Here is a 57671-nt window from a genome sequence, read left to right as displayed (position 1 = left end):
ATTACCATAACAAGGTTAAAAACAAGAAGGATAACACTACCTATATACCCTAACGAATATCCTTTTGCACTAATGTCGTCCTGTTGTTCAGGATAAGCAACATCGGGCAGGTAGGAGTTATAGAACACAAGGCTGCCCCAAAAACCTATAAGTCCGAAAAAGTAGCATACAAGGCTCCAGTAAATATCATCCAGATTAAACCAATACAGCCCGATACAAGACAACGCCCCTAAGTAGCAAAAAAGCTTAAGGAACACTTTTTTGTTTCCGCTGTAATCGGCAATACCCGAAAGCAATGGCGAAATAAACGCCACTACCAAAAAGGCAAAAGCGGTTACAAAGCTCATTAATGCGGTATCTTTTACATTACTGCCAAAAACAGCAATATACTTATCCCTTTTATCAAAAAGTAAATCATAAAATATAGGGAAAACCGCCGAAGCGATTACAAGGCTGTAAACAGAGTTGGCCCAATCGTAAAACGCCCAGGCTGTAAGAAGCTTTTTATCGCCTTTTTGTAATTGTACTGACATACTTAATTATTTGGTTTGTTTTGCCAAAACTAACTTATTTTTTGGATTATAGGATTATCGCAGCGTTAGATTTTGGTATGTAGTGAACAGTGTACTTGTCATGTCGATGGCAGGAGACATCTCTTACTCTTGAGATTCCTCCATTACGCTATCGCTACAGTCGGAATGGAAAAAACAGATTGCCACGTCGTTCCTCCTCGCAATGACAACGCTAAGTGTTTTTCATTAATCTAAAGGGGTTTTCAATGCTTTGCAACGCCAGGTAACCTCATAAAGCAAACCTTTTTTATCATCAGTCTTTACATAAAGGTAAACTTTACTAAAAAACCTTTCAGGATAATAAGGCGGCGGTATAGGGCGTTTATCCTGACTGTTTTTTATATATTCTTTTGTTTCTTTATCACAAAGATACTGAAGCCTTTTATTTGCCTCTGTTTTGCTTAGCAATTTGTCTTTAATATCAATATATTTTACTTCTTGCGGTTTCTTCCTTAGGGTATCAAATTCAAATCTATCGTCGTAAATGTAAGGTTCTTCCCTAAACTCAATATTATTATATTTAAGTTCTTTACTGGTGTTTTGAGCATTATCATTAAACTCAATATAAATCACTTCTCTAAACAGGTCGTCATAAAAATTAAAACCATTTGCTGCATCCAGCAGTTTTTGCCTTTCCTCTGCTCCCGGATATCCATACTCAATAGCTTCATGTGGTGCATAACTCTCAAGTACCGACATAAGTTCACCCTGATGTATCTCTATGCTACAGGTACCGGCATCGAAAATAACAAGTTCTTCTCCCGTATCCTTTTTTGTAATGTTAAGCATCCCGCTTTTTATTTGGGTAGTAGCGTTTATAAGCTTAAGAAGTTTTGTTTTTTCGGCAGCATCGGTAATCTCGCTGCTTTTAAGTACATCTTCGCTATATGCGGTATGTATATAACGGTAATACTTAAACATTTTACCATTAGTTAAAACAACAAGGTAACTCGAACTTTTCCCCAAACTCCACGGACTATATGCCTGTGTTTTTATAATAAGTGCATTTTTATCGTCTAAACCCAACTCCTCTACATACGGATTTTGGCGCAACTGACTCTTTTGAAACTCAAAAGGTTCAACTCCCGGTATATCCTGAGCCTGTAAAAAACTACAGAGTAGTAAAAAGAATAGAGTAAAGTATTTTTTCACAGCAAACTATTTAATATCAAGTTCAAAAAAATCGTGATCGGCTAATATAGCTGTATGTAATTCGGTTAAAGTTGCGGTATCAAATAAAGTAACCACTTCCTCAAACTTTGTTATCTGTCTGTCAATAATAATCCCAAGGGAATCGTTTATATATACATTGCCATAAGCCCACATATCATCATGCAGCTTGTACTTTTTTACCACAATTCCGTTACCGTTAAGAGTAAAAGTTTTTTCTTTTATATAAGATAACGAATCTATATAAGATGCCTCTCCGTTACTGATAGTAAGCACCTGAGGGTTGGGATAAACTTCAAAAGGAAAATGATACACAAGTGAAACCTTATACCCTTCTGTTGTTTTTTTCAAAGAAATATAATGCTCTTCAAATTTCTTTTCCTTTAGTTTATTGGCATTACAAACCGCTATCGTTATCTTACTTTCAAAAACCATAAGCAAACACTTAATATTTAAAAAGTTCATTGTAAAAATCCAATACTTCTATAACCTTTACAAGCTTTTTCCTTTCCTTATAACGCGGAAGTTTCTGTTCTATATACATTTCGGGAGCATAAACATCAAAAATCTGGCCTGTTGTGCCTTTGTAGATTTCTAAATCATAACCAGCACAATCTGAAACCATAACTCTTGCAGGAGGATTTTTAAAAGTATCGGTATCTATATCGTTAATACTGTTTACCGTTTTTGTAAGTCTCTCTTTTTCGGCGGCATCTGTTACTTCCATACTTTTAAGTTCCTTATAGTCCTCATCTGTAGTAGCATATTTAAACATCCTGCCATCGCTAAGCATAACCAGAAAACTATTTTCTGTACACATACATCTAACAGTAGATTCAGACATGACAATCACTAGAGCATCCTTATCTTCAAGGCCCAATTTTTCTATATACGGATTTACATTTACCGCAACCTCCTTAAACTCTGGAGCTGGCGTATCTTGTTCTATATTTTTAGAAGTTCCACAGCACAGGAATAAAAGTAGTACATGTAAGGCGATTAGTTTTTTCATAACTGAAAGATAATAAAAAAGTGTTCAGTTGTAGTGAACAGTGTACAACCGAGTGAAGCTATGGCATCAGGCTCTGTAGCGTAAAGAAAATTACAAGTGAGGCGTAAAGAAGCATCCGCTGTTTGAGGCGACAGCCGAGTTCGGATGGTTTAGCCGAATGCAGTAATTTTTAGCTTAAGGAGCCATAGTCGCAGTCACGCCACATCGTGATGGTTCTTTTGTGTCAAGACAAAAGAAGATGTGTTTTGTCACAGAGTTAACACCCAGCTTGTCATAACCGAAGAAAGACATCTCTTACTCATGAGATTCCTCCATTACGCTATCGCTACAGTCGGAATGGAAAAAACAGATTGCCACAGCCTGCCACGCACAGCGGGGTCGTTCCTCCTCGCAATGACAAAAGAACAATAAAAAAAGCCCCGCTTTCGCGGGGCTATATATTATAAACAGATGTCTCACATCTCTTATCTTTTATCTCTAAGTCTTATTTAAACGTTACCCCAAACTTAGCTGCTTCAGCTTTAGCTTCGGGAATCATTTTTTGAAGGTTAGCAATCCTTGTAGCATCACTTGGGTGCGTACTAAGCAGTTCCGGAGTACCGCCGCCGCCCTGAGCCGACATTCTTTGCCAGAAAGCAAGGGCATCATCAGGGTTGTATCCTGCAATAGCCATAAGTATAAGTCCGTATTTATCAGCTTCGCTCTCGTGGTTTCTGCTAAATGGCAATACACCTAAAACATTTGATCCCACACCATAAGCCTGCATGTATATTTGCTGTGCAGCCTCACTCTCTCCGGTTGTTGCAGCACCTAAAACGGCAGCACCTACCTGTTGTGCCTGTTGTGCCGTCATACGCTGACCACCGTGGTTAAGTAACGCGTGCGATATTTCGTGACCTAATACTGTTGCTAATCCCGCCTCAGTTTTAGTAACCGGCAATATACCGGAATATACCACAATTTTACCACCCGGCATACACCATGCGTTTAACGAAGGATCCTCTACTAAATGGTACTCCCATTTATAGTCTTTAAGATATCCCTGATATCCGTTTGCATTAAGGTATTTCTCTGCAGCAGCAGCAATTTTTTGCCCTACAGTTGTTACCATTCTTGCCTCGGCTGTACCGGTAATTACCTTGTTTTCCTTTAAAAACTCGTCATACTGCTGAAAAGCTGCCGGAAAAATCTGGTCGTTAGATACGGCATTAAACTGCGTTTTACCTGTAAAAGGATTTGTGGTACACGCAAAAAACATCATCAGTATAAAACCTGATAATACTAAAACACTCTTTCTCATAATCGCGTAGAATTGGTTATCCAGTTCAAAATTAGTAAATATTTTCCTGTAATTTTCCTAATAAATACCACCAGTCAGTTAAAATATTGTGAAGGTTTTGAGCATCACAACATTATTATTTCAGCACCAAATACCAAAGTGGCTAAAAGTGGTTTTTAATTCAATTTTAATACAGTGTAAGGTAAGAAATATCTAACTTGCAGGTATTAATCGCATCTCATTATGTCTATAAACAGCGGCTCACAACGCCAAAGTATGGCTATACCCAAGCCCATACGCATTACGGCTAAAATACTGGAAGCCACATCGGTAAAAATGGCGGCCAAGTTTGCCATGAAAATATTTATTACCCCAATTAAATTCCCTATACCAAAAAGGGAAGAAAAAATGGATGCCGAAAGCAGGCAGGAGCTTATAAACATACCTGCACTAAACAAAAAGATAATGGTTTACCACTATAGTGAATCGGATAAAAAAGTACTGCTGGTACACGGCTGGAGCGGACGCGGAACGCAACTGCACTCCATTGCAGACAAGATGCTTAAAAAAGGATACAGCACCATTAGCTTTGATGCTCCTGCACACGGAAAGTCGCCCGGAAAGACCAGCGACATGACCGAGTTTATTGCCTGCATACTCGAACTGCAAAAAGTATACGGTCCGTTTACCTTTGCCATAGGGCATTCCCTGGGCGGTATGAGTGTACTAAATGCCATTAAACGCGATCTACAGGTAGAAAAAGCTGTTATAATAGGCAGCGGCGATGTGATAAAAGATATAATGGATCATTTTATACATCAGTTAGGCATGAATATTGGTACTGGTAACCTGATGATAAAACTGTTTGAAAAGAAGTTTGGCGAAACCATCAATACCTATTCAGCGTATATAGCAGCACAGGCAGTTACTGTACCCGTTATGGTTGTTCACGACGAAAACGACACCGATGTACCTGTTACCGCTGCACACCACATTCACAACCATTTGGCAGATAGCCAGCTGGTTATTACGCAGGGTTTGGGACATCGCAAAATTTTGGGAGACAGTACGGTCATCAAAACGTTAACCCAATTCTTACTAGCATGAAAAAAATAATGGCCTTACTAATCCTGTTCACCCTAACGGCGTGCAACGGGCAAACAAAAAAAGACAAAGAAACAGCAAAAACCGAAGCCAAAGGACAGTTTAAGGTAAACAAAACCGATGCCCAGTGGAAAGAGCAGCTTACCCCAGAGGAATATGAGGTACTTCGCGGAAAAGGAACCGAACGCGCTTACACCGGTAAATATGATGAGTTTTTTGAAGATGGCGTATATGTATGCGCTGCGTGCGGAAACCCTCTGTTTAAATCAGACAATAAGTTTGACTCTCACTGCGGATGGCCTTCGTTTGACCAGGCTATAAAAGGTTCGGTTGTATATAAAGAAGACTTTACACACGGCATGCACCGTACAGAGGTAATGTGTGCCAATTGCGGCGGACACCTGGGACACGTATTTGATGACGGACCTAAGGAAACTACCGGAAACCGTTTTTGTACTAATTCGGTATCCATTAAATTTATCCCTGCCGAAGAGCTTAAAAAAAACTAAAAACCAGTAAGTAAATGAAAGACTATAAAGTAAACAAATCTGAAGCCGAATGGAAAGAACAGTTAGGTTTTGAACGTTATAAGATACTTAGGCAAAAAGGCACCGAGTTCCCGCACTCCGGTAAGTACAATCTTCATTTTGAAAAAGGTACTTATGTATGTGGAGCCTGTGGCGAACCGCTGTTTGCTTCCGATTCAAAATTTGATTCCCATTGCGGATGGCCTTCGTTTGACGAAGCGCTACCGGGAAAAATTGAATATGTAAAAGATACCTCTCATGGTATGATACGTACCGAGATAATGTGTGCTAATTGCGGTGGACACCTGGGCCATGTATTTGATGACGGACCCACACCTACAGGACAGCGTTACTGTGTTAACTCCCTGTCGGTTGATTTTAAAGAATAATTTTTACAGATACTAATCCCCGCAATAGCGGGGATTTTTTTGTTTATATGTAATCCCTCTTCCATTTCGACCGAAACGCAGTGCAGCGGAGAAATCTAACATATTAAGAGATTCCTCCATTACGCTATCGCTACAGTCGGAATGGAAAAAAACAGATTGCCTCAGCTTGCCACGTATAGCGTGGTCGTACCTCCTCGCAGTGACAAACCCATTAACAACCGAGTGAAGCTACGGCATCAGGCTCCGTAGCGTTAAGAAAATTACAAGCGAGGCGTTAAGAAGCATCCGCTGTTTGAGGCGACAGCCGAGTTCGGATGGTTTAGCTGAGTGCAGTAATTTTCAGCTTAAGGAGTCTTAGCCTTGACTTTTTGGTTCTTTTGTGTCAAGACAAAAGAAAAAGTATTTAGTTGCAATGAAACACTCTGTTTGTCATGTCGACCACAGGGAGACATCTCTTACTCTTTATTTAAGTTTATTAATCTTTGAGATTCCTCCATTACGCTATCGCTACAGTCGGAATGGAAAAACAGATTGCTTCATCCTTCGCAATGACGGGAAAGCATTCAAAATTTAAAATTCATCATTTAAAATAAAAAGGAGTTACTCGTTTTCCACAACAAGAATCTCTACACGGCGGTTAGCGGCGCGTTCTTCCTCATTGTTTTCCGGTAACGGGTAAAGCGGTTGTGTAGTCCCCAAGCCTTCAAACGAAAGGCGGCTTTTAGGCACACCATACTGCTGAAGGAACATAAACACTGCCTTAGCCCTTTTGGTGCTCAGGTCACGCGGATCGCCTTCCATACAGCAAATATGTCCCTGTATCTTAATTTTAAGCTTAGGATGTACGCGCATAACTTCCAGCAGCTCAAACAGCCTTGGTCGTGACTCCTGGGTTATGGCAAAAGTGTTTTCATAAAAGTTAAGGTTTTTCATAGCCAGGTGCTCACCCGGTTTTGCCGTACCCACTTTTTTCATAAAAACCGTATCCAGTACTATCTCATCGGTAGTACCGTTAGGATTGCGAAGTACAATCTTCTCGGTATATACTATAGGTTTCTTTTCCGGTTCGGGTTTAGGCTCTTCCTCTATGCCTAAAATCTCGTTTTCACGATGCAGCTCGTCCTTACGGATGTAAAATATATCTACCCTCCTGTTTTTAGCCTTTTCGTCATAATGCTTATGAAGCTCACCAAAACTGCGGGTTTCAAAATCGTCCCTTATTTTAATGTTCCCGTTTATAAGTCCGAATACATAAGCAACCCTACGCTGTGCCAGTGTATCGTTAGATGTTATCGTACCATCCTCGTCGGTAAAACCGTTAATGGAAACAATTTTGGAATCCTTGTTTGCCGCCATCCATGACTTAAAGATCCGCATCTGGTCAGAAGCGGGATCAATCTCATATTTATTGGAATCAAAATAAAGAGAATATTGCTTTTGGGCAGTTGCGGTAAACGACAGCAAAAAAAACAGTATTATTAAAACTGGGTTTCTCATTTTTATGTTTTCTGATACATTACGAAAATAACCTTTTATTTATTACAAAAAAGTTAATTCTCTATTATCTCAATCTCTACACGCCTGTTGGCATCGCGCTCATCCTCATTCTTTTCCGGTAAAGGATAAACAGGGCGGCTGCTTTTAAATCCCTGATACGATAATCTCTTACTATCTATACCGTTACGCACTAAAAAGTTATATACTGCCTTGGCACGTTTGGCAGATATATCGCCCGTTTCTACTGTCTGGCAGCATATATGCCCCTGAATGTCTATTTTAAGTTTAGGGTTGTTACGCATAATAACCAACAGTTCACTTAACGTTGGCTTAGAACCGGGAACGACAATATCAGAGTTATTGTAAAAATAAAGTTTGGGTAGCCTTAGCTTATCCCCTACTTTAGCCTCTTCTACTTTTTTGGTAAATTCAGGCTTGTCGGGCTTGGGTTCAGGTCTTGCTTGCTCTGTCAGGGTATAATAAATTTCCACCTTTCGGTTTTTTGCCTGATTTTCATCCTGCTCAAAATCCTCGCCAAAGGCTTTTACTTCAACATTGTTGTTTACGGCAATACCATAAGCCTTAAGCCTGTTTAGCACATCGTCGGCCCTGCGTTGTGAAAGGAGTATATTATAATCATTATTCCCTTTGCTGTCGGCATAGCCATACACTTTTTCTACAATGGCATTCTTGTTTTGGGTCATCCAGTCGTCCAGTCTGGTAACAGACGAATTGTTTGCCTCATCAATATCAAAATCAAAATAAACGGTGTGTTTCTGCTGGGCCTGGGTAAGGGTAAAAACTACCAGCATTAATAAGGTAAAGGTGTGTTTCATTATAAACTAATTAGCAATTATTTCTATTTCAACTCTTCGGTTAGCGGTTTTTTCCATTTCCGTCATTTCCGGTATCTTGTATATCGGCGAGCTCCCTCCAAAATTTTTATAGGATATTCTGGAAGTATCAATTCCATGAACCTGTAAATAAGTATATACAGTAATCGCCCGCTCTTTTGATAAAGGATGATCTTTATTTAGGTTGCAACATACATGCCCCTGAATTTCTATTTTAAGATTAGGATTTTCTTTCATTACCTTTAACAGACCTGCAAGCACAGGTCTTGATTCCGGCAATAACTCGGCTGTACCTCCATAAAAATTCAGATTATCCAGTTTAAACTTGTCTCCTACCCTTGAGAGCTTTACTCTTTGAGAAAATTCATATTCATAAGAATCAGGATCATCCGGCTTAGGCTCAGGCCTGACTTCATCGTTTAGCGAATAGTAAATATCTACCTTTCTATTTTTTGTCTCATTTTTATCCTGCTCAAAATCCTCGCCAAAGGCTTTTACTTCAACATTGTTGTTTACGGCAATACCATAAGCCTTAAGCCTGTTTAGTACATCATTAGCCCTGCGTTGTGAAAGGTGTATATTATAATCGTTATTCCCTTTGCTGTCGGCATAGCCATATACTTTTTCTATAATGGCATTTTTGTTTTGGGTCATCCAGTCGTCCAGTCTGGTAACAGATGAACTGTTTGCCTCATCGATATCAAAATCAAAATAAACGGTGTGTTTCTGCTGGGCCTGTGTAAAGAAAATAACAGCCAGCATAAGTAAGGTAAAGGTGTTTTTCATGAGGGGTTGGTTAATTCTTTTTTATAGAAACGCCTCTTCTAAGCGTTTTAGTATAAAAAAAGCCCTGCGCAATGCGCAGGGCTTCGGTTTTATAACGTAAGCTACTATCTTGTAAATAATAACTCTCTGTATTTAGTAAGTGTCCATAACTCATCGTCAACAAGAAGCTCCAGTTTGTCACAGTGCTTTCTAATTACGTCAAAGTAAGGTTTTACGTTATCGCAGTAAGCAGCAGCCATTTCCTCAGTATTGCTAAGGTTATTAGCTTTTTTACGCTCTTCAGTCATTTCTTCCACTTTAGAGTTAATACCCGCAATGTGCTCAGAAATTTCTTTGATAAGGATAATCTGCTCTTTACCGATTGTTTCAAAATCCTGACCAAATATCTCTTTAAGACCTTTTACGTTCTCGATAAGGATGTTTTGGTAACGGATAGCTGTAGGTACTACGTGGTTGCGTGCAATATCGCCTAACACACGGCCTTCAATCTGGATTTTTTTAACGTACTCTTCAAGTTCAATTTCATAACGAGCTTCAACCTCAACGTGGTTCATTACGCCAAGCTCTTCAAATAAAGCAAGAGATTGTTTAGAAACTTTAGCCTTAAGTGCCTGTGGAGTAGTTTTGTTGTTGCTTAGTCCGCGTTTAGCAGCCTCTTTTTCCCACTCGTCGCTGTAACCGTCACCTTCAAAAAGGATGTTTTTAGTTTCTTTAATGTACTCTCTTAAGATATTGAAGATAGCATCGTCTTTCTTCATGCCTTTAGCAGCAATAAGCGCGTCAACCTCTTTCTTGAAGTCTTTAAGCTGTTTAGCTACGATAGCATTAAGAATTGTCATTGAGTTAGCACAGTTAGCGCTTGAACCTACTGCCCTGAACTCAAATTTATTACCTGTAAAGGCAAACGGAGAAGTTCTGTTTCTGTCGGTATTATCAAGTAATACATCCGGAATTTTACCTACTACGTTAAGTTTAAGATCTGTTTTCTCTTCAGGAGAAAGTTTACCGTTTGATACACCTTCAAGCTCCTCAAGAACTTTTGTAAGCTGCTGACCGATAAATACAGAGATGATTGCCGGCGGTGCCTCGTTAGCTCCAAGTCTGTGATCGTTTGAAGCAGAAGCGATAGAAGCTCTCATCAGTTGCTCGTTAGTGTAAACAGCTTTAATAGTGTTGATAAAGAAAGTAAGGAACTGTAAGTTGCTCATTGGCGTTTTACCAGGGCCTAACAGGTTAACACCTGTATCTGTAGCAAGCGACCAGTTGTTGTGCTTACCGCTACCGTTTACTCCCTGAAATGGCTTTTCGTGGAAAAGCACTTTAAAGTCATGGCGCTCTGCAACTTTCTGCATTACATCCATTAGTAATGAGTTGTGGTCTACAGCAAGGTTAGTTTCCTCAAATATAGGAGCAAGCTCAAACTGGTTAGGAGCAACCTCGTTGTGACGTGTTTTTACAGGTATACCTAAAAGCATACACTCGTTTTCAAGGTCTCTCATATAATTAAGAACCCTTGTAGGGATAGAACCAAAATAGTGGTCTTCTAACTGCTGCCCTTTTGCAGAAGTATGTCCTAAAAGTGTACGACCTGTAAGTGTAATATCCGGTCTTGAAGCAGCAAGGGCTGCATCTATAAGGAAATATTCCTGTTCCCAACCAAGGGTTGGAGTAACTTTCTTAACGTTTTTATCAAAGTAACGGCATACATCTGTAGCAGCTTCGTCTATAGAATGTAGTGCACGTAATAACGGAGTTTTATAATCCAGTGCCTCACCTGTGTAAGAAACAAACACAGTAGGTATACATAAAGTAGTACCAAATATAAAGGCTGGTGATGTTGGGTCCCATGCAGTATAACCACGAGCTTCAAAAGTATTACGAATACCTCCGTTAGGGAAACTTGAAGCATCCGGCTCCTGTTGTACTAACTGGCTGCCACCAAATTTTTCTATTGGGTCGCTACCGTCAAAAGAAGTTTCGAAGAAAGCATCGTGCTTCTCTGCAGTAGTACCTGTTAATGGCTGGAACCAGTGAGTATAGTGCGTTACACCTTTAGAAAGAGCCCACTCTTTCATACCCATAGCTACATAATCAGCCAGTTTTCTTTCAATTTTTGTTCCATACTGTACAGCTCCTTTTACTGCCTGGTATGCCTCAGGCGTTAAAAATTGACGCATAGACTTGTCGTTGAACACATTGGTACCGAAAATAGCAGATTTACGGTCCAGTTCTTCTACTTTAACCGGCTTTCTGCCTGCGGTTTCTTTTAAGGCCTGAAAACGAATTGTTGACATGAAACTAAATTTTAAATTATTAATGATATTAAAAATCGATGCAAATATATAAAATTTTACATTCAAAATTAAGATACCCCTATTTTTTAGGGGGTCATATTTCAAAATTTTACTAACTTAATAAAAATTACCCCTAAAATAAAAATACCCTACCCTAAACTTGACACTTATACAACTATTACTTAACTTTATATTGCATTTTTTTCAAAAAAATTCTTACATCAGTTAAATAAAATTTAAAATTCTCAAAGCATTGTTAATTGTGTTAAATATTCCATAACCAAAACACGCCTTAGGTAAAGATTGTGGTAATTTTAGGTGATTGAAATTTTATAACCTAAATATAAAAAAAAATGAACAGGAAAACAATAATAGGTATCACAGCGGGAGCTGTAGCCTTAGCAGGTGTAGCTGCTTACTTTGCAAAGAGAAGGAATGACAGGAAAAATTTTGAAGCAAATGCCGCTCAGGCAAAAGACCATTTTAAAGGTAAATTAAACGAATTACAGCGTAAAGCCGGTAAAGAACTTAAAAATGCCGCTTCTGAAACTAAAGAAGCAGTAAACAGCGCAAAAGAAAGAGCTAATGAATGGGTAAACAGCGCTGCCAAGGCATAAAACATAATAAGAAGGAGTCCCTTATTTATTATTATAAACACTTTTGAAACCGGTTATAGCCTTTATAACCGGTTTTTAAATCGATTAAAATTAAACTTAAAAAAAAATAATGCCACGCCATGAAAAACAGAAATAATGCCGGTAACAAATACCAGCAGTACCCATTACTAATTGAGCAGATAGTAAAGGATATAGATAATAGTAAACCTTTACCGGAAATTGTAGTGATTACTACCTTCCCCCCAAGGCAGTGTGGTATAGCTACATACTCTCAGGACCTTATTAAGGCCCTTAACAATCAGTATGTGGAGTCTTTTTCTATCAAGATATGCGCGTTGGAAAACAAAAATGAAAAACATACCTATACCGATCCCGATGTAAAATACATACTTGACACATCTGAACCGGAATCGTACAGGGAACTTGCCAGGGCATTAAATGAAGACGAAAACATTAAAGTAGTGCTTATACAGCACGAGTTTGGTCTTTTTGCCGAAAGCACTAAAGAATTCAATGAGTTTATAGATGCAGTACAAAAACCGCTAACAGTGGTTTTCCATACCGTACTGCCTAACCCCGACGAAGTTTTTAAAGCTAACGTACAGCATATACTTAACAGGGTAGACTCACTTATAGTAATGACAAACAACGCGGCCGATATACTGGTGCGCGACTACATAATAGACCGTAACCTTATTACGGTTATACCACACGGAACGCATTTGGTTGAGCATTCTGATAAAAATAACATGAAGGCCAAATACGGCTATGAAGGAAGAAGCATACTCTCTACTTTCGGGCTTTTAAGCTCAGGTAAAAGTATTGAAACTACCTTAGAGGCACTACCTCAGGTTATCAGGAAAAATCCTGACGTGTTATTCCTTATTATAGGTAAAACACACCCTACGGTATTTTTACATGAAGGTGAAACCTACAGGGATTCACTTATCCAGAAGATAAACGAACTTGGCCTTGAGAACCATGTGGCTTTTATCAATAAGTATGTGCCCCTGCCGGAACTGTTAGAATACCTGCAGATGACAGATATTTACCTGTTTACTTCTAAAGACCCTAACCAAGCAGTAAGCGGGACATTCTCGTATGCGCTTAGCTGTGGCTGTGCCATAATATCTACCCCTATTCCGCATGCACGCGAAGTACTGGCCGGAGATACAGGTATAACTTTCGATTTCGGAAATTCGCCACAACTAGCAAAAGCTATTAATAAACTGTTAGCCGACGATACGCTGCGCGAAACAATGGTATTAAACGGCCTGCATAAAATTATACATACCGCTTGGGAAAACTCCGCTGTAGACCATGCCATACTATTGGAACAGACTGCGGGAAACGCAATAAGACTTCAGTACCGCAATCCTGAAGTGAACCTTAATCACATTAAGGCAATGACCACAGATTTTGGTATGCTGCAGTTTTCTAAACTAAACAGACCCGATAAGGCATCAGGTTATACGGTGGATGATAATGCACGTGCACTTATTGCAATGTGTCAGCACTACAAAAAATATAAAGACGAAAGTGTACTGCCTTACATAAATACATATTTAAGTTATATAGAATATTGCCATATGAAAGATGGCCGATTCATCAACTATGTAGATATTGATAAGAACTTTACAGAACAAAACAACAACGAAAACCTTGAAGACAGTGCGGGTCGTGCCATGTGGGCGTTGGGTTATTTGATATCTGTAGCAAATGTGCTGCCTACGGAATATGTACAAAGGGCTGAAGCGATGTTCCAAAATTCTTTATCTCTAACAAAAGGTATTTATTCTACCCGTGCTATGGCTTTTGTTATTAAAGGACTTTACTACTATAACAGGACAATAAAAGACGACGATACTATTATATACATAAAACTGTTTGCCGACAGGATGGTACAAATGTACCGCCACGAAAAAGAGGAAAACTGGTACTGGTTTGAGAGTTATTTAACGTATGCTAACAGTGTACTGCCTGAAGCAATGTTACTTTGCTATACTATTACAGGCGAAGAAGTTTACAAAGACATAGCTAAAGAGTCTATGGACTTTTTACTGGATGTAATTTTTGATGAAAACTCTATTAGGGTCGTACCAAACGACGGATGGTATTTTAAAGGCCAGGAGGATAAAAAGCGTTATGGCGAACAACCTATAGATGTGGCTTATACCATACTGGCATTACGCAAATTCCATGATATTTTTAAGGAAGAAAAATACCTTGCTAAAATGGAAATTGCCTTTAACTGGTTTTTAGGTAACAATCACCTGCAACAGATTATTTATAACCCGTGCACCGGAGGTTGTTTTGACGGACTTGAGCAGCACAATGTAAACCTTAATCAGGGTGCAGAGTCTACCCTAAGCTATTTAATGGCACGTTTAACCATCACTAAATACTTTGGTAATCCTGATCAGATTTATTTTAGGAGGAAATTAAAAAACACTATTACCAAACATCTTGAGAAGTTTTAATTCGATTATGTTCATAAATGAAGAAAGCAGGCTTTAGGCCTGCTTTTCTTTTTGATATGGAAATCTGGTATTATTTCAGTTTTAAAGTTTTCATATTGCTTTCGTCAATATTAAACTCTCTAATAACGTTATTATAATCTGTAAGATCTATTCTTGCAGAGTTATCATATCCAGGTATAATTACTACCCTGAAAACCTGATTTTGAAGGAAGTTAGGATTTGTACCTAAATCATAATTAGCCCCCATATAGAAAACAATATCGTTACGGGTAAAGTCAAAATCAAACTCTACATAATCACCATTGTCATAGTAAATGGTCTTTGGTATCATTTCCCACACATCGCTATTGTTAACCACATCTTTTAAACGGTAAACTAAAACCATATCTGCAGGATATAATGCAGGGTCTAAAATGTATTGTGAAGTATAATACCCTGTACTATTGTCAAAACTAAATGTAGCCTGATTAACTTCGAAAACCTCAGCTTCAAAATAACTAGTTTCATATATAACATCCGGATCATCATCAACACACGACGATAATGTAAACAAACCTACTACGCTTAGAAGTAAAAATATCTTTCTCATAATGTTAAAAATTTTATTGTTTATAAAGGTATTTCCAAAAACTGAACCAAAAAATTATTTGTAGCGAAAAATAATGAAAAAAAATTTAAATACCTTTGTTTCAGTATGGAACAAAATCTCAAATTATACAAGGTTTTACTGGGCTGCACGCCAAAAGGCCGCTTAACAGAACAACACGATATTTTTTTGGAATTGGTACCTCAATCGAGGAACTTATTCCCGATATGTATACCTTTTGGCCCGACGGCGGAAGGCTTCATGTAGACTCCTGGAGAGAAGTTACACACGTAGGCGAATATGCCATTACCATAACGTCTAAACAGGATAGCAATATTGCCGAAAAATTGTTTTTTATTAATCTGGGTGGTTACAAGCCCGGAGATTTTGAAGAATACCACTACAAAACTCTTATGGTTGCCCAAACTATGGCCGAAGCCGTAAAAGCTGCCAAGCAAACAACTTTCTATAAACACTGCGGGTTTAAGGGTGCCGAGTCCCACATAGATGATAAATATGCTCTTGATATAGACGACATGCATAATGTGGAAGACATACTCCTGCCCCACTATAAAGAAAAATACAGTTTCTCCATAACAAAAACAGCCCATCCTGTAGAAGATGAGCTGCATATAGGTTATTTGAAGCTTGGTATATAATTAGATCTTTTTAATCTTTTTAAACTGTTTGTTTATAGGGATAATCATTTTTACCATGGTACCCCAACCTGGTTCGGCATCAATTTTCATTATACCGCCTATTCCGGTTACGTGGCCTTCCATTGTTTTCTTACGCGAATCGTTTCTGTCGCCTCCGGTACCATTATCCTTAATAGATACCATTAACCTTGTACCTGTAAACGACATACCAAAGAAAACTTTAGATGCCTGCGGATCTTCGCCAATACCTTCAAGGCTTTCTTTAATGGCTGCAGTAAGCTCACGCTGACTTTCCTTTACAATGGTGTTTGTAGAAGGCTTATCAGGCATAGAGAACAATACCTCAACAGGGCTGTCTTTAAAATAGTTGGTTACATATTCCTGAGTACTGGTAATATAGCTGGAAAGCGTAGTGGATTTAGGCGTAAGCAGCCAAACAAGATCGCGAATGTTCTCCTCAATCATTTTGGTAGTATCCTGCATTGCCTCTCCGTTACTTCTAACAGTAGGCATACCGTTTGTTTTTTCTACTATGGCTTCACTCAGGTAATTTATTTTAGAAAGCTTGGAATCGATATCAGAATGGATGTCCTGCACAAGGCGAAGGCGTTCCTGCCTTTCTGCCTCGTTATACATTCTTTCTTCACGAAGTTTTGTTTTAAGCTGTTGTTTTCTTTTCCAAAACCAGCCAATAACTAAAAGAACAAGTACAGAACATACTGCAATTATAATTATCCTTATTCTTTTTGTAGCCTCATATTCTTCTCTGCTTATGCTGTCGCCTCCGGCAGATACAGTTTCTTCCTCATCATCACCCGGCTGGCTAAACTTAAGTTGTTTTTCATACTTAAGTTGTAATGCAGCCATTTGTTTTGCATGTTTAACATTAGTAAAACTGTCTTTTTTCTGCTCGTACAGTTTATGATATCTTATCGACTCAGGATATTGTTTAAGTTTTTCATAAGCTATAGCCATACCCAGGCACGACTCTATTACCACCTCATTGTACTTCATTGAGGTTGCATCAAGGTAAGCCTGCTCATAAAGCCTTAACGACTCACTGTAGTCATCGTTAAGTGCATGCACTTTACCAAGGCTGCTCAGGGTTGCCGTTACGTTTCTCCTGTCGTCCAGTCCGGCGAAATAGCCCAACGCCTCTTTGTAATTAAGTATAGACTGTACATAATCGGTTTTCTTTCTGTAGGCATTACCCATTTTGCTAAGTGTATGCCCTGCTTCGCTGTTTTTACCTCTTGCACGGTAAATGGCAAGTGCACGGCTGTAGGCATCAAGTGCCGGCTCCGGTTTTTGCTGAAGTTCATACACGCTGCCTATAGCAACAAGTGTTTCGGCTTCCAGCAACTCGTTGTTAAGCTTTTTGGCCTCTTTTATACCATAAGTATAATACTGAACCGAAAGGCCGTAGTCTTTCTCATCGGCATATACCTCTCCTAGCGACTTAGAAGTTGTTGCAATTCCATTACCATCGTTAATGGCTTTAAAGTTGCTTAGAGCCAAAAGATAACTTTTAACAGCAGCTTTTGTCTGCTCAGCTTTATGATAAGCGTTGCCTAAGCCTGCATAGGCCTTTCCAAGAGCTTTCTTATCGCCGGCATCAGTAGCAAGGTCAACACTTTGCTGAAAAGCATCTATAGCCTCCTGATAATGGTTTTGTGAAATTTGTTTTGTTCCCTGGTTTAGGAAATACTCAGCATTCTCTTCCTGTGCGTAACAGTAGAAACCGAATAATAGCAGTAAAAACGGTAAGGTTTTCTTCATTAAAATTTTTGATTGGGCTTAGCAAAAATAGAAAATATCTCAATGCAATATAAACAAAATGTTAATTTCTCGCGTATTATTAAAAATAAATTATTGCAAGCATAAAAATGTGCTTTAAGAATTTTCTTTCTAAACTGTTATAAAAAAGTAGAATTATTCCTATTTAACAAATTTCACAAAATGAGGAAATCCGTAATTTTAAAGGAGATAGCGATAAACATAAAAATTTGGTGCTATAAAACTTCGAGTCAAATTATTCTTATAAATTATTTTTAAATTTCTTCATCAAAACTCTCAAAAGGAGTCGAAATTGTGATTGTTGTTCCCCATCCCGGCAAACTTTCAACAAAGGTTTCTCCGCCAATATTTTTAAGTCTTTTATATAACGATTTTAGTTTTCCGTCGCTATAATCCACGTAATTACCTGAACCATTATCTCTTACAGTTATCTGCATCTTGTCATCCTTGGTTGTAATACCTAAAAACACCTTGTTTGCTTTAGCTTTTACCGCTATGGCATTAAGACATTCTTTAAGCACAATAGCGAGCTCTTTTCTTGCCGAACCCGACATTTTTACCGAAGGCATATCGGGATCTACCGAAAAAACCGACTCCACATGATGATTTTTTAAATAGCCTGAAGCGAAATCACACATGCCGTTTGCCAAATTTTGAGGACTGGCATTTTCCTTCTCCAATGCCCATACCAAATCGCTTATGTCCTCGTGTATCTTAACCGTAGCATTATGTAGTGCCTCATTAGAAACTCTAATAGAGGGAGCACCCACAGCTTTACGGCTTAACTCATCGTTTAGGTAATACACCTCCCCCAGCCTGTTATCAAGGTGGGTATAAAGTTCTTTTACATGGGTAAGCTTTTCATTTTGCTTTCGTCTTTGCGAAGCCATTCTCGCTAGCTGCTTTTTGTATTTCTTTTTAAGCCTTGCCTTTTGAAACCACATAAAAATCAAAAAAGAAGACATAACCGCAAACCCGCCCGATATAGCTATAAGACTGTATTTATCATTCAGTAATGCCGACTGGTTGCCTGCCTCCAGCTTATTTATCTTTTCCGTAAGTGCCATTATTTCCATCTGGCTCTTTGCCTTTTGGGTTTCATACCTCATCTGGGCTTTTGCATTCTCCTGTAAAGCTAAACGCGCCTCAAGACTATCCCTTTTCTGCTCATAAAGCTTTTGATATAAGATGGTATTTTCATACTCCTCCAGATGATCATAAGCTTTAGAAAGTCCTTTGCAGGCATCTACCACCGCTTCGTCATACTTTATCTCTACCGCATCAAGATAGGCCTGTTTATGTAGTTTCAGGGACTCGTTATAATCGCCTGCACCGGCAAATGTTTCACCCAAATCGTTTAGTGTTTCGGCTACTTTTTTTCGTTCGTCACTCTCGTTAAAATAACCAAGTGCCTCCTTATAGTTTTGCTCTGCAAGATTAAAATACCCTGTATGGTTGTAAACATTACCCATAGCACTCAGTAAAACAGCTTTGCCCAGCACATCGTTATTGGTTTCATAGATCCTGATGGCCCTCCTGTAAACCGAAAGTGCCATATCATACTTTTGCTGTTTTTCATACACCATACCCAGTCCGCCCAAACTACCAGCCTCAATGTTCGAACTTTTGGCCAGTATGGCATACTGCTGAGCTTCTTTGTAATACTGTATGGCAGCGTCATACTCGTTTGCAGAAGTATAGAGTACGGCTACCTGTTTTGCGGTTTCGGCAATGCTTTTGTAGTTACCCTGCTGTTTGTGCAGGCTAAGTGATAGTAAATAATAATCGAGGGCTTCCCTTGGCTGATCCGCCATAATATATACCGATCCCAGGTAGTTATAGCTGTTTATAAGGGTAAGTGTGTCTCTGCTTTTCTTTGCATGGTCTACACTCTGCATAAAAGCCATAATAGCTGCAGTATAGTTTTTTTGCTCAAAAGCCTGTTCTCCCTTATGCATAAAAGAAGAGGCTGTCGTAGTTTGCGCAGGGCTAGGTAACACGCATAATAGCACAACTGCAAAAAGTAAGGTTTTTTGCATAGGTATCTTCGTTAAGCGGGGATATATAAATGTAAGAAAAAAACTGTTACAAAATTCAAAATTTAAATAAATTTCATAAAAGGATAACTTAATGCCCCTTATATGTTATACTACTGTAAGCCTTTATTTATAAAGAGTATTTGATTTTTACACTCAAATCACTCCATTTAACGATACGTTAAATACTATTATTTTTTTAAATAATTACTACTACATTTATTAAAAAAGAAAAACTATGAGAGGGATATTTAAGGCGCTTCTTGCTGGCTGGGGAGCTAAAAAACTGGGATTTGGGTGCTTTGGTACCATTATAGCCTTTATAATAATATACTACCTTTTAGGGTATGTGTTTTAAACAAAAAGCCTCCCAATTGGGAGGCTTTTTTTATCTTAAAGTTTTATTATTCATAAGTAATTACAAATTCTGATACCGGATCGACTTCACCATCAACAAAAGCTGTTTGCTTAACCGGGAAACCGTCATTATCAAATTCATAGGTTACTGTACCGCTATATTCCTGATCAAAACTAACAGTTTCATTAGCTATTAAGTAATTTTCTGAAATTACTGCTATACCTACTATACCTGTTTGTTTAAACAACACATGGTTTGCCTTATTATCACCAAACTGGTTATAAGCAATTTTAAGGAAGTCACCTTTTACCACGGTTTCATTATCATACGTATAAATGCTCGAGTTTAAATATGTACCGGTTTCACTATCCATATTACTATAGTAGGTTACAACATTATTCCCATTGTAAACTGCTTCACATAAATAATTTAATTCTTCATTACTATTTACGCTTGCTATCTTATAAACCCTTCCCTGAGCATCAAGGTAATAATTGTACTTTGAAACAGTTGTATCGCTTCCCTGAACATTAATCATTGTTACCTTAATCACGCCTTCTTCTGTATAATCTACAGTAGAATGATCTACTGAATAAGGATTTCCTGAAAAAGAAGAGGTTACATCCATGGCAATTATTTTTCCTAACTCATCATAAGTTATTTCTGTAACTGCAGTCTGATCTTCAATACTTGCAGTTCGGCTTATTAATAGCCCCTGCTCATTATAAGTATATAAATCAGAAAAATAAGCTTCTCCTTCGTTATAGATATACCTTTCAGTCATTTTGTTATCTGTAAACTTTCTAAGCTCACTAATTTGATCTTCTCCGTCATTATAACGGGCAATCTCTTTTAAATTCTTGTCTACCGGATTTCCGTTTACAGGATCTGTACTATCGTCAGACGAACAAGAGGCAAGCGACAGGAATGCCGCAAAAAATAATAATCTTAATTTCATTGGTATGGTTTTAGTTTATTCGTATTCTATAACAATCTTTTTGAAAACGTTACCATTATTATACAGTTCACGTACTTCTACAGGGTAACCTTCTTCATCAAAAGAATATTCATAATAATAATTAATATCAGTACTGTTAGTTTTACTTTCAGTTAATCGGTAATTATCAGGGGATGAAAGAGCAAAATTAAAATCTACTTCATACAAAACCATATTACTTAAACCTCCAAATGAGTTTCTGAAAAGGTTTAAGTACTCCCCTTTCACTTCGGTTTCATAATCATAAGTGTAATTTACTGTGCTGGAGCCATAAGATGTTAATGTACGGGAAAGAATATTATTACCCTCATAGTTAACTTCTGTTGCAGAGTTGTAATATTCATTTATATATTCCATTTTATAAATAATCCCGTCGCCGTTTAGATAAAATGTATTGGGTAAATTCCCTCCCGGATCATAATCACCCGTTACCACATTATCCTCATTGTTATAAGTATATTCCCTTCTCCAGTGTGTTGAAGAACCATCGTTAACATTATCAAAATTTATCAGCCTCCCCTGCTCATCATATTCAAATGAAGAAGAAGAGTCGGTAAAACCATTATAAAAATGAACATCTATATCACTAAGCCTGCCTTGGGCATTGTAAGAGTAATCATAAATAGAACCAATTTCCAAAGGATCATCATTTTCATATCCAATCATCTGGTCTATTTTATTATTCGCACATAAAGTAACCATGATAAGCTGCTCACTTTCTCCGTTTACATAGTACTCCTTTATTTTCTTAAGATTTTTTTCAACAGGTGGTGTAGGGTCCGGATTTTCATTTACCGGATCTGTACTATCATCAGATGAACAAGAAGCAAGCGACAGGAATGCCGCAAAAAATAATAAGCGCAGTTTCATTAGGCGTGGTTTAATTATTATAAGACTGCAAGAAAGCAAAAAACTATATTATATACAAAAAAAACCTCCCGATTGGGAGGCTTTTTTTATTCGTAGGTTATGGTTTCTTCTGCTAGAAGAACATTGTCTGAATACATAGATCTATTTACAGGATAGCCATCTTCATCAAACATATAAGTATAACTAACACTAGTAAAAGGATTTTCAACTGAACTTATATACCTCGTATAACTCTTATTCACAAACCCCCTTGCAAACAACTGATGATTAAGCACATTACCATTAAACATGTTTAAATCTGATTTTAAATAATGTCCTTTTACCTCTGTAGTGGCATCATAGGTATATGTTGTTGTATAACCTCCATGAGTATCGCTAACTATGCAACCATCGACATATACAACTTCCTCTGTGTTTACATTACCAACTAATTCCCTTACTATCTTGTAAACTATCCCCTGAGAGTTTAAATAGTAAGTTTTTGTTTCAGGAACTGTATTAACATAAACATCATTTGCAGTTATGGTATTATCACTATTATAAATAAACTCTGTATAGTCTTCTATTTCTTCTCCCTGATTATTAAAGCCTTTAAGTGCATCCTTAATCATTCTTCCCTGACTATCATAAGTAAACTCATTATGAGTTCCGGTAGGCTGCATCAAATTATCCAGATACACAATATCATTCAATATACCATTTGCCGAATAATGATATTCATACGCATTTAGCAGATTATTGTTCAAATCGTACTGATATATTTCACTTAGCTTATTTCCGGAAAATTCATATCTAAACTTATAATAATCGTTAGTTATATTGACTTCCAAAAGATTTTTCTCTGTATTCACAGGATCATCTCCATCGTCTGATGAACATGCCATTAAAACAATAAAAAATGAAAGGGCTAATAGTCGTAGTTTCATAGGTGTGGTTTAAAAGGTTATAGCTACTAAATAACTAAATTATTTTAACATAACAAAAAGCCCCCCGATAAGGGAGGTTTGAAATGCTATAATATCTAATATTCGCCAAGAACCGGTTTTCCTCTTTCTTCTAATAATCTGGAGTAGGTTTTGTTATCAACTATCATAATTCTGCTTTTTTCCAGCCTGGGTTCTTTAAGCATTAAATCAATATCAAAAAAAGCTTTTATTTTAAAACCAGTTGTATCAACTCCTTCTTTAAAAATCTCTTCTTTAAGCAACTCAGACCTATCTGCTAAGTGATCTGTTCTATATCTGTCCCCATGCTTTAATGAAACAACAAATGTGTGCTCCGAAGGGTTGTAATGTTTCAAAATATCCATGAACTTCCTTTTCTTTTTTATGACAGGGTATGCTTCTGTAGCATCCAAATCAACTATAGAAGATATATCGTGAGCAAAGAATGATTTCTCTTTTTCTTTATTGAATGAAGATTTACATCCTATAGCCAGGAAAACCAATATGCAAAATACTTTTCTCATCATTCTTTTCCTTATTAAATAAAAAATGAAAGGGCTAATAGTCGTAGTTTCATTAGGTGTGGCAGTATTAATTTGTTGTATATTCAATAATTATGTCTCCTGCAGGCTCTCCATCATAGCTTGTAGATATTTTGTTAGGAAACCCGTCTTCGTCAAATTCAAAAATACGTTCATGTGTAAAGCCTGTTGTTGCTTCTTCCTTAATGTAATAATTGTCTGCATTATTAATTATATAAATAAAGCCACCGTACAGGATAATGTTAACCTCATTGTTATCAAAATGGTTCCTGTTAAGCTTTAAAAAATCGCCTTTTACCTCAGTAGCTGTATCATATGTATAATTATAAGTGTAATTATCATATATTAATGAAGTTATATTATTACCATTGTAAATTGCCTCAACAGTAGACGTGTTGCCGTTAGTGTAAGTCTCCATTTTATAAATGCGACCTGTATCATTTAAAAAATATTTTTTGTATAAAGTACTTTCAACATTTAGTGTTCGGTACCTTGATATGGTATTATCCTCATTGTAAACCATTTCTTCATATGTTGCCGAAGTCCCGTCAATATAAAACAGTTGATAACTAATCATCCTTCCCAGCTCATCATAAACAAACTGCATATATTTACTTATAAAATTGCCTTGTTCGTCTAACAAATGAATTTCTGTTAAAACTCCCTGCTCATTATATATATATTTTTGCCTCTGATTAAACTGTCCTCCAACATACGAAATTGTTTCATCTATCTTATTATCACTAAAAGTAGCAATACTGGAAGGAGTAGTTTCTCCATAGCTGTAAGTAGTAAACTTGTATATATCTTTTACTACCTCCGGATTTTCATTTACAGGCTCACTCCCGTCATCTGATGAACATGCCATTAAAACAATAAAAAATGAAAGGGCTAATAGTCGTAGTTTCATAGGTGTGGTTTAAAAAGGTTATAGCTACTAAGTAACTAAATAATTTCAACATAACAAAAAGCCTCCCCTATCGGGAGGCTTCTCTTTAAATATTTCAATCTTAAATTTTAAATCCAAGTAAAAATTACATATTTCTGCGGTACTGCCCGCCCACTTCAAACAATGCCGAAGTAATCTGACCCAACGAACAAACCTTAGCGGCTTCCATAAGGCGCTCAAACATATTTTGGTTTTGTATTGCTGCTTCCTGTACAAGGGCAAGCTGTTCCTTAACCTTTTGTGCATTACCTTTATGTAGGCTCTCAAGGGTATTAATCTGGAACTGTTTCTCCTCTTCAGTAGCACGTATAACCTCAGCAGGAACAACCGTAGGCGAACCTTTAGAGCTCAGGAAGGTATTCACCCCGATAATAGGAAACTCTCCTGTATGCTTAAGGGTTTCGTAGTAAAGGCTTTCTTCCTGTATTTTAGAACGCTGGTACATAGTTTCCATAGCACCCAGTACACCACCTCTTTCGGTAATACGGTCAAACTCTGTAAGTACAGCCTCCTCAACAAGATCGGTAAGCTCTTCAATAATAAACGATCCCTGTATTGGGTTTTCGTTTTTAGCCAGCCCCAGCTCTTTGTTAATAATTAGCTGAATTGCCATTGCACGGCGCACGCTTTCTTCGGTAGGCGTTGTAATAGCCTCATCATAAGCGTTTGTATGCAGCGAGTTACAGTTATCGTAAATGGCGTAAAGTGCCTGTAATGTAGTACGGATATCGTTAAAGTCGATTTCCTGCGCGTGTAGCGAGCGACCCGACGTTTGAATGTGGTACTTAAGCATTTGTGCACGCTCGTTAGCACCATATTTATTTTTAAGCGCCTTAGCCCAAATTCTTCTTGCCACACGGCCTATAACCGCATACTCAGGGTCAATACCATTAGAGAAGAAGAACGAAAGGTTTGGTCCAAAATCGTTAATGTTCATACCACGGCTCAGGTAGTACTCCACATAGGTAAATCCGTTTGCTAGGGTAAATGCCAACTGTGTAATAGGGTTAGCACCTGCCTCGGCAATGTGGTATCCTGAAATGGAAACCGAATAGAAGTTCCTTACGTTTTTCTGGATAAAGTACTCCTGTACGTCACCCATTAGGCGAAGGGCAAACTCAGTTGAGAAGATACAGGTATTTTGTGCCTGGTCTTCCTTAAGGATATCTGCCTGTACCGTACCACGTACCTGCGACAGGGTACGTACTTTTATTTCGTTATATACATCGGCAGGAAGTACCTGGTCTCCGGTTACACCTAAAAGCATAAGCCCAAGTCCGTCGTTACCCTGTGGCAATGCACCATTGTAACGTGGCCTTTCCACCCCTTTTTCTTTGTATATCTTGTTTATCTTATCGTCTACCTCTTTTTCAAGGCCGTTTTCCTTAATGTAAAGCTCACACTGCTGGTCGATAGCCGCATTCATAAAGAAGCCTAACAACATAGGCGCCGGACCGTTAATGGTCATACTCACCGATGTCATAGGGTGTGCAAGGTTAAAGCCCGAGTATAGTTTTTTGGCATCGTCTAAGCAGCAGATAGATACACCCGCATTACCAATCTTACCATAAATATCCGGACGGTGATCAGGGTCATTACCATAAAGGGTAACACTGTCAAACGCTGTAGATAAACGTTTGGCCGGCATACCTAAACTCACATAGTGAAAACGTCTGTTAGTACGTTCAGGTCCGCCCTCTCCTGCAAACATACGCGTTGGGTCTTCCCCTTCTCTCTTAAACGGATATAATCCGGAAGTATAAGGGAATTCTCCCGGTACGTTTTCCTGCAGGCACCATCTTAAAATATCACCCCAAGCCTGGTATTTAGGCAGGGCAACTTTAGGTATCTGCGTGTGCGAAAGCGATTCGGTATGCGTTTGTATCTTAATCTCCTTATCCCTTACCTTAAAGGAATAAACAGGATTTTTGTATTTGTTTACTTTTTCGTCCCATGTAAGTATAACCTCCCAGTTGTATGGGTCAAGGTTCATTTTTACACGGTCAAACTCTTTTAGTAATAAATCTGTGAATAGTGACTTATCTGCATCAGTAACTGCTACTGAGGCATCGTCTATACCCGCTTTATTTATCTGCGGAACCTTACCGCTTACGGTCTCTATGGTTTTAAAGATACCGTATAGCTTTTGTGCCACATCCTGCTGTGAAGCCGCTGTTTCGTCATAGCTGCGGTTATTTTCTGCAATTTCACTCAGGTAACGTGTTCTGTGCGGAGGGATAACAAATATCTTCTCGCTCATTTCACGGGTAATCTCAAAAGTCGACTTAAGGTCAGATTCTGTTTTCTCCACAATCTTATCCATAATCGCTTTGTAAAGCGTATTCATACCCGGGTCGTTAAACTGAGAGGCTATGGTACCAAATACCGGAAGGTCGTCCGGGTTGGCATCCCACAGGTTGTGGTTACGCTGGTATTGCTTTTTCACATCACGAAGCGCATCAAGCGAACCGCGTTTGTCAAACTTGTTAATAGCAACAAGATCGGCAAAATCAAGCATATCAATTTTTTCCAGCTGAGTAGCAGCACCAAACTCCGGTGTCATTACATACAGCGAAACATCCGAATGGTCAAGGATCTCAGTATCACTTTGCCCGATACCCGAAGTTTCAAGGATAATTAAATCATATTTAGCCGCCTTAAGCACCTGTATAGCCTCTGCCACATATTTAGAAAGGGCAAGGTTAGACTGGCGTGTGGCTAGCGAACGCATATAAACCCTTGGGTTGTTTATGGCATTCATCCTGATACGGTCGCCCAGTAAGGCACCACCCGTTTTACGTTTAGACGGGTCTACAGATATAAGTCCGATAGTTTTTTCAGGGAAATCGATAAGGAAACGGCGTACAAGCTCATCTACTAATGATGATTTACCTGCACCACCCGTACCGGTAATACCCAATACAGGAATTTTAGACGTTTCGTTTTGTTTGTGTATGGTATCAAGGGTTTCTTTTGCAACTTCAGGGAAGTTCTCCGCAGAAGATATTACCCTTGCAATAGCCGTTGGGTTTTTATCTGTAAGATGGTTCACCTCACCGTTAAGGGTATCGCCCACCGGATAGTCTGCCCTTTGTACAAGGTCGTTAATCATACCCTGTAGTCCAAGCTCACGCCCGTCATCCGGAGAGTATATTCTTGTAATACCGTACTCATGAAGCTCTTTTATCTCTTCGGGAAGGATAACTCCGCCCCCGCCGCCAAATATTTTAATATGTCCCGCCCCTTTTTCTTTAAGCAGGTCGTACATGTATTTAAAATATTCGTTGTGCCCGCCCTGGTATGAGGTCATAGCAATGGCGTTTGCATCTTCCTGTATGGCAGTATTTACTACTTCTTCCACACTTCGGTCGTGCCCTAAGTGAATTACCTCAACACCCGTTGCCTGAATAATTCGGCGCATGATGTTTATAGCTGCATCGTGCCCGTCAAACAGGGATGCTGCGGTTACTATTCTAACTTTATGTTTAGGAATATAAGGCTGTACTTGCTCCATCTTTATAATAATCTCAATTTTAAGCCCGCAATTTACGTATTTATTGAAGATTTCAAAACAAACAGGGCCTATAAAAAACGTTGTAGTAAATTTTAAAGAACTACCTTACAATATGATAAAGGTTTCCCTCATTCATAAACAATATACGAGTGCGAAACGAAGCCGATTTTACTTTGGTAGGATACCAGTCCCTGCCCTTAGCGGCAATTATAAACAGGCCTTGGTCGTCTCCCGATACGGTAAACTTACTGCCCCTGGGCTGCCTGTGAAATATGGGAACGCCAAACTCTTTCTTTAACTGATCGGCAAGGCGCGGCACATCATTGGTTACCAGTCCCACCTCACTTATGGATAGGTACGACTTGGAGTTAAAATCGTGGGTAGAGGTTTCACGGTTAGGATACCGGGTTATAAACTCCAGTATATTACCGTTGTTATCATAAAAATAAAATGACTGGGCATCCCAATTGGTAAAGTCGGCAATGTCGTTTTCCTTTTCAATGGGAATCAAATCAATGCGTGACTTCATTATTGAATATGCCTGATCAAAACGGTTGTTCGGGATATCTATAGCAAAGTGGTAAACGGGGTTCTGGCCTTCGGCATATCTAAAAATAAGTTTGGTATAACCTATTGCAAATGTTACAGAAAATTTATCAGATAGTTCTGCCTTCAACCCTAAAACTCTTTTATAAAAACTCTCGGTCTCTGCTAAATTGCTGCTAAGCAGTTCAAGCTCGATAATTTGCATACCTTAAATCTTATCTTTCAAAAACATCTATGCAAGATACGCATAAATACTATCTCTCAATAAATCAAATAGTTAAATCATGACTAAAAAATGTTATGATTGCCTGCATCATATTTACAATGTTTTAACTTTTGCATAGGGAGTTGTTCACTACATTTGCGGCTTATTTACACGGAGATGAAACTTCCTAAACACTACATGGCTGCCATTTCAGCCTTTATTATATGGGGATTTTTTAGCATTGTGCTTAAGCCCCTTTATTTATACCCTTCTCTTGACATACTTTTTTATCGTGTTTTTGCCTGCATTATTATCATGCTGCTTATTAACATTGCATTTAGAAGAGATAAGATAAAAGAAACCAAAAACTATTTTACCGCACTTACCAAAAAGGAAAAACGAAACCAGTGGCTGCTTATTTTCGGTAGTTCGCTATTGCTTACCGCAAACTGGTTTTTCTTTATATACGTAATGAACCACATAAGCGTAAAAGCAGCCTCGTTTGCCTATATGGTATGCCCCATACTTACCACGGTATTTGCTTGGTTTATACTAAAGGAAAAACTTACCAGGCTACAATGGCTATCGGTATTTCTAAGTATGCTTAGCTGCGTGATACTATCTTACAACAGTTTTACCAGTGCACTTTACAGCGTGGTTATTGCCTCTACCTATGCGGTATACCTTGTACTGCAAAAAAGAATCACGATGCCCGACAGGTTTATACTCCTTACCCTGCAAATAGGGTTTACGGCACTTATACTGCTTCCGTTTTACAAGCCTTACAGCGGCCCCGTACCTACAGAGCCTTTATTCTATTATTTTATAATTATGATAGCCGTAGGCTTTACCATAATACCTATGTTCCTTAACCTGTTTGCGCTAAAGGGAATCAACTCTTCCACCGTTGGGATATTGATATACCTTAACCCAATCATCGCGTTTACACTGGCCATAGTATATTATGACGAGAATGTTACGTTAATACAGGCTATGGCATATTTTGTTATCGTAATATCGGTAATACTGTTTAATGTAGGCAGCTACTTAAAGCTAAAGGAACAGGACATGCCGATAAACCGTCCGTCGGTAAACTAACTATATTTTACTGTCAATAAAACGACTCTATATTTTGCTTGGAACGGTTTTTGTTTATTTTTGAAGAAAATAGTATTCATGAAAAAAGTAGTATTCGCCATTCTATTACTGCCACTGGCATCTAATGCACAACTGGGAGGCCTTATAAACAAGGCAAAAGATAAAGTAACCGACGTAACCGGAACAAGTACAGGCCTTAGTAATGCCGATATTGCTTCGGCACTTAAGGAAGCCCTTAACAAAGGGATAGACGAGCAGGTAACCAAGCTTACTGCTGTAGACGGTTTCTATAAAAACGATATGGTAAAGATACTTTTACCCGAAGAACTTCAAAAAGTAGACAAAACACTTAGAAGCGTAGGTATGGGTAATCTGGCCGACGAAGGGCTTTTAGTACTGAACCGCGCTGCCGAGGATGCCGTAAAAGAGGCTACCCCTATTTTTGTGAATGCGGTAACAAGCATGACTTTTAGCGATGCTAAAAACATACTTATGGGCGACGACAGATCGGCTACTACCTATTTAGAGAAAACAACCTCAACACAGTTATACGACAAGTTTAGCCCGGTGGTAAAAACATCGCTGGACAAGGTGGGTGCCGATAAGGTATGGGCAACAATAATTGAGAAATACAATTCGCTGCCGCTTACTAAAGACGTAAACCCTAACCTTACCGATTATGTAACCAGCAAGGCTATGAGTGGTGTATTCACCATGATATCTGTAGAGGAAAAACAGATAAGAACCGATTTATCATCCCGTACATCAGACCTGCTTAAAAAGGTATTTGCATTACAGGACTAAGCCAATAACAAACCAACTTTTATGAAAAGACTAATTATTCCCGTTATAGCCATAATGGCGTCGATTTCTTTTTCCGGATGTGCCGAACTGCAACAGATAGCAGAGCAGTATCCGCAAACCGGTATAATAAGCAATGCCGATATAGCTGCCGGACTTAAGGAGGCCCTTGATAAGGGAATTGACAAACAGGTAACTAAGCTTACCGCTACCGATGGTTTTTACAAAAACAGCCTGGTAAAGATATTGTTGCCCGAAGAGCTTCAAAAAGTGGATAAGGCACTGCGTCAGGTTGGTTTAGGCTCGTTAGCAGACGAAGGCCTTAAAATGATGAACCGCGCTGCCGAAGATGCCGTAAAAGAGGCAACACCCATATTTGTTACCGCAGTAAAAGACATGACCTTTAATGATGCCCGCAACATACTCATGGGTAACGACAGGTCGGCTACTACCTATCTGCAAAACACCACCACTACACAGCTTTATGCCAAGTTTAATCCGGTTATAAAATCGTCGTTCAGTAAAGTGGGTGCCGATAAGGTTTGGAGCAACATAATAACCAAGTACAATGCCCTGCCCCTTACCCAAGATGTAAACCCCGATCTTACAGATTATGTAACAAATAAAGCACTGGACGGAGTTTTTACCATGATAGCCGTAGAAGAGAAAGAAATTAGAAATAATATTAACGAAAGGACTTCTGTTTTATTAAAAAAAGTATTCGCTTTACAGGACAATTAATAAGCTAATAATTTAATTTACAGATAAATACATATAACATTACCTTAACATACAATCCTATTATTTTTAAGTAATTTGCACTTTGAAAATAAATAGTTTTCTCACATTTGGTTAGGGTTAGTTAAAAAAAAAGTGCCGGTAGTAATTGCTATTGGCATTTTTGCTTTTATACACTTCAAAATATTTTTAACCCGCTGTTTTTTAAATCGTTTTGTTTTCTACATTTGCGCAAAATATGGAGTCGTGAAAAAGTGCGTATTGTTTGTATGCCTTATGCTGAGTGCTGTAGGCTTTTGCCAGGAGTGGAATACTGAATTAGAAGCGGCAAAGAGCAAAGCTGTTGCCCAAAACAAAAACATACTTCTTGTCTTTTCGGGATCCGACTGGTGTGCCCGTTGCATAGAACTGGAAAAGAAAGTGTGGCAAAACCCCGAATTTAAGGCTGAAGCCGAGAAAAACTGGGTGCTGCTTCGTGCCGACTTCCTGCAAAAGAAAGGCGAAGCTGATCCTGTAGATATAAACGACCCTAAAATTATACTTGCCGAGCGTTACAACCGTAACGGCTTTTTCCCTTACATCGTACTTTTAGACAAATACGGTCGTGTTATAGAACGTGGCGGGTATGAAGAGTTTAACACCGCTAAAGAGTATATAGAGTACTTTAAAAAACTGGGAAAGAAGTAAAGTTTCCTGTTATTACAAGCGAAACGTAGTGCTGTTTCCATTTGCTTCGCCAGTCGGGCAAGCCCTCGAGCCGACCGAAATGCAATGGAGTGGAGAAATCCTTAATTATAGTAGAGATTTATTTCATCAGTTCGGCTACAGCCTCGTGTCTCCATTACGCTATCGCTACAGTCGGAATGGAAGAAAGATTGCTTCGTCAGGATACTACGTTACTGTCATGTCGAACCGGAGGGAGACATCTCCGAGAGATTTATTTCATCAGTTCGGCTTACAGCCTCGTGTCTCACTACACTGCGTTTCGTTTCGAAATGACAAACATTGATTCGTGCCTCGCAATGACGGGAAGAACACTTAACCCATAACTCAGGAACTGCATCAACAACATCAGAGTGAAGCTGCGGCATCAGGCTCCGTAGCGTAAAGAAAATTACAAGCGAGGCGTAAAAAAGCATCCGCTGTGTGAGGTGCAAGCCGAGTTCGGATGGTTTAGCCAAGTGCAGTAATTTTTAGCTTAAGGAGTCATAGCCGTGCCTTTTTCGTTCTTTTGTGGCAGGACAAAAGGACAAGAGATTGCCTCGCTACACTGCATTTCGCTCGCAATGACACACCCCGGCTTCGCCACCCCTCTCAAGAGGGGAACTACTAACTAAACAGGCTCCTCTATTCTTTCCTGTAACTGTTTAAAGTAAGTAAACGCCTTTACCAGCCTGGTACCATACCACGAGAACATCTCGCCATCAACAAAAACAGTTTGTGCATGGTGGGTATGCCTTCCCAGTTCAAAAGCATCCTCATCCTTAAAAGGGTAAGGCTCAGACGAAAGGAATATAACCTGAGGGTCGCCCTGTATCCTCATTTTTTGTACAATCACTTCCGGATAACGGCTGTCCCTGTCTTCGTAGATATTAGTGAAATGGTTAAGCTTAAGCATTTCGTTGATAAAGTTATTACCACCGGCAACCATATACGGATTCTTCCAGATAAAGTAAGCCGATCGTTTAAAAGGCTTATCCTTCATAAAGTTTTTAAAATCCTGCAGCCCGAAGTTTATCTTATCAATCCAGTTTTGTGCCTTGGTACGTACCGAGAATATTTTGCCCAGTTCTTCTATCATCTTCAGGTTATCTTCCACTGTAATGATATCGCTAACCCATACAGGCGCAATTTCCTGCAACTGCTCCACAATTTCCTGAGTATTCTCTTCCTTATTGGCAATAATAATATCGGGCTGTAAAAGCCTTATTTTCTCAACGTGAACTTTTTTAGTCCCTCCTATTATCTTTTTGGTTTGCTTTAGGTGATAAGGGTGAACGCAAAATTTGGTAATACCCACTATCTTATCCTCAAGGCCAAGGTCAAAAAGAAGTTCTGTTTGCGAAGGCACTAACGATACTATACGCATAGGCGTTTTGCTAAGCGTAATAGTATTGCCTAACTGGTCTGTATATGTTTTTGTCTGTTCCAAGTTTTGGGTTTATTTTCCGTTTCGGGCGAAGCGGAGTGGAAAAATTTACAGCAGTGCTGCCATTTCCTGTTGCATTTTTAAAGCCTCTTCCCTTGCCTTTTCGGCAAAGTCGTTTCCGTTAGAAGCATATATAATACCTCGTGAAGAGTTTATAAGCAGTCCTACATTTTTACTCATTCCATACTTGCAAACTTCCTGCAGACTGCCTCCTTGTGCGCCCACACCCGGTACAAGTAAAAAGCTTTCCGGCACAATCTTTCTTATTTCGGTAAAGTACTCTGCTTTAGTAGCCCCTACAACATACATAAGGTTCTCGCTGTTTTTCCATGTCTTAGAGGTTTTAAGAACCGTTTTGTACAGCTCTTCCCCATCAACAATTTTGGTTTGGAAATCAAAAGCACCTTCGTTAGAGGTTAACGCCAGCATAATGGCAAACTTGTTTTTAAAAGCCAAAAACGGCTCTACACTGTCTTTACCCATATAAGGCGCAACGGTAACCGAATCAAAATTAAGGTCTTCTAAAAAAGCCTTGGCATACATGGTAGAGGTATTGCCTATATCGCCACGTTTAGCATCGGCAATGGTAAATATCTCCGGATGCATGTGGTTAATGTAGTTTATGGTTTTTTCCAGCGACAGCCATCCTTTCAGTCCGTATGCCTCAAAAAAAGCCGTATTGGGTTTATAGGCTACCGCAAGGTCGTGGGTAGCATCTATAATGGCTTTATTAAACTCAAAAATAGGATCCTCGGTAGCCAGTAAGTGTGGCGGAATCTTATTAAGGTCTGCATCAAGGCCTATACATAAAAATGATTTTTTATCAAGAATGTTTTGGTGAAGCTGTTGCGTGGTCATGCTGTGCTGTATGTTTTTTTGTTTGCCTTATTGGCTTAGTCTGCAAAAATACAAATTGCATTTCACATCTTAAAATTATATGGTTGGCAGGCGTTCGTCGACACTAAAATACAGTTTAACGAAATTTGTTAGAAAGTAAGGTTACTCTTGTTAGTTTTATATTAATTTAATTTATAGATTTAAATTTATTTTATAAATACCCACCTGCCCCCCACAAATATGAATATACACGGAGACATTATCATTATTGAAGATGATGCTGACGACAGGGATATCCTTATCAGCATTTTTGAAGAACTCGGCAAAGAGCATAACTATGAAAACCGACTGGTTTTTATAGAAGACGCTACCCATGTTATCGACTTTTTAAAATCGGATGACTGCGATCCGTTCCTTATCATTTCCGATATAAACATGCCGGTAATAAACGGGTTCGACCTGCGTAACCTTATTTTTAACGATGCCAAAATAAGGGAACGTGCCATACCTTTTATATTCCTTACCACGTCAGACAGTAGTGAGGAAAACATGCGGAAAGCTTTTCAGCTGTCCATACAGGGGTATTTTACAAAACCTATAAGCTATACCAAATTCAAAAAGGTTATTAACGACATTCTTATCTATTGGAAAAATGCAGCAACGAACTAATTACTACTAATCCTTATATCTATTACTCTGAAGTATCCTGCCGATTGGCGGGATATTTTTTTTAGATTCAGTACAATAAAAAAATCCCGCCAACTGGCGGGATTATTATTTTTTAGTAAACTTCACTTTCTTTAAGTTTCTCTGTATTATTTACAAGCTGTATTTCATCAATAAGCTTTTGTATGTTTCCGTTCATTACACCGTCAAGGTCATAAAGCGTAAGGCCAATTCTGTGATCGGTTACACGCCCCTGCGGGTAGTTGTAGGTACGAATCTTAGCCGAACGGTCACCACTGCTTACCTGCGAATTACGCTTAGCAGCATCGGCTTCCTGTTTCTTGGCAAGTTCCATTTCATATAAACGAGAACGAAGTACCTGTAAAGCCTTGTCCTTGTTTTTATGCTGCGATTTCTCGTCCTGACACTGTGCCACAAGTCCGGTTGGGATGTGCGTCATACGTACAGCCGATTTGGTTGTATTTACTGACTGACCACCAGGTCCTGACGAACAGAAAAGGTCAATACGAACATCGTTCATATCAATTTGTACATCAAACTCCTCAGCCTCCGGTAATACCATTACAGTCGCTGCAGATGTATGTATACGTCCCTGAGTTTCTGTTTGCGGTACACGCTGTACACGGTGTACACCCGCTTCAAACTTAAGTGTACCATATACATCGTCTCCGGTAACTTCAAAGATAACCTCTTTAAATCCACCCGATGTACCTTCGCTAATATCTACAACGCTGGTTCTCCAGCCTTGGTTTTCGCAGTATTTTGTATACATCCTGAAAAGGTCTCCGGCAAAAATACTCGCCTCGTCGCCACCTGTACCGGCACGAATCTCCACCATTACGTTTTTAGCGTCTTCAGGATCTTTAGGTATAAGCATGAATTTTATTTCATCTTCAAGCTGTGGCAGGCGCTCTTTAGCTTCGTCAAGTTCCATTTTAGCCATCTCCACCATCTCTGCATCGCTGCCGTCGGCTATAATTTCCTGAGCTTCCTTAATGCTTCCTGTTACTTTAATGTACTCTTCGCGTTTTTCCACAAGCCCTTTCAGGTCTTTGTACTCTTTATTTAGCTGTACATAACGCTTTTGGTCGGATATCACATCCGGCTGAATGATAAGGTCTGAAATCTCATCAAAGCGCTGTTTTATTATCTGTAACCTGTCTAACATGTTTTTTTCTCCTTATTTTCGAGGTGCAAAAGTACGAAATTTTCCTGTATTATTTTCTATTAATGCTATTTTGGTTTAAACTATGGCTTATTACTCTTTCCTAAAGCAAAAACATCGTTTTAAAAGTCCGTAGGCATCATGTTTACGGGCTTTTTTTGTTTATAGTATTTTACGCAAACCGTTACAAAGTGTTTGTTAACTATTGAATTACCAAGTTTTTTCTTACAATTAAACCCTTAGAAATCAATTAATTAACATTTGTTACATCTTCATTTCTTTATTTAACGTATATCTTTGCACCCCCTCCTTACACGAATACACATTAAATTTATGCAAAGCTTAAAAAAAGGATTTTTAACCATTGCTCCGCTATTTTTACTATTATTGGTTACTGCCTGTAGCGGGGATGAAGACAACACAATGGCAGGTACCGATAAATCATCGCAACAACCAGCATCTATTTTTGGCGTATGGAAAGCAACAGGAACCATGTATGACGGAGTTTATACACCTATTGCCGACGAATGCCAAAGAGAAATTTTCTTAATCCAGCAGGACGGAACCGGAGCCTTCAGGAAAAATTGTCCTGACGGCACACACATTCAGGCACTAACCTGGACACAGGTAGAAGGTGACGTTTATGCTATTGACACCGAATCGACTTACTGGCCTGTAAACTACAAACTGACTTTTCCTGCAGGGAATGACAAGATGTATTTTACTTATGCCAACCCACAGCCTCATGAGTTTTCTAAAATCTATGAAAAGATTGAAGATGTCGAGGCGCAATCATCAACACTATAATTCAAATTCAAATTATTTTTTAAACTTTGTAAGGAACGGGGGTACCAAACCAATAAAAAAAAAAAGGAGACAGTTTTGTCTCCTTTTTTTATGAACAGTTTTTACACTCACCGGTTACCCAGCTGTTTATGCTTTTCATTACATAGCCATCGGGCAGTTTTATCGTTACCTGCTCGTCCAGGCATTCTACCTTTTCGCACTTGGTACACCTAAAATGAAAATGATCATGGTTGTGTACCTCATCATTACAGCTGTCGCAAAGGGCGAAATAATATTTACCGTTATCGGCAAGTATCTTGTGTGTTATACCGTCTTCACAAAAGCTGTTAAGCACACGGTATATGGTTACCCTGTCCATATCCCCTTTTACCTTCTCCTCTATCATATCCTGACTAAGGGCCGACTCTGCCGATTTAAGCAGTGTCATTATAGTACTTTTTGCCGGTGTATTACGTCTTTTCATTACTAATGCAATTTTGTTGCGATAAATTAATGCAATCGCATTGCAATAATACAAAATTTATATACATTTGCCAAACAATCACGGTTCAATCATCAATCAAAAAATCAAATTCCATGCAAACAGATTACGAAGTTATCATCATTGGCGGAAGCTACTCTGGGCTTTCGGCAGCAATGGCGTTAGGGCGTTCACAACGAAAAGTTTTGGTTATAGACAGTGGTAAGCCCTGCAACAGGCACACGCCACACTCCCACAACTTTATTACTAACGACGGTAAAACACCTGCCGATATAGCACAAAGGACTAAGACCGAAGTATTAGCCTACCCTACCGTAAGCTTTTTAAATGATACCGTTACCGATGCTCAAAAACTTAACCATACTTTTAGCATACAAACCCAAAGAGGCAAAACAGTAACCGCGCTTAAATTACTTTTTGCTACCGGAGTAACCGACGAGCTGCCTGCAATAGATAACTTTGAAGACTGCTGGGGAATATCTGTAGTGCATTGCCCCTACTGCCACGGCTATGAGGCAAGAAACAAAAAAACAGGTATAGTGGGTAACGGTGAAGCCGCCCATCACTATGCTGCCTTACTGCTGCAACTTACTAACGACATTACAATTTACACCAACGGCCCCGCCGAGTTTAACGACGAGCAACTAAAGCAGTTTGCACGACATAATATTACCATTATAGAAGACAGGATAATAAAGGTAAAGCACACCAAAGGACAGGCAGAAGCGCTTATCTCTGCCAACGGAAAGGCTTTTCCTCTTGGAGTGGTGTATTACAGGCCAACCCCTAAACAGCACTGTACCCTGCCCGAAAAACTGGGCTGCGAGATGGACGAAATGGGTTACTTAAAGGTAGACTTCCTGCAAAAGACTACTGTAGAAGGTATTTATGCTGCCGGAGATAACACAACCCCTATGCGAAGCGTGGCAACCGCAGTGGCAACGGGCAACAAAGCCGGAGCGGCGATAAACGGCATACTAGCTACAGAGGCTTTTTAGTATCGTTTTTTTGGTTAATTTGGACACATGGAATATAAGACCTACAAACCCAACCCCCAACTGGCAAAACAGGTAAAACTATACTGGAGTATAGAAGATATGGTAGATGGCTTTCAACATGAGAGGGAGCGTATTTTTCCCGATGGCTGCATCGAGCTTATCTTTAACTACAGCGACCGTTGGCGTAAATATGATACGGAAACCGAATTCCATATTCAGGAGCCCTGCTTTATACACGGGCAACTAAAAACCTTTTTTGAGTTACAGGCACTGGGTAAAATAGGCGTTTTTAGTGCCAGAATGCATCCCGCCGGATTACAGCCTTTTATAGATTTTGATGTAGACACCTTTACAGGCAATACACTTACCATAGCTCAGGTTTGGGGTAAAGACGGTGAGGCGCTGGAAAAACGTATGCTTGCCTGTTCCACAAACGAAGAACGGGTTGCCGTTTTAGAGGAGTTTCTTTTAGGCAAAAGGAAAGAATACAAGATAGACAACGCTCCGGTAGAACACTGTGTAGACGCCATGATAAAAAGTGTGGGCAACATAGCTGTAGACGAATTGGCCGATGAACTTAAAATAAGTAAGCGCCAGCTGGAACGCAGGTTTACAGCGGCTGTGGGTATTACACCTAAACTGTTTGCCCGTATAACCCGTTTTCAAAACATGCTTCAGCTTATAGAGAATAAGGAGTTTAAAAGTTTTACCACCATTGCTTATGAAGGAGGCTTTTATGATCAGGCACATTTTATTAAAGACTTTAAAGATTTTACAGGGCTTAACCCTAAGCAGTACTTCTCTGAAAACCTCGAAATGGTAAAACATTTCAGTTTTGATGACTGATGACGCTTTTTTACAATTTTTGTTTTAAGGCAAACCTCATCTTTGCCTTATAAAACAAAACTATAATCATGAAAAGAAAGATTACCCTATTATTTGCAATAGCACTGGGCTGCATTGCTTTTTCCTGCAAGAAAGAAACAACACAAAATGCCGAAGCTATTCCTGTTACACAAGCCAAGACTTACAACGAGCTTGAAAAAGCCAGCTGGCTTTTAGGCGAATGGGGAAGCGTAAGCGAAGAAGGCGAACTTACCGAACGATGGAAAAAGGAAAACGATTCGGTTTACAAAGGGGAATCCTACTTTGTAATTAACAGCAAAGACACTGTTTTTGCCGAAAAGGCAGATCTTGTGGAAGCCAACGGAAAGCTTACTTACATTGTTACCGTACCCGGACAAAATAACGAACAGCCTGTAGGTTTTGAAATGACGGCTGCAACCGATGCACAGATTGTTTTTGAAAATCCGGCACACGACTATCCCAACAAAATTGTTTACAACAAAATATCGGCAGACTCACTTATGGCAGAGATATTTGGCACTAAAAACGGTAAACCGGCAACAGAACAATTTCCTCTTCAAAGAAGATAATTTCTGTCATTTCGACCGCAGCGAAGCGAAGTGGAGAAATCTCAATTACTAAATGTTTAAGATTTCTCCACAAGGTCGAAATGGAAACCCTTTATGATATTAAGATGCTCTGTCATTTCGAGCGGAACGCAGTGCAGTCGAGAAATCTCAATCTCAACTCAGGATACTTTCTTATTTTAGCACTTCAATAAAAAATTATGGAGTTTACAGAAGGTATCGATTTTAAAGGTAAAGATTACACCACCTCAGCATTTGCCAGAGGCGAATATGAAAACTGCACGTTTACGGGTTGTAATTTCTCGGGAACAGATTTAACCGGTGTGATGTTTACCGAATGTGACTTTACCGACTGTAACTTTAGCAATGCAAAATGCAAGGGCACAGGGTTTAAAGAAGTGTTTTTTAAAGACTGTAAACTAACGGGGCTTAACTTTAGCATTGCCGATCCGTTTTTGCTTGCCATGAACTTTACCGACTGCTACCTAAACCTTACTTCGTTCTATCAGCTTAAGCTTAAAAAGTCGCACTTTATAAACTGCAACCTGCAGGAAGCCGACCTTACAGAAACCGATTTTACCGAGGCTTCGTTTACCAACTGCGACTTTAAACATGCCATATTTGAAAATACCATATTGGAGAAAGCCGATTTGCGTTCCTCAATAAACTACTCCATAGACCCGGAACAGAACCGCATTAAAAAAGCTAAATTCTCACTACCTGACGTAACAGGCTTATTAGATAAGTTTAATATTGTGATATCATGAAACATATACTATTCCCTTTAATAATTTCAGTTTGTTTAATCTCTTGTAACAATAATGAATTAGAGAAACTTAACCATAAAAGTATCATCTTTGGAAAAACAGAATGATTCACTTATCGATATTATTTCTAAAAGCGAACTTGAGAAAGCTGAAAACACTCAGTTATACCTTATCCCTCAAACATTCGAACTAAAATCAAATAAAGTAAATACCATAGAGGGTATACTATCTGAAATACAGAAATACCCGGAGTTTGAGCTTCATTATTATAATGAATCAAACATATATGATGACAGCAACAAAATTGAGTATAAAAAGACGGGAGATAATAAATTTGAATTTGACTATATTCCTAAAGAAACCTCAGCTAATCAAGAAATAAGAGTGGTTGTAGTATATAAGATCAATAATTCAAAAATAAATCTTTTTGGCTACACTAATGCTCCTGTTAAATAATCTAACATAAAAATCCCCGCTATTGCGGGGATTTTTGTTTTATCTTCTTGCTTTAAAATAATCTGCAAATCGTGTACAGTTAGAGGTTAGTTCCTCATACATTTCCTTGCTTGTTGCAAATTCCAATAACTCTTTATCATCTTCATTCTTATTACAGGCAGCTATCATCCTTAAGCAAAGTGCTTTAAACTTATCTGTTTTAGCATTTTCAAAGGCTTTGTAATAATATTTTTTAGCCAAAATGCAATCGTAATATTCCTCATCATCTTCAAGGCCTTTTATTTCAGAGTAACTCTTATAATAACGTCGCATCATCCATGAGTTACCGTAATTGGTCATATTATAATAACAGTTGGCCACAAGGAAATAATAATAATCCCTGTCCTTTTCATTTTTATCCTCTGCTTTCGCCAGATAATTAATAAGCTGCTTTGTTACCGTATACTTGTTCAGCTTAATTGTATCACGCATCGGGATAAACTCCGGAGTATATTTAAGCGTATAGAAAGGATTTTGATCAAACTGATTCCCATTACTAAAAAACGATTTTCTTTCCCAAAAGCCATAGTTGTCTTCCCAGTGCCTGTTCCCTGCCTTTTCATATACTGCGGCAGCTTCTTCAAGCTTATTTAACCTTATGTATTTTGTTCCCAACAGGTCATATAGAACACTTAGCTTAGTCGTTATCCAGGAGTATTTCCACTCGGAAAACGAATCGTTAGCCTTATTGTTCTTTATGTTTTCTATAAGTTGCTCTATTTGCTGCGGTGTATAATTAAAATCAAGATAAGTAAACCAGTCGTTATAGTAGTCGTAATCATTACCTGTATTTTTTCCGTCCTTCCAGAAAACATCAGACCATCGGTTACCTTCTCCATAAAATTTACTTACAAGATTACAATACATTAAAGCCGCATCGGTAGTGTTACCTTTATACTCCAACTCCCTGCCAATGGCAAAAACAAACCTTTGGTCATCCTTAAACTTTAGCAGCAGCGGTTTTACTTTTTTAGGAATTACAGCCTTACCTTTTTCCTGAGAAGCCGTTACTGCTATAGCATATATCTTTTCAATCTGATTTTTAGCCTCAATAGTATCTATTTTCTTTTTATTCAGCTTTTTTACAGTCTTTAAACACTCCTTATACTGTTGCGTAAGCAGCTCTAAATTAGCCTTTACCTGTAGCCAGTACACATCGTCGGTCTTCATAGAATTTACAAACAATAGCACCTCACGGGCATACTGCCTGTCTTGTTCCACCCTTTTCATTATAACTTCTTCAGTACTGTCAGGATAATTTTCTGTCGTTACTCCCGGAGTAAAAAGTGTATAGTAAGGCGTATGTATCCAGTCTTCCAATTTGTTTACCTCCCTTAGCATAATAAAGCCAAGCCCCTCGTTATTGGAATCAAGTTTATATGCTTTCTCCATATAATCTAAAGTCCTGTCAAGTTTTCTAATAGCAGCTAAAACATAAATATTCGCTTTTTCCTTATCGTTTTGGGCAAAGCGTAAAACCTCATCCAGGGGCTGATTCTTTTCAAACGAGCTGTAAACTGCAAAACGCTTGTCGGGCGCATTGGCAAATACCTGTGCTGCATAGTAGCCCGCTTGTGCATTGTCCTGAACAGTTAATGTATAAAAATACATTGCCCAGTAATACACCACATCTTTGTTTGCCGATTGTAAGAATAGCTCCTTATATAAGCTCCTTATAGTGTCATAATTACCATTGTAATACGCCAGGCGTATGGCTAAAAAAGCATAACGCTGTTTAAATTCCTTTTTACCGGATGCCTCACTATACTCAATAGCCTTTGCTATAAGTTGTTGTCTTTGTTTTACCAAACTTTCTTCATCCTTTTCCCACGGATCACTATAAACCCCGTTAGCGGGCTCACACTGTTTGGCAAACCTTAAATAGTTGAGCGCATCGGTATCATTGGCATTAATAAGATGCTGAACCATACCGTTAAGTGAAGCCTTGTCCAAATCATTTGCAGGAAGAGCATAAACACACTCTTTTACAGCCGGCATAGGTACTTTACCATTACAGTAGTTATACCAAAAAATATCGTTAGGCAAATCATGTGTGCCGTTATCTGCCTCAATGTCGTTAAAATACTGTGAGGTATAGAAAAATGGTGAATAATATTCGTAATCCTGACTTTCAGGCTTAAAAAAGCACATGCGTACATCATCGCCATAAGGGTAATACCCACAGGGATACCCTATAATAGAGCTACTTAGTAAAACCAGTATAAAAAGCTGAAATCTCTTCATTTGTGTAAGGGCTTAGTTGTGTTTCGTCAAGATGGAAAAAGCTTACCGTAATGTTTTTATCAAAAGGCACTTTCTTAGTTATAACGGCAATCGCTTTATTAATATAGTCGGCGCTCATTTCTTCAATTTTTACTTTATCGCCTTTCCTTAAGTAAAAATCGTTTACCTCTATATCTTCGGTAACTTCATACCACAGGTCTTTTTGTGGTTTAAGGGATTTTTTAAGCTCCTTAATATCGGTATACAATACCTGTACAAACTGATTGTTTTGGTATACATGCGCCCACGAATATAAAGGCAAAGCCACATCAAGGTGAAGCGGGTAATTAAAATCTCCCAGGTAAGAAGACAGTTCATCAATATCTAATATTGAGTTCTTGTCGTGGTTTTTCATTGGGTTAATAAGGTTATAGCACATAAGCATGGCACTGTCTACAGGAGGTACTCCCATCTTATCGGCATACTTATAGGGATAGAGCCTTAGCGTACAACTTATTTTTTTACCCGAAAGCTCTTTTAACTTTTTAAGGAAATAAAAATAATTGTCTTTAGTAGACGGTGTCCAGTCGCAATCCATTTGGTACTCTGTAACCGCATCGGGCACCAACTTATCATTGACATACTTATCTATCAGGTAGTTTACATTATTTGCCAGGGTGTCAAGGCCGCCTTTATCTATCTTAGAAAAAACATCGTTATGCAAATAAACCGTAGGAACAAAAGTAAAGGAATCCTTTATGTCATAAAAAGACAATGATGTTTTTGAAATAGGAATATTACCCATAACATCGTTCTTTTCCACTTCAAAAAACTTGACATAAACTTTAGTGACCTGAGCTGAGTCAAGTACGTTTGTTTCAATCTCACTAATATGCCATTCATTACTTTTCCAATAGTAAAAGGCACGCTCTACCGTTTCCGGTTTGTTTTGTTTACAGGAAAACAAGATGCAGGCAAACAATGCTGCAAACAATATCTTTTTCATTAAATAAGGTGGTTTATTGAATAACGCTAAAAGCGATTTAAAGGTATATATTTTACAATAGTTTTTAATAAAAAAAATCCCCGCTGTTGCGGGGATTTTAATTTACTGTAAATAAACAGCTTATATTAGTTTTTCATCGGGATATTTTCTAATATCTCAAGTACGAATTTCCAGTATTTTTGAGCCGATTTGATACTTGCTCTTTCATCCGGAGAGTGCGCCCCTTTAATGGTAGGGCCAAACGATATCATATCCATATCAGGGTAGTTAGTACCTAATATACCACACTCAAGCCCGGCGTGGCATGCCACAACGTGAGGTTTCTCGTTATTTTGCTTTTCGTATATCTCTTTTAATACTTCAAGTATAGGCGAGCTAACGTTAGGTGTCCATCCCGGGTAAGAACCAGAGAAGGTGACCTCACAGCCTATCAGTTCGAATGCCGAACGAAGCGCATTGGCAAGGTCAAACTTAGACGTTTCTACAGACGAGCGCGTTAAGCACCCTATGTGTATCTTACCGTCTTTTACAATTACCCTTGCAATGTTGTTTGACGTTTCCACAAGGTTTTCCATATCGGCACTCATGCGGTATACCCCGTTGTGTGCAGTATAAAGTGCACGCACAAGGCCTTCCTGAACACCAAGTTCCATAACCTTAGCAGGTGTATCGCCTAATTTCTCTATCTTTATTTCAAGGTTAGGTTCGGTAGTTTTGAATTCTGTTTTAATATCGTTGATAACCTCCTGCATATCAAACACAAAAGCCTCATCAAAAATTTCAGAAATAACAACCTTAGCAAAGCTCTCACGCGGAATAGCATTACGAAGGCTTCCTCCGTTAATCTCAACAATCTGAAGACCGAAGTTCTCAAAGCTGTCAAATAACAGGCGGTTCATAATCTTATTGGCATTCCCTAAACCTTTGTCTATATCCATACCGCTGTGTCCGCCGTTAAGGCCTTTTATGGTAATGGTATACCCTACAGAGTTCTCCGGAGTTTCTTCTTCGTTATACGCCCTTTCGGCAGTTACATCAACGCCACCTGCACATCCTATATCAATTTCATCATCCTCTTCGGTATCCAGGTTAAGCAGTATCTCACCGTTTAGTAGTCCGCCTTTAAGGCCCATTGCACCTGTCATTCCTGTTTCTTCATCAATAGTGAAAAGGGCTTCTATAGCAGGGTGTTTAATATCTGTGCTTTCTAAAACAGCCATAATGGTAGCAACACCTAAACCGTTATCTGCCCCCAGGGTTGTACCTTTAGCACGTACCCAGTCGCCATCCACATACATCTCGATACCCTGAGTATCAAAATCAAAAACCGTATCGGCATTTTTTTGATGCACCATATCAAGATGCGACTGCATAACAATGGTTTTGCGGTTTTCCATGCCCGGTGTGGCAGGCTTTTTTATAATAACGTTACCTACTTCGTCTTCTATGGTTTCCAGCCCCAGTTTAGCACCAAAGTCTTTCATAAAGGCAATTACCCTTTCTTCTTTTTTAGAAGGCCTTGGTACGGCATTCAGGTCGGCAAATTTGTTCCAGAGCGCTTTAGGCTCAAGGTTTCTTACTTCCTGGCTCATTAAATTTATTGTTTACTATTATTTACTAAATATTCTTTTACTATTTGCGGTACGGCCTTTTCGCTTACTTCGGCAAGCCATACGTTTTGCGGCTGCAGGCTTATTACGGGAGCGTTCTTACAATTATCGGTACAATCCATACGAATAATCTCCACGTCCTTTTTAAGCCCTGCCTCTTTAAGTTCCTCCTTAAAGCATTTGCGCAACGACTTGTTGTAGCGGCCGCATTTTTTTCCGTCACACATAAAAATAACCTTCTCGGGAGCATCAATCTTTTTCATCGGGTTAACACAGTAACAGTTTATCAGTACAAAAATACTACTTATATTTACAACTCATAGACATTAACCTGATGAAGAAAAAGATTATACTGAGTATTTTGCTGTTTGTACAGATATTGATTGTAAACGTATTATCTTTTTTCCCCGAATTTGTTGAGAACTATTACAGCAACGGCCTCTACCCTTTTATCGCAAAATGCTCCCGTACTTTTTTCGGATTATTCGGCTTCTCAGTAGGCGACATCATTTATGGCATTGTTATTTTCTTTATTCTTCGCTGGCTCTGGAAAACCCGAAAAACATGGCGTAGGGAGTACAAAAGCAATATTTTAAGCATACTTAGCTTTTTCTCGGTATTCTACTTTTTGTTCTATTCACTTTGGGCGGTAAACTACCATAGGGTTCCGCTGAACGAAAAAATGGGCTTCGAAAAAAAATATACTCAGGACGAGCTGCTGGCCTTTACCAAGCGCCTTATTGTAAAAGCCAATAACATGCATAACCTTATTGAACCTAACGACAGTTTAAAGGTGGTAAACCCGTATACAGTAAGCCAGATTTATGATAAGGCTCAAAACGGATACGACAACCTTTCAAAGGTATATCCGTTTTTTACGTATAAGACCGAAAGCGTTAAGTCGTCGCTTATAAGTACGCCACTGTCTTACATGGGCTTTGGCGGATACCTTAACCCGTTTACCAATGAGGCTCAGGTAAACTACAACCTTCCGTTGTACAACTACCCTACCACCACCTGCCACGAGATGTCGCACCAGTTGGGTTATGCCAGCGAAAGCGAGGCCAACTTTATTGGGTATATGGCATCTATACATAACGACGATTTATACTTTAAATATTCGGGCTACGTGTTTGCCTTAAAATACTGTTTAAGGAATATAGAAAAGATAGATGAGGAACAGGCAAAGAGCCTGCTGCCGCTTATTAATAACGGTATACTTCGCAACTTTGAGGAAAGCGAACAGTTTAACGATTATTACTCCTCTTTTATAGAAGTTATTTTTAAAGGTTTTTATGATAATTACCTGAAAATGAACCACCAGAAAGATGGACTTGAAACCTATAGCAAATTTGTGGGATACTTAGTGAATTATTATAAAGAAAAAGATTTATAACAAGGTGTAACATTTTTACATTTCCATATACCAATACATCATGGGATCGGAATTAGAAAGGTCATTTGTTGAACAGCTTCAGGAAAATCAAAACCTGATACACAAAATATGCAGGCTCTACACGGATAGTGAAGATGCCCACAAAGACCTTTTTCAGGAAATTACCATACAGCTATGGAAAGCGTTTCCGCAATTTAGGGGCGACTCTAAATTTACTACCTGGGCATACAGGGTGGCACTTAATACGGCCATTACCCTTTACCGAAAAAAATCAAGAACGGTTAATACCGTAGAGTTTAACAACACCATACATAAAGTAAATCAGGAGGAATATGATTATGAAGAAGAAGAACACCTCAAACTCCTCTACCAGGCGGTGCATCAGCTTAACGATATAGAAAAGGCACTGGTGTTTATGTACCTTGAGGATAAGGACTATGGCGAGATTGCCGACACCCTTGGTATTAGCGAAGTGAACGCAAGGGTAAAAATGAACAGAATAAAAGGGAAACTGAAAAAAATATTAAATCCGTAACAAGGATATAAGATGGACGTATTAGATAAATTAAAAAATGACTGGCAGAAGAACGGAGACCGCTACCCAAGGATCTCTGAGCACGAAATTTATGGCATGCTCCATAAAAAGTCGTCTTCTATAGTAAAATGGATATTGTTTATAAGCATTATTGAATTTGCGGTTTTCCTAACACTTTCATTAATGCTAAGCGATACTCAAAACGCAAAAACAATGGTAAACTACATGGGTGAGGTTCTAAACATAACCTTCACTGTTATAGACATGGGTATAAATGTAGTTTTCATGTACCTGTTTTATATTAACTACAAAAAAATTAAAAATACAGATAAGGTTAAAAACCTAATGGCTAACATTTTAAAGTCCAGAAAAATTGTTTCCCGTTATATAATGGTAAAACTTATTGCTACTTTTATCCTGGCATTAATTTCCATTCAATATGTACATACTTATGACCCTAAGTGGATTGAATTATTCCAGGAAGCAGAACAGGAAGGAAAAGGTTTTGTAATTAACCTGCTTTATTATGGTGTAGGTATAATAGCTATTTTGCTGTTTGTAGCACTATTTTGGTTATTCTATAAGCTTATATATGGCTTACTGCTTAAACGCCTTAACAGAAACTATCAGGAACTTAAAAAAATAGAAATATAAAGAGATACCATGAAAAAACTTCTTATCGCCGCTATATCACTTTTTACCATTGGCTTAAATGCACAACAGCTTGAAAAATCTCTGTTATGGAAAATTTCCGGTAACGGTATTAAGGAGCCTTCATACATCTTTGGCACCATACACGTTACCTGCGATGCCACACTGGACGAGCACGTAATAAAAGCCCTAAACGATACCAGGCAGCTATACTTAGAGCTCGATATGGACGACCCTGCCATGAAAGCAGGAATGATGGGCGGTATGATGATGAAAGACGGCGTAACCCTCGATTCCCTTGCTACAACAGAAGACCTTGCGGTTTTAGATGCTTTTATTACCAAAGAACTGGGTATACCGCTTAAAATGATGAATCGTTTTAAGCCTTCTATGATAAGCATGTCGCTTATGCCTAAGTACATGGACTGCCCTATGCAGTCTTTTGAAGAGGAACTGATGAAGGTTACCCACGAGCAGAAAGAAGAGGTTTACGGGCTGGAAACTTTAGAGGAGCAGTTGGCAGTATTTGACGATATTTCCTATGAGGAACAAATGAACGAACTGCTTAAAACGGCAAAAGACGGTATTGAAAAAGACAAGGCAGAATTTGATAAAATGCAGGAGGTTTACCGTACTAAAGACCTTAACGCGATTATGAAATTCATGGCCGACAGCGAAAATAAAATGTATGGCGATAATGCAGATGTACTGCTTAATAACCGTAACAAAAACTGGATTCCTAAAATAGATGAAACAGCCAAACAATCCCCTACCTTTTTTGGTGTAGGCGCTGCCCACCTGGGCGGTAAGGAAGGCGTAATTATGCTCCTTAGAAAAAAAGGTTATAAGGTAGAAGCGGTTAAGTAATTATCTGCTAAACATATCCTTTTGGCAATTAGTACAATAAATCCTATATTTATTGCCAATCATCAATCAATCAACCTAAAACACGCCTTATGAAGTTCTTCTACACGCTACTGTTAACAGTACTATCAATCAGTATGTTTGCACAGGATAAAACCGCAAACGACAGCATTAAGCAAATGGACTCTGAACTTAATGAAGTGGTTATTGATAAAAAGAAAAAAGCAGTAGAGAGAACAGCAGACCGTGTTATTTTTGATTTTTCCGAACAGGATTATCTTAATTCGGGATCACTTATGGAAGGGCTTAGAAAACTTCCGGGGCTTATCATTTCAGAAGTTGGCGGTGCGATATATCAGGGTAAAGCCCTTCAGGTTTATATGGATGGGCGTCCTTTAAACATTTACTCAAACGAGTTAATGACCTATTTAGAGTCAATGCCCGCTAATACCGTAGAAAAGGTAGAGATAATTACGAATCCCGGTGCAGAGTTCCCCGCTACTTCCGGCGGAGCCATCATAAACATAGTAACCGCAAAAAATGCTAAAAAAGACCTGAGTGCCACCTACTCTAACGGATACAGTTATACCAATTATGATAAGGCAAGACACAGGTTTAACAACAGTGTTACATTAAGTGCCGCAAACAAGCTTTTTAGCTGGCAGCTACAGGGTGGGCAATCTTACGGTGAAAGCTACAACAGAGGCAATTTTTATAGCCCTGATGTTGTTATTACCAATAACTATTCTGACAGGTATAACAGGTACTACTACCTGAGAACAGGTGTAAAGTTTGACTTTAAGTACGACAGGTTGCTTGTTAACTACAACATTTCCACAAGCAATAACAGCTCTTATGTTGAAGCATCCGGTCTTGGGTTTACCGCAAGCGACAAAAGCCATACTAAGAACTTTTATAACGATGTGGCGCTTACTTACCAAAAACGCTTTGAAAATCCTTTAAAAAAACTGGACTTCCTTTTCAATTACAATAACAACGACGGTAATTTCGATCAGCAGTCAAGAATCACTCAAAATGATGTTTTAAGCAACGACAGCAATCAGGATTTCTATCAGTTTAAGACTGATTATTCACAGGACATAAGTCTTTTAGACAAGGGAAAAATAAGTACAGGGGTCTTAGCCGATTTATTGGACTTTCAGGCAATGAGCTTTGGTACTACAAATCTGGATTACAGGCGTAGCACGTATGCTGCCTATGCAGAAGCTCAAACTACCTACAAAAAGCTTGAGTTTATCGCAGGAGGTCGCCTGGAGTCGTATAACATAGAAGGAAATACCGATACCGATAACCTTATACCGTTTAACCAAACCCGTTTCTTTTACAACGGTACAGTGCAATACACATTAATACCGCAAATATATGCCAAGGCAAACTATAACAAAAAGATAAGCCTGCCCGATACATCTGCACTAAATCCAAACAACACGAACTACCAGAACCCCAATATAGAGTTTTACGGAAATCCTAACCTGGAGCCTACCATATACAACAATTACGAAATAGAATTAAATGCTTTTGAGTACTTTTTTATAAACTACTCCATTACCGAAGCCAATAACGAAATTACAACACGTGTTATAACCACCGATGAAAGCACAGCCGCGAGAGTTTCGGAAAATGTAGATAAGGTAACCACCCGCAATTTTAATTTTGGTATACCGGTGCCATATATGCTTTTTACAAAAGGCCTTACCGAAACCCTGAAAATGAATTTTAATCCCGATGAGATAAACTTCCTGTATATTTATGCCGGATCGCGAAAAAACATCATTCCGGGTTTAGATACAAAAGCCGTTTGGAACTTTAACCTTATGTCTCAGCTTATCTTACCAAAAAAGGTAAAGTTCACCGCAAACTTTAACACTACCAGCTCTGGTGGTAATTATTTGTATTATACGGTAAAGCAACCTATTTATCAGCGACTGGACCTAACCTTTTCAAGAAAGTTCCTTTCAGATAACCTTTCCGTTTCGGTTTATGTAAACGATGTGTTTAATACCAACACACAAAATTATGGCCTGGTAGGCACAAACCTTTCTTCGGACAACAAGTATGACTCGAGGCGAGTAGGTTTTTCATTAAACTATAAAATACCGGGCAAAAACAAACAGGATAAGCAGGAGGATATATTAAACAACAATACTCCGCAACAAAAGGAAAACACCATAGGGAATTAAAACCCTCATTTATATAATTGAGATTTCTCCACTACGCTGCGCTGCGGTCGAAATGGAAAACCTTTATAAAATTAAGAGAGTCTGTCATTTTGAGCCAAACGAAGTGGAGTCGAAAAATCTCAACAATTAATAGAGTAAACAAAAAAAAGAGGCTAAATAGCCTCTTTTGTATTTTAATAATCCCACTGTCGCTTTTTATTCAGTTCTTCCTGTGCTTCCAGCTCTTCGGCAGGAATAACCTTCAGGAAAGAAGGGTGTTGCTCAATGGCATATTCTATTTTCTCTACAATCTCATCTATGGTATCGTTATCATAATCAATCTCTAAAGGCTCTTTAATAATAAAGGACTGCAATATCCCTTTCTTCTTCATCCTTAGCCCTTTTTTGTCAAACGAACGCCTAAAACCATCTATCACTATAGGAACAACAATCGGTTTGTGTTGTTTGATAATGTGTGCTGTACCTTTACGGATAGGTTTAAACGGCTTTGTGGTTCCCTGCGGGAAGGTAATAACCCATCCGTCTTCCAGTGCTATTCTTATATTTTCTGTGTCGTTTGGATTCACTTCTCTCTGTACATCCTGCCCTTTTGCCCTCCAGGTACGCTCTACCGTAATAGCGCCGGCATAGGCGAGTATCCTTGGTAACAGTCCGGACTTCATAGTCTCCTTTGCCGCCACATAATAAATGTTAAGCTTAGGGTGCCACAGGTAGCCCACATTCTTAATGCTGTCTACCCTGCCCTTTAAACTGGCGTTAAACACATGAAACATTGCCACTACATCGGCAAAATAGGTTTGGTGATTAGAAATAAAAAGAACGTTTTGTCCCGGCAGAGTTTTTATAATTTCAGAACCTTCTATCTGAAGCTCATTAAAACCGCGGTAACGCCTGTGGGTAAGTACGCCAAAAGTGCGTATAAGCCATCTCTTTAAAAATAATATATGTCCAAACGGATTTCTTTTAAATAAACCCATACTTCTTTACTATATCAAACAGCAAAATTACGAAATCGTACGCATTATAGTGCGTTTTTTATTGTTTCTTTAAGTTCGCTCATTATCATTGCGGTAGCTCCCCAAACTATATAGTCCTCAAACTTAAAGGCCGGAACCGCTATTTTTTGTGCATAAGAGGTTTTCATCTCGGTATTGATTACTATCGAATCGTCCAGAAATACATCTAACGGAAGCTCTATAAGCGCCGTTACTTCATCCGGATTGGGTACAAACACAGGGGTTTGTGCCGCCAGCCCCATAAAAGGCTTAACCAAAAAGTTACTGGGCGGTATATAGATCTGGCTAAAGGGCATAACCACATCAATTTCTGCAGGTGTTACCCCTATTTCCTCATAAGTTTCACGAAGGGCCGTATGCTTCAGGTCCACATCCTCAGGATCTACCTGTCCTCCCGGAAAGGATATTTGTGCCGAATGCACTCCCGGATATTCGTTACGCCTTATCAAAATAAGGTGTGTTTGCTCCTGTTTAGGGTAAAACAGCATCATTACGGCACTTTGCTTGGGGTTGCTATCTTTATAAAAATCAGGGTTTAGCGATTGTATTCTTTCACTGGGAGCCATTTTTGCATGCGCATTAAGGGCTGGTAACTCCTGATTTAGTATTTTTGGTACATAATTTAAAAAGTCAGTAAACTTCATTAGGTAATAATCTATTTACCTATAAAGGTACTCCAAAAAGAGGACATTTAAAACCCTATAAGCATGTTTAGCAAAGCCGAAGCACAACAGATGAAAAAGGAATTTTGGACAGCATTTGCCAATGCCTATCCGCGAAAATGGCTGTTGTATGATACCAAGATCAAGGATGTATCCTTTAAGTTTTATGTGGATAACAAAAAGGCACGCGTAATGCTGGACATTGAACCTAAAGAGGATGAAAAGCGTAAAATTTATTTTGAAAAGATAGAATCGCTAAAAAACATACTGCTTGAAGAATACCTTCCGGATGCCATACTGGACAGGGAGCATTACCTGGAAACAGGAAAGGCCATTAGCCGTATTTGGGTTGAAAAAACAGGGATAAGCCTGCATAACAGGAACACGTGGGATGAGATATTCGACTTCTTTAATGAGAAAATGGGGGCTTTTGAATTGTTTTTCTACGAATACGAAGACTATATAAGGGATTTGGAAATTAATACCTAAAGCGACTCCAGTAACTCTGCTTTGGTACTGTAAAGCTCTTCTTCCCTAAATGTCTTGCTGTGTAGGGGTCTGCATGGGTTTTTGTCTACCACACACCAAATATCAGTAGCTTTCCTACTCTTTTTAATGACGATATTGGTTATTGTAGCTTTTCTTACGCCATTCATGTACATAAAAAAAACTTCTTCGCCTACATCATGCCTGTAGCTAATGTGGTGTTCATGCTGGGGTTTGGGATCAGGTTGATTTTTAAAGAACGGTCTCATTTTAAGGTGTTGTATTGGTTTGGTTATGAGGTGGGGAACCGCGATAAAAGTAACCATTTTTTCCTTTAGGTGAAAATAACCTTTAGGGTATAACATTATAAGTTATTACGTAATTTCTTATAACATTATACCCAAATTCATTTTTATAAAAATACCATTATCTTATTAGGGAAAAGTGTCCCCTGTGTTGCCTTCCGTCCTGTCTGGTTACTACAAACCAGTAATCTGTAGATGGCAGCGGATGCCCGTTATAAGTGCCGTCCCATCCTTCATATTGCGGGCCAAAACTTATAAGCAGTTTGCCGTATCGGTCATAAATATCCACCTTTAAATTAGGCTCCTCTAACGAATATTCAATCCTCCATCTGTCATGGTGGCTGTCTCCGTTTGGCGTAAAGTAATTAGGGTAATGCAGCAGGGCTACTTCGTCAGAGTCGGCGCCACATCCGTTTTTATCCCTTACATATACCACATAAATACCTGTTTCAAGGTTATAAAATGTATTATCATCCTGATAGTTGATTCCGTCTATGGAATATTCATAATCCCCTGCCCCTATCGCTGCAACGGTTATGGTATTATTGTCGTTTGTCCAGTCGCTTATAGAGACTTCAATACTTTGCGGTGCTTCTGATGGTACCACTTCTACCGACGACGAACCCTCACAATACCTGTCGCCATAAGCACGCTGTACGGTAACGGTATAAGTTCCCGGCTGGGTAGCGGTAATAGTACGAGTAGTTTCTCCTGTAGACCAGCTGTAGGCAGCAAAACCGCCCTGTGCCGTAATTTGTGTTGCATTACCGTTACAAAGAACCCCTGTGGTATTGATTTCCGGTTCCGGAATTTCCCCAACAAAAAGTCTGAAGGAAGTAACATCAAAACAAAGGTCTATCTGGTTGTGCTCTACCCTTGCATAAATGTTTTGTCCGTTAATGATATTGTTATATAACGACGGCAGCGGATTAGTTCCTGCCTGTGCATCCTGAGGCGTTGCATAATAGGTAATGGTATATAACGATGCCGACTGGTCGCCTAAAAGAGTTGCATTCTGTTCGGTCAGGTCAAACTCATTGGTATTTCCTGTACCTTCCGGCACACACGCAATCATATCGCTCACTTCATTAGCCGTAGCGATAGAAGGTAGCGACTGTACGTTAAAAGAACGTACAACTCTATTACCACAGTTATCTTCTATTCTAAAGGTATATTCAGCCTCCTCTAAATCGGTAAAAATAGGATTAGTACCATTGTCTACCACAAAAGGGCTTCCGTTCATGTGTGTAATCCTTATAGAGGTAGGATATCCTAAAATATCAAGATAAACATCATTCGGATTACCGGCACAAGCCATAGTATATGCACCTGCTACCGAAAGTGTTTCCGTATAATTAAATTCTCCAAAATCTTCTACACAAATAACAGTTTCTGAACCGTTCCCGAAGCTTTCATGCTTTTTAATGATCCTGAAATCTCCCGAATAGTTAAGGTTATTCATCGCCTGATTATTCGTAAGCTGTATAGAGTTAGAGCTATCCGGCACAGTACCTTCTACATAGGCTACTCCCGTTGCTGGGTGCCCCCAGGTTTGTGTAGCGGTATCAAAATGCTGAAGCCAGTACTGAGCAGCATTAAGTCCGTTACTGCCATCCGTAACCATAATACTAAAGTTACCACATTGCGGAGTGAATATAAAAGTATCTGTAGGAGGATGGTAACCCTCTATAAGTATTGAAAATGTCTTGGTAAGGTTACAGTGGTCGGTTCCTTCAAAAGTATACTGACCCTCCGGAAGATCAGACATAAACAAATCTCCGGCATTAGTATCTATAAACGAGGTAACATCATACGGTAAAGATTCCGGAAATGATGCCGGTGCCGAAGTTATCTGCATAGACAACAATGGCCCGTTACCGCTGGAAACCATAACACTCCCTACTCCCTCTTCACAAGACGGCGAAGTGTTTCCGTCAAAATCCTGTTCTACAAACTCGGGTACTTCCACTTCTTCAGTATATTCGTAGCCACACTCGTCTGTAAACTCTATAGTATAAAACCCGATAGGTAAATTATTAAGAGCTAAAATACCCGCTTGTGTAATGTTTGCTGTTACATCCTGAGGAAGCGTTTCTGTATACGTATCAGGTGCAGAAACAATAGTTGCAGAAACAATTTCTATTTCGGGAATGCTTATCCTTATTCGTCCAAACAGAGAAAAACAACCGTTATTGCGTCCTGTTACTGCCGGTACATAAGGTTCAAATTCCACATTTACAATATCCTGAACTGTACGCCCGCATTCGTCTTCAATTATCACTTCATATGTTCCGTAGGGTATAGGATTTTCTTCATCACCATAAGCAATACTCCCTTCTGTAAATGGCCCGTTTGGATTAGGCATAAAATCAGCAGGGTTAAAGTCATCCGGTGCATTAAGGAAAGTCACGGTGTACGATCCCATAAACCTTGCGGCATTAAGCACCAAATAACGTGTACCGCATATACCGCGCTGACTAAGAAGTGTTAAGTCTATTTCAGAATCTATAAAATTAGCCGTAGATGTTACCGAATCGCCACAACCGTTAGAAATAGTAATATCATAGCTAACACCATCTATAAGAGGCATCTCTTCTGAAACTTCCAAGCTGTTAGGTGCTCCTGACTCGTATACCTGAGTAGTAACCACATCATCTTCACCGGGTATATGAATAGTATATTGAATGGTTACCGGATAAGAAATTGTGGCCGTTTCAAGGCTTACCGTATTACTTACCGTTATAGAATCACACGAATTAATAACAACATCAGGATAAAAAGATGCCGAAATATCGGGATCTAAATCCAAAACCTCAAGCACATAGGTTTTTACTTTACCAATACCACAGACGTCAAAAGCCCTTATATTATAGGTTCCGGCAGGTAAACCGGTAAATTCATGCTCGGTTTGTAGCGGACGTGTTTCTGGTCCTGATATTATTTCGCACTGAAAAATCTCTCCTTCTGTCGCTGTCACTACAATTGTGGCTCCTGATGAGCAGGCTTCATCGGCTGAAGAAACCGAAATGGCAAAATCCTGAATAAGGTCTTCTATAACAACATCCTGCTGCTGTGTGTTAGATTCGTCCTCTAATGTTTGTGTGGCAATCACCCTGTAAGTACCTGATGTCAAACTCCCTAAAGTATTTTCAGTAATTACTGCAATGGGAGTATCAGTGTCCGGCAACAGATATATGGTGTATAATACCGTTGCATCGGGAGTTAGGTTTGAAACTTCAAAAGTAAGGCTGCCGTTACCAAAACATGTTTCGTCGGTATGGGAAACATCCAAGGTAAAATCAGACAATTGTGCATTAACTGAAGCTGTTGAAAGTAACAGTAAAAGTAATAAAAGCTTAAATAATTTCATTTCCTGACAGAGTGTAATCAAATAATTTTGATGCAGTTATATACGTATTTTATAACGTTTTAAGTTTAGATTAAGTGCACAATTATATAATTATTTATTAAATATTTAACACCTAAATCGTTATAAAGTGTTAATTCATCGATAAATTACCTTCTATATAATCATTTTTTAAATAACAGTTAAAATATGATTTTTACTACCATGCAGTAATAAAACAGTTATAAATACAAAAACCCTATTTCTATGATAGGGTTTTGCTTATAGTAAGTAAATATTAGTCAATTATACAAAACAAAAAACCCTATC

At 38.8% G+C, this 57671-nt stretch carries 54 protein-coding genes (1 of these 54 running past the window's edge); 23 read left to right on the top strand and 31 right to left on the bottom strand.

Annotation, left to right across the window (positions count from 1 at the left end):
- From NU09_RS10620 to NU09_RS10600, 5 genes are all read right to left on the bottom strand, one after another.
- On the bottom strand, positions 1 to 533 hold the start of the coding sequence (locus NU09_RS10620) for an MFS transporter (RefSeq protein WP_129751274.1). Its footprint begins 781 nt before the window's first position; 533 of the gene's 1314 nt are visible here — the first part of the coding sequence; it begins with the start codon at positions 531 to 533; its stop codon lies beyond the left edge, outside the window.
- Positions 534 to 758: 225 nt separating this feature from the next.
- Positions 759 to 1724, bottom strand: coding sequence for a hypothetical protein (locus NU09_RS10615; protein ID WP_129751273.1), 966 nt, complete (start codon positions 1722 to 1724; stop codon positions 759 to 761).
- A 6-nt stretch (positions 1725 to 1730) separates the two neighbouring features.
- The gene (locus NU09_RS10610; protein ID WP_129751272.1) at positions 1731 to 2177 is read right to left on the bottom strand and encodes a hypothetical protein; all 447 of its coding nucleotides are present in this window, start codon (positions 2175 to 2177) and stop codon (positions 1731 to 1733) included.
- 10 nt (positions 2178 to 2187) lie between these two features.
- Positions 2188 to 2754 (bottom strand): hypothetical protein, encoded by a 567-nt coding sequence (locus NU09_RS10605; protein WP_129751271.1) that lies wholly within the window; start codon positions 2752 to 2754, stop codon positions 2188 to 2190.
- Positions 2755 to 3238: 484 nt separating this feature from the next.
- Positions 3239 to 4054: a M48 family metallopeptidase gene (locus NU09_RS10600; RefSeq protein WP_129751270.1), complete on the bottom strand. Its 816-nt coding sequence runs from the start codon at positions 4052 to 4054 to the stop codon at positions 3239 to 3241.
- A gap of 222 nt (positions 4055 to 4276) precedes the next feature.
- On the opposite strand from NU09_RS10600, the gene NU09_RS10595 reads away from it, so the two are divergent.
- The 3 genes from NU09_RS10595 to msrB (NU09_RS10585) are packed head-to-tail and all read left to right on the top strand — an operon-like array spanning position 4277 to position 6053.
- Positions 4277 to 5140, top strand: a complete 864-nt coding sequence (locus NU09_RS10595; RefSeq protein WP_129751269.1) for an alpha/beta fold hydrolase — start codon at positions 4277 to 4279, stop codon at positions 5138 to 5140.
- Complete coding sequence (gene msrB / locus NU09_RS10590) at positions 5137 to 5646, top strand: peptide-methionine (R)-S-oxide reductase MsrB (RefSeq protein ID WP_129751268.1); 510 nt, start codon at positions 5137 to 5139, stop codon at positions 5644 to 5646. The genes NU09_RS10595 and msrB (NU09_RS10590) overlap by 4 nt, the downstream gene beginning before the upstream one ends.
- A 14-nt stretch (positions 5647 to 5660) precedes the next feature.
- Complete coding sequence (gene msrB / locus NU09_RS10585; protein WP_129751267.1) at positions 5661 to 6053, top strand: peptide-methionine (R)-S-oxide reductase MsrB; 393 nt, start codon at positions 5661 to 5663, stop codon at positions 6051 to 6053.
- 600 nt (positions 6054 to 6653) lie between these two features.
- On the opposite strand, the gene NU09_RS10580 is transcribed toward msrB (NU09_RS10585), so the two are convergent.
- The 4 genes from NU09_RS10580 to NU09_RS10565 all read right to left on the bottom strand — a co-directional run bounded on the left by NU09_RS10580 (position 6654) and on the right by NU09_RS10565 (position 11484).
- The gene (locus NU09_RS10580; protein WP_129751266.1) at positions 6654 to 7550 is read right to left on the bottom strand and encodes an OmpA family protein; all 897 of its coding nucleotides are present in this window, start codon (positions 7548 to 7550) and stop codon (positions 6654 to 6656) included.
- Positions 7551 to 7603: 53 nt separating this feature from the next.
- Positions 7604 to 8386: an OmpA family protein gene (locus tag NU09_RS10575; RefSeq protein ID WP_129751265.1), complete on the bottom strand. Its 783-nt coding sequence runs from the start codon at positions 8384 to 8386 to the stop codon at positions 7604 to 7606.
- A gap of 6 nt (positions 8387 to 8392) precedes the next feature.
- Positions 8393 to 9190, bottom strand: coding sequence for an OmpA family protein (locus NU09_RS10570; protein WP_129751264.1), 798 nt, complete (start codon positions 9188 to 9190; stop codon positions 8393 to 8395).
- A gap of 104 nt (positions 9191 to 9294) precedes the next feature.
- Positions 9295 to 11484, bottom strand: a complete 2190-nt coding sequence (locus tag NU09_RS10565; RefSeq protein ID WP_129751263.1) for a glutamine synthetase III — start codon at positions 11482 to 11484, stop codon at positions 9295 to 9297.
- 353 nt (positions 11485 to 11837) lie between these two features.
- Between NU09_RS10565 and NU09_RS10560 the strand changes: the two genes are divergently transcribed.
- Both NU09_RS10560 and NU09_RS10555 read left to right on the top strand, forming a co-directional pair.
- A complete protein-coding gene (locus NU09_RS10560; RefSeq protein ID WP_129751262.1) occupies positions 11838 to 12101 on the top strand; it encodes a hypothetical protein in 264 nt (87 codons plus the stop codon).
- A gap of 119 nt (positions 12102 to 12220) precedes the next feature.
- On the top strand, positions 12221 to 14581 hold the full coding sequence (locus NU09_RS10555; RefSeq protein WP_129751261.1) for a glycosyltransferase: 2361 nt from the start codon (positions 12221 to 12223) through the stop codon (positions 14579 to 14581).
- A gap of 70 nt (positions 14582 to 14651) precedes the next feature.
- Here NU09_RS10555 and NU09_RS10550 read toward each other — a convergent pair whose 3' ends face one another.
- Complete coding sequence (locus tag NU09_RS10550; protein WP_129751260.1) at positions 14652 to 15170, bottom strand: hypothetical protein; 519 nt, start codon at positions 15168 to 15170, stop codon at positions 14652 to 14654.
- A gap of 95 nt (positions 15171 to 15265) precedes the next feature.
- Here NU09_RS10550 and NU09_RS10545 point away from each other — a divergent pair, with 95 nt between their 5' ends.
- On the top strand, positions 15266 to 15826 hold the full coding sequence (locus NU09_RS10545; protein WP_317125773.1) for a DUF1543 domain-containing protein: 561 nt from the start codon (positions 15266 to 15268) through the stop codon (positions 15824 to 15826).
- On the opposite strand, the gene NU09_RS10540 is transcribed toward NU09_RS10545, so the two are convergent.
- The 9 genes from NU09_RS10540 to NU09_RS10500 form a co-directional block, all read right to left on the bottom strand.
- Positions 15827 to 17605, bottom strand: coding sequence for a tetratricopeptide repeat-containing sensor histidine kinase (locus NU09_RS10540; protein ID WP_129751259.1), 1779 nt, complete (start codon positions 17603 to 17605; stop codon positions 15827 to 15829). It lies immediately after the preceding gene.
- 272 nt (positions 17606 to 17877) lie between these two features.
- Positions 17878 to 19662, bottom strand: a complete 1785-nt coding sequence (locus tag NU09_RS10535; protein WP_129751258.1) for a tetratricopeptide repeat-containing sensor histidine kinase — start codon at positions 19660 to 19662, stop codon at positions 17878 to 17880.
- A 401-nt stretch (positions 19663 to 20063) separates the two neighbouring features.
- Positions 20064 to 20975 carry a hypothetical protein gene (locus NU09_RS10530; protein WP_129751257.1) on the bottom strand — a complete coding sequence of 304 codons (912 nt, stop codon included), beginning with the start codon at positions 20973 to 20975 and terminating at the stop codon, positions 20064 to 20066.
- A 15-nt stretch (positions 20976 to 20990) separates the two neighbouring features.
- A complete protein-coding gene (locus NU09_RS10525) occupies positions 20991 to 21884 on the bottom strand; it encodes a hypothetical protein (RefSeq protein WP_129751256.1) in 894 nt (297 codons plus the stop codon).
- Positions 21885 to 21970: 86 nt separating this feature from the next.
- The gene (locus NU09_RS10520; RefSeq protein WP_129751255.1) at positions 21971 to 22810 is read right to left on the bottom strand and encodes a hypothetical protein; all 840 of its coding nucleotides are present in this window, start codon (positions 22808 to 22810) and stop codon (positions 21971 to 21973) included.
- 95 nt (positions 22811 to 22905) lie between these two features.
- Entirely contained in the window at positions 22906 to 23355 is a 450-nt protein-coding gene (locus NU09_RS10515; RefSeq protein ID WP_129751254.1) for a hypothetical protein, read from the bottom strand.
- A 64-nt stretch (positions 23356 to 23419) separates the two neighbouring features.
- Complete coding sequence (locus NU09_RS10510; protein WP_129751253.1) at positions 23420 to 24280, bottom strand: hypothetical protein; 861 nt, start codon at positions 24278 to 24280, stop codon at positions 23420 to 23422.
- A gap of 124 nt (positions 24281 to 24404) precedes the next feature.
- Positions 24405 to 27833 carry a methylmalonyl-CoA mutase family protein gene (locus tag NU09_RS10505; RefSeq protein ID WP_129751252.1) on the bottom strand — a complete coding sequence of 1143 codons (3429 nt, stop codon included), beginning with the start codon at positions 27831 to 27833 and terminating at the stop codon, positions 24405 to 24407.
- Positions 27834 to 27933: 100 nt separating this feature from the next.
- The gene (locus NU09_RS10500) at positions 27934 to 28584 is read right to left on the bottom strand and encodes a VOC family protein (RefSeq protein ID WP_129751251.1); all 651 of its coding nucleotides are present in this window, start codon (positions 28582 to 28584) and stop codon (positions 27934 to 27936) included.
- 177 nt (positions 28585 to 28761) lie between these two features.
- Here NU09_RS10500 and NU09_RS10495 point away from each other — a divergent pair, with 177 nt between their 5' ends.
- The 4 genes from NU09_RS10495 (at position 28762) to NU09_RS10480 (ending at position 31908) form a co-directional block, all read left to right on the top strand.
- The gene (locus NU09_RS10495; RefSeq protein WP_129751250.1) at positions 28762 to 29682 is read left to right on the top strand and encodes an EamA family transporter; all 921 of its coding nucleotides are present in this window, start codon (positions 28762 to 28764) and stop codon (positions 29680 to 29682) included.
- A gap of 78 nt (positions 29683 to 29760) precedes the next feature.
- Positions 29761 to 30486: a DUF4197 domain-containing protein gene (locus NU09_RS10490; RefSeq protein ID WP_129751249.1), complete on the top strand. Its 726-nt coding sequence runs from the start codon at positions 29761 to 29763 to the stop codon at positions 30484 to 30486.
- 21 nt (positions 30487 to 30507) lie between these two features.
- Positions 30508 to 31224 carry a DUF4197 domain-containing protein gene (locus NU09_RS10485; RefSeq protein ID WP_129751248.1) on the top strand — a complete coding sequence of 239 codons (717 nt, stop codon included), beginning with the start codon at positions 30508 to 30510 and terminating at the stop codon, positions 31222 to 31224.
- Positions 31225 to 31467: 243 nt separating this feature from the next.
- Positions 31468 to 31908, top strand: coding sequence for a thioredoxin family protein (locus NU09_RS10480; RefSeq protein WP_242501856.1), 441 nt, complete (start codon positions 31468 to 31470; stop codon positions 31906 to 31908).
- A 646-nt stretch (positions 31909 to 32554) separates the two neighbouring features.
- Here the strand turns inward: NU09_RS10480 and NU09_RS10475 are convergent.
- On the bottom strand, positions 32555 to 33310 hold the full coding sequence (locus NU09_RS10475; RefSeq protein WP_129751471.1) for an ABC transporter substrate-binding protein: 756 nt from the start codon (positions 33308 to 33310) through the stop codon (positions 32555 to 32557).
- Positions 33311 to 33418: 108 nt separating this feature from the next.
- The gene (gene pyrF / locus NU09_RS10470; RefSeq protein ID WP_129751247.1) at positions 33419 to 34228 is read right to left on the bottom strand and encodes an orotidine-5'-phosphate decarboxylase; all 810 of its coding nucleotides are present in this window, start codon (positions 34226 to 34228) and stop codon (positions 33419 to 33421) included.
- Positions 34229 to 34447: 219 nt separating this feature from the next.
- Here pyrF and NU09_RS10465 point away from each other — a divergent pair, with 219 nt between their 5' ends.
- A complete protein-coding gene (locus NU09_RS10465) occupies positions 34448 to 34876 on the top strand; it encodes a response regulator (protein WP_129751246.1) in 429 nt (142 codons plus the stop codon).
- Positions 34877 to 34988: 112 nt separating this feature from the next.
- On the opposite strand, the gene prfA is transcribed toward NU09_RS10465, so the two are convergent.
- Complete coding sequence (gene prfA / locus NU09_RS10460) at positions 34989 to 36062, bottom strand: peptide chain release factor 1 (RefSeq protein WP_129751245.1); 1074 nt, start codon at positions 36060 to 36062, stop codon at positions 34989 to 34991.
- Between the two features lie 330 nt (positions 36063 to 36392).
- On the opposite strand from prfA, the gene NU09_RS10455 reads away from it, so the two are divergent.
- Positions 36393 to 36866: a hypothetical protein gene (locus NU09_RS10455; protein ID WP_129751244.1), complete on the top strand. Its 474-nt coding sequence runs from the start codon at positions 36393 to 36395 to the stop codon at positions 36864 to 36866.
- Positions 36867 to 36954: 88 nt separating this feature from the next.
- On the opposite strand, the gene NU09_RS10450 is transcribed toward NU09_RS10455, so the two are convergent.
- Positions 36955 to 37329: a Fur family transcriptional regulator gene (locus NU09_RS10450; RefSeq protein WP_129751243.1), complete on the bottom strand. Its 375-nt coding sequence runs from the start codon at positions 37327 to 37329 to the stop codon at positions 36955 to 36957.
- Between the two features lie 113 nt (positions 37330 to 37442).
- On the opposite strand from NU09_RS10450, the gene NU09_RS10445 reads away from it, so the two are divergent.
- The 5 genes from NU09_RS10445 to NU09_RS10425 all read left to right on the top strand — a co-directional run bounded on the left by NU09_RS10445 (position 37443) and on the right by NU09_RS10425 (position 41001).
- Entirely contained in the window at positions 37443 to 38345 is a 903-nt protein-coding gene (locus NU09_RS10445) for an NAD(P)/FAD-dependent oxidoreductase (RefSeq protein ID WP_129751242.1), read from the top strand.
- Between the two features lie 27 nt (positions 38346 to 38372).
- Positions 38373 to 39191: a helix-turn-helix transcriptional regulator gene (locus NU09_RS10440; protein WP_129751241.1), complete on the top strand. Its 819-nt coding sequence runs from the start codon at positions 38373 to 38375 to the stop codon at positions 39189 to 39191.
- 68 nt (positions 39192 to 39259) lie between these two features.
- Positions 39260 to 39781, top strand: coding sequence for a DUF6265 family protein (locus tag NU09_RS10435; protein ID WP_129751240.1), 522 nt, complete (start codon positions 39260 to 39262; stop codon positions 39779 to 39781).
- A gap of 197 nt (positions 39782 to 39978) precedes the next feature.
- Positions 39979 to 40545: a pentapeptide repeat-containing protein gene (locus tag NU09_RS10430; RefSeq protein WP_129751239.1), complete on the top strand. Its 567-nt coding sequence runs from the start codon at positions 39979 to 39981 to the stop codon at positions 40543 to 40545.
- Positions 40546 to 40635: 90 nt separating this feature from the next.
- The gene (locus NU09_RS10425) at positions 40636 to 41001 is read left to right on the top strand and encodes a hypothetical protein (RefSeq protein WP_129751238.1); all 366 of its coding nucleotides are present in this window, start codon (positions 40636 to 40638) and stop codon (positions 40999 to 41001) included.
- A gap of 39 nt (positions 41002 to 41040) precedes the next feature.
- Here the strand turns inward: NU09_RS10425 and NU09_RS10420 are convergent, their stop codons facing one another.
- From NU09_RS10420 to NU09_RS10405, 4 genes are all read right to left on the bottom strand, one after another.
- A complete protein-coding gene (locus NU09_RS10420) occupies positions 41041 to 43284 on the bottom strand; it encodes a hypothetical protein (protein ID WP_129751237.1) in 2244 nt (747 codons plus the stop codon).
- Positions 43244 to 44269 carry a hypothetical protein gene (locus tag NU09_RS10415; protein ID WP_129751236.1) on the bottom strand — a complete coding sequence of 342 codons (1026 nt, stop codon included), beginning with the start codon at positions 44267 to 44269 and terminating at the stop codon, positions 43244 to 43246. The genes NU09_RS10420 and NU09_RS10415 overlap by 41 nt, the downstream gene beginning before the upstream one ends.
- Before the next feature lie 125 nt (positions 44270 to 44394).
- Positions 44395 to 45861: an aminoacyl-histidine dipeptidase gene (locus tag NU09_RS10410; RefSeq protein ID WP_129751235.1), complete on the bottom strand. Its 1467-nt coding sequence runs from the start codon at positions 45859 to 45861 to the stop codon at positions 44395 to 44397.
- Between the two features lie 5 nt (positions 45862 to 45866).
- On the bottom strand, positions 45867 to 46142 hold the full coding sequence (locus NU09_RS10405; RefSeq protein ID WP_129751234.1) for a (2Fe-2S) ferredoxin domain-containing protein: 276 nt from the start codon (positions 46140 to 46142) through the stop codon (positions 45867 to 45869).
- A 71-nt stretch (positions 46143 to 46213) separates the two neighbouring features.
- On the opposite strand from NU09_RS10405, the gene NU09_RS10400 reads away from it, so the two are divergent.
- The 5 genes from NU09_RS10400 (at position 46214) to NU09_RS10380 (ending at position 51526) form a co-directional block, all read left to right on the top strand.
- Positions 46214 to 47275 carry a DUF3810 domain-containing protein gene (locus NU09_RS10400; RefSeq protein WP_129751233.1) on the top strand — a complete coding sequence of 354 codons (1062 nt, stop codon included), beginning with the start codon at positions 46214 to 46216 and terminating at the stop codon, positions 47273 to 47275.
- Between the two features lie 40 nt (positions 47276 to 47315).
- Entirely contained in the window at positions 47316 to 47810 is a 495-nt protein-coding gene (locus tag NU09_RS10395) for an RNA polymerase sigma factor (RefSeq protein WP_129751232.1), read from the top strand.
- Positions 47811 to 47822: 12 nt separating this feature from the next.
- On the top strand, positions 47823 to 48464 hold the full coding sequence (locus NU09_RS10390) for a hypothetical protein (protein WP_129751231.1): 642 nt from the start codon (positions 47823 to 47825) through the stop codon (positions 48462 to 48464).
- Positions 48465 to 48473: 9 nt separating this feature from the next.
- Positions 48474 to 49328 carry a TraB/GumN family protein gene (locus NU09_RS10385; RefSeq protein ID WP_129751230.1) on the top strand — a complete coding sequence of 285 codons (855 nt, stop codon included), beginning with the start codon at positions 48474 to 48476 and terminating at the stop codon, positions 49326 to 49328.
- 89 nt (positions 49329 to 49417) lie between these two features.
- On the top strand, positions 49418 to 51526 hold the full coding sequence (locus NU09_RS10380; protein WP_129751229.1) for a TonB-dependent receptor domain-containing protein: 2109 nt from the start codon (positions 49418 to 49420) through the stop codon (positions 51524 to 51526).
- A 173-nt stretch (positions 51527 to 51699) separates the two neighbouring features.
- Here NU09_RS10380 and NU09_RS10375 read toward each other — a convergent pair whose 3' ends face one another.
- Both NU09_RS10375 and NU09_RS10370 read right to left on the bottom strand, forming a co-directional pair.
- Positions 51700 to 52503, bottom strand: a complete 804-nt coding sequence (locus NU09_RS10375; RefSeq protein ID WP_129751228.1) for a lysophospholipid acyltransferase family protein — start codon at positions 52501 to 52503, stop codon at positions 51700 to 51702.
- Positions 52504 to 52547: 44 nt separating this feature from the next.
- Positions 52548 to 53186 (bottom strand): NUDIX hydrolase, encoded by a 639-nt coding sequence (locus NU09_RS10370; protein ID WP_129751227.1) that lies wholly within the window; start codon positions 53184 to 53186, stop codon positions 52548 to 52550.
- 63 nt (positions 53187 to 53249) lie between these two features.
- Here NU09_RS10370 and NU09_RS10365 point away from each other — a divergent pair, with 63 nt between their 5' ends.
- On the top strand, positions 53250 to 53693 hold the full coding sequence (locus tag NU09_RS10365) for a DUF4268 domain-containing protein (protein ID WP_129751226.1): 444 nt from the start codon (positions 53250 to 53252) through the stop codon (positions 53691 to 53693).
- Here NU09_RS10365 and NU09_RS10360 read toward each other — a convergent pair.
- Positions 53690 to 54055: a hypothetical protein gene (locus tag NU09_RS10360; RefSeq protein WP_129751225.1), complete on the bottom strand. Its 366-nt coding sequence runs from the start codon at positions 54053 to 54055 to the stop codon at positions 53690 to 53692. The genes NU09_RS10365 and NU09_RS10360 overlap by 4 nt on opposite strands.
- Before the next feature lie 61 nt (positions 54056 to 54116).
- On the bottom strand, positions 54117 to 57365 hold the full coding sequence (locus tag NU09_RS10355) for a T9SS type B sorting domain-containing protein (protein WP_129751224.1): 3249 nt from the start codon (positions 57363 to 57365) through the stop codon (positions 54117 to 54119).
- Between the last annotated feature and the right edge of the window lie 306 nt (positions 57366 to 57671).

Origin of the sequence: Flavobacterium beibuense, from assembly GCF_004151245.1 — a bacterium.
Classification (GTDB): Bacteria; Bacteroidota; Bacteroidia; order Flavobacteriales; family Flavobacteriaceae; genus Flavobacterium; species Flavobacterium beibuense_A.
Note: the sequence above shows the minus strand (reverse complement) of the source record. Positions and strands in the feature narration are given on the sequence as shown.

Excerpts from the sequence above, each read along its gene's own strand:
- NU09_RS10410 (WP_129751235.1), bottom strand. The coding sequence starts at position 45,861 with ATGAGCCAGGAAGTAAGAAACCTTGAGCCTAAAGCGCTCTGGAACAAA.
- NU09_RS10400 (WP_129751233.1), top strand. The coding sequence starts at position 46,214 with ATGAAGAAAAAGATTATACTGAGTATTTTGCTGTTTGTACAGATATTG.
- NU09_RS10495 (WP_129751250.1), top strand. The coding sequence starts at position 28,762 with ATGAAACTTCCTAAACACTACATGGCTGCCATTTCAGCCTTTATTATA.
- NU09_RS10360 (WP_129751225.1), bottom strand. The coding sequence starts at position 54,055 with ATGTTATACCCTAAAGGTTATTTTCACCTAAAGGAAAAAATGGTTACT.
- NU09_RS10610 (WP_129751272.1), bottom strand. The coding sequence starts at position 2,177 with ATGGTTTTTGAAAGTAAGATAACGATAGCGGTTTGTAATGCCAATAAA.
- NU09_RS10440 (WP_129751241.1), top strand. The coding sequence starts at position 38,373 with ATGGAATATAAGACCTACAAACCCAACCCCCAACTGGCAAAACAGGTA.
- NU09_RS10515 (WP_129751254.1), bottom strand. The coding sequence starts at position 23,355 with ATGATGAGAAAAGTATTTTGCATATTGGTTTTCCTGGCTATAGGATGT.
- NU09_RS10530 (WP_129751257.1), bottom strand. The coding sequence starts at position 20,975 with ATGAAATTAAGATTATTATTTTTTGCGGCATTCCTGTCGCTTGCCTCT.
- NU09_RS10540 (WP_129751259.1), bottom strand. The coding sequence starts at position 17,605 with ATGAAGAAAACCTTACCGTTTTTACTGCTATTATTCGGTTTCTACTGT.
- NU09_RS10575 (WP_129751265.1), bottom strand. The coding sequence starts at position 8,386 with ATGAAACACACCTTTACCTTATTAATGCTGGTAGTTTTTACCCTTACC.
- NU09_RS10560 (WP_129751262.1), top strand. The coding sequence starts at position 11,838 with ATGAACAGGAAAACAATAATAGGTATCACAGCGGGAGCTGTAGCCTTA.
- NU09_RS10355 (WP_129751224.1), bottom strand. The coding sequence starts at position 57,365 with ATGAAATTATTTAAGCTTTTATTACTTTTACTGTTACTTTCAACAGCT.
- NU09_RS10385 (WP_129751230.1), top strand. The coding sequence starts at position 48,474 with ATGAAAAAACTTCTTATCGCCGCTATATCACTTTTTACCATTGGCTTA.
- NU09_RS10595 (WP_129751269.1), top strand. The coding sequence starts at position 4,277 with ATGTCTATAAACAGCGGCTCACAACGCCAAAGTATGGCTATACCCAAG.
- NU09_RS10520 (WP_129751255.1), bottom strand. The coding sequence starts at position 22,810 with ATGAAACTACGACTATTAGCCCTTTCATTTTTTATTGTTTTAATGGCA.
- NU09_RS10455 (WP_129751244.1), top strand. The coding sequence starts at position 36,393 with ATGCAAAGCTTAAAAAAAGGATTTTTAACCATTGCTCCGCTATTTTTA.
- NU09_RS10565 (WP_129751263.1), bottom strand. The coding sequence starts at position 11,484 with ATGTCAACAATTCGTTTTCAGGCCTTAAAAGAAACCGCAGGCAGAAAG.
- NU09_RS10490 (WP_129751249.1), top strand. The coding sequence starts at position 29,761 with ATGAAAAAAGTAGTATTCGCCATTCTATTACTGCCACTGGCATCTAAT.
- NU09_RS10475 (WP_129751471.1), bottom strand. The coding sequence starts at position 33,310 with ATGCGTATAGTATCGTTAGTGCCTTCGCAAACAGAACTTCTTTTTGAC.
- pyrF (WP_129751247.1), bottom strand. The coding sequence starts at position 34,228 with ATGACCACGCAACAGCTTCACCAAAACATTCTTGATAAAAAATCATTT.
- NU09_RS10395 (WP_129751232.1), top strand. The coding sequence starts at position 47,316 with ATGGGATCGGAATTAGAAAGGTCATTTGTTGAACAGCTTCAGGAAAAT.
- msrB (WP_129751267.1), top strand. The coding sequence starts at position 5,661 with ATGAAAGACTATAAAGTAAACAAATCTGAAGCCGAATGGAAAGAACAG.
- NU09_RS10605 (WP_129751271.1), bottom strand. The coding sequence starts at position 2,754 with ATGAAAAAACTAATCGCCTTACATGTACTACTTTTATTCCTGTGCTGT.
- NU09_RS10510 (WP_129751253.1), bottom strand. The coding sequence starts at position 24,280 with ATGAAACTACGACTATTAGCCCTTTCATTTTTTATTGTTTTAATGGCA.
- NU09_RS10370 (WP_129751227.1), bottom strand. The coding sequence starts at position 53,186 with ATGAAGTTTACTGACTTTTTAAATTATGTACCAAAAATACTAAATCAG.
- NU09_RS10580 (WP_129751266.1), bottom strand. The coding sequence starts at position 7,550 with ATGAGAAACCCAGTTTTAATAATACTGTTTTTTTTGCTGTCGTTTACC.
- NU09_RS10365 (WP_129751226.1), top strand. The coding sequence starts at position 53,250 with ATGTTTAGCAAAGCCGAAGCACAACAGATGAAAAAGGAATTTTGGACA.
- NU09_RS10535 (WP_129751258.1), bottom strand. The coding sequence starts at position 19,662 with ATGCAAAAAACCTTACTTTTTGCAGTTGTGCTATTATGCGTGTTACCT.
- NU09_RS10550 (WP_129751260.1), bottom strand. The coding sequence starts at position 15,170 with ATGAGAAAGATATTTTTACTTCTAAGCGTAGTAGGTTTGTTTACATTA.
- NU09_RS10485 (WP_129751248.1), top strand. The coding sequence starts at position 30,508 with ATGAAAAGACTAATTATTCCCGTTATAGCCATAATGGCGTCGATTTCT.
- NU09_RS10430 (WP_129751239.1), top strand. The coding sequence starts at position 39,979 with ATGGAGTTTACAGAAGGTATCGATTTTAAAGGTAAAGATTACACCACC.
- NU09_RS10405 (WP_129751234.1), bottom strand. The coding sequence starts at position 46,142 with ATGAAAAAGATTGATGCTCCCGAGAAGGTTATTTTTATGTGTGACGGA.
- NU09_RS10500 (WP_129751251.1), bottom strand. The coding sequence starts at position 28,584 with ATGCAAATTATCGAGCTTGAACTGCTTAGCAGCAATTTAGCAGAGACC.
- NU09_RS10420 (WP_129751237.1), bottom strand. The coding sequence starts at position 43,284 with ATGAAGAGATTTCAGCTTTTTATACTGGTTTTACTAAGTAGCTCTATT.
- msrB (WP_129751268.1), top strand. The coding sequence starts at position 5,137 with ATGAAAAAAATAATGGCCTTACTAATCCTGTTCACCCTAACGGCGTGC.
- NU09_RS10525 (WP_129751256.1), bottom strand. The coding sequence starts at position 21,884 with ATGAAACTGCGCTTATTATTTTTTGCGGCATTCCTGTCGCTTGCTTCT.
- NU09_RS10570 (WP_129751264.1), bottom strand. The coding sequence starts at position 9,190 with ATGAAAAACACCTTTACCTTACTTATGCTGGCTGTTATTTTCTTTACA.
- prfA (WP_129751245.1), bottom strand. The coding sequence starts at position 36,062 with ATGTTAGACAGGTTACAGATAATAAAACAGCGCTTTGATGAGATTTCA.
- NU09_RS10415 (WP_129751236.1), bottom strand. The coding sequence starts at position 44,269 with ATGAAAAAGATATTGTTTGCAGCATTGTTTGCCTGCATCTTGTTTTCC.
- NU09_RS10555 (WP_129751261.1), top strand. The coding sequence starts at position 12,221 with ATGAAAAACAGAAATAATGCCGGTAACAAATACCAGCAGTACCCATTA.
- NU09_RS10600 (WP_129751270.1), bottom strand. The coding sequence starts at position 4,054 with ATGAGAAAGAGTGTTTTAGTATTATCAGGTTTTATACTGATGATGTTT.
- NU09_RS10390 (WP_129751231.1), top strand. The coding sequence starts at position 47,823 with ATGGACGTATTAGATAAATTAAAAAATGACTGGCAGAAGAACGGAGAC.
- NU09_RS10435 (WP_129751240.1), top strand. The coding sequence starts at position 39,260 with ATGAAAAGAAAGATTACCCTATTATTTGCAATAGCACTGGGCTGCATT.
- NU09_RS10445 (WP_129751242.1), top strand. The coding sequence starts at position 37,443 with ATGCAAACAGATTACGAAGTTATCATCATTGGCGGAAGCTACTCTGGG.
- NU09_RS10380 (WP_129751229.1), top strand. The coding sequence starts at position 49,418 with ATGAAGTTCTTCTACACGCTACTGTTAACAGTACTATCAATCAGTATG.
- NU09_RS10465 (WP_129751246.1), top strand. The coding sequence starts at position 34,448 with ATGAATATACACGGAGACATTATCATTATTGAAGATGATGCTGACGAC.
- NU09_RS10505 (WP_129751252.1), bottom strand. The coding sequence starts at position 27,833 with ATGGAGCAAGTACAGCCTTATATTCCTAAACATAAAGTTAGAATAGTA.
- NU09_RS10375 (WP_129751228.1), bottom strand. The coding sequence starts at position 52,503 with ATGGGTTTATTTAAAAGAAATCCGTTTGGACATATATTATTTTTAAAG.
- NU09_RS10450 (WP_129751243.1), bottom strand. The coding sequence starts at position 37,329 with ATGAAAAGACGTAATACACCGGCAAAAAGTACTATAATGACACTGCTT.